60 protein-coding genes and 1 tRNA gene (2 of these 61 only partly in view) are annotated in these 55,136 nt (G+C 67.0%); 35 read left to right on the plus strand and 26 right to left on the minus strand.

The window, feature by feature from the left end; all coding sequences use genetic code 11:
* From lysW to thrC, 10 genes are all read left to right on the plus strand, one after another.
* On the plus strand, positions 1 to 79 hold the 3' portion of the coding sequence (gene lysW / locus VJ109_RS08060) for a lysine biosynthesis protein LysW (protein ID WP_276178637.1). The gene continues 86 nt to the left of window position 1, outside the view; 79 of the gene's 165 nt are visible here — the last part of the coding sequence; the start codon falls outside the window, past its left edge; the stop codon is at positions 77 to 79.
* 79 nt (positions 80 to 158) lie between these two features.
* Complete coding sequence (lysX, locus tag VJ109_RS08065) at positions 159 to 1,082, plus strand: lysine biosynthesis protein LysX (protein WP_324755863.1); 924 nt, start codon at positions 159 to 161, stop codon at positions 1,080 to 1,082.
* Complete coding sequence (gene argC, locus VJ109_RS08070) at positions 1,079 to 2,116, plus strand: N-acetyl-gamma-glutamyl-phosphate reductase (protein WP_324755865.1); 1,038 nt, start codon at positions 1,079 to 1,081, stop codon at positions 2,114 to 2,116. Before lysX ends, argC begins: the two co-directional genes overlap by 4 nt.
* An 18-nt stretch (positions 2,117 to 2,134) precedes the next feature.
* Complete coding sequence (locus VJ109_RS08075) at positions 2,135 to 2,980, plus strand: acetylglutamate/acetylaminoadipate kinase (protein WP_324755867.1); 846 nt, start codon at positions 2,135 to 2,137, stop codon at positions 2,978 to 2,980.
* Between the two features lie 58 nt (positions 2,981 to 3,038).
* Positions 3,039 to 4,166 carry an aspartate aminotransferase family protein gene (locus tag VJ109_RS08080; RefSeq protein WP_324755868.1) on the plus strand — a complete coding sequence of 376 codons (1,128 nt, stop codon included), beginning with the start codon at positions 3,039 to 3,041 and terminating at the stop codon, positions 4,164 to 4,166.
* Positions 4,163 to 5,218 carry a [LysW]-lysine hydrolase gene (locus tag VJ109_RS08085; protein ID WP_324755870.1) on the plus strand — a complete coding sequence of 352 codons (1,056 nt, stop codon included), beginning with the start codon at positions 4,163 to 4,165 and terminating at the stop codon, positions 5,216 to 5,218. Before VJ109_RS08080 ends, VJ109_RS08085 begins: the two co-directional genes overlap by 4 nt.
* Before the next feature lie 2 nt (positions 5,219 to 5,220).
* Positions 5,221 to 6,105 (plus strand): ornithine carbamoyltransferase, encoded by an 885-nt coding sequence (argF, locus tag VJ109_RS08090; RefSeq protein WP_324755872.1) that lies wholly within the window; start codon positions 5,221 to 5,223, stop codon positions 6,103 to 6,105.
* A gap of 671 nt (positions 6,106 to 6,776) precedes the next feature.
* Complete coding sequence (locus VJ109_RS08095; protein ID WP_324755873.1) at positions 6,777 to 7,013, plus strand: DUF8001 family protein; 237 nt, start codon at positions 6,777 to 6,779, stop codon at positions 7,011 to 7,013.
* A 69-nt stretch (positions 7,014 to 7,082) separates the two neighbouring features.
* On the plus strand, positions 7,083 to 7,469 hold the full coding sequence (locus VJ109_RS08100; protein ID WP_324755874.1) for a helix-turn-helix domain-containing protein: 387 nt from the start codon (positions 7,083 to 7,085) through the stop codon (positions 7,467 to 7,469).
* Positions 7,470 to 7,518: 49 nt separating this feature from the next.
* Complete coding sequence (gene thrC / locus VJ109_RS08105) at positions 7,519 to 8,901, plus strand: threonine synthase (RefSeq protein WP_324755875.1); 1,383 nt, start codon at positions 7,519 to 7,521, stop codon at positions 8,899 to 8,901.
* 92 nt (positions 8,902 to 8,993) lie between these two features.
* Here the strand turns inward: thrC and VJ109_RS08110 are convergent, their stop codons facing one another.
* Positions 8,994 to 9,392, minus strand: a complete 399-nt coding sequence (locus VJ109_RS08110; RefSeq protein WP_324755876.1) for a hypothetical protein — start codon at positions 9,390 to 9,392, stop codon at positions 8,994 to 8,996.
* Positions 9,393 to 9,524: 132 nt separating this feature from the next.
* Between VJ109_RS08110 and VJ109_RS08115 the strand changes: the two genes are divergently transcribed.
* Entirely contained in the window at positions 9,525 to 10,700 is a 1,176-nt protein-coding gene (locus VJ109_RS08115) for an aspartate kinase (RefSeq protein WP_324755877.1), read from the plus strand.
* 17 nt (positions 10,701 to 10,717) lie between these two features.
* Here VJ109_RS08115 and fer read toward each other — a convergent pair whose 3' ends face one another.
* Genes fer through VJ109_RS08130 form a run of 3 tightly spaced genes read right to left on the minus strand, consistent with a single transcriptional unit; the run spans position 10,718 to position 12,761 of the window.
* Complete coding sequence (fer, locus tag VJ109_RS08120) at positions 10,718 to 11,362, minus strand: ferredoxin Fer (protein WP_324755878.1); 645 nt, start codon at positions 11,360 to 11,362, stop codon at positions 10,718 to 10,720.
* Positions 11,363 to 11,413: 51 nt separating this feature from the next.
* Positions 11,414 to 12,100 (minus strand): metallophosphoesterase family protein, encoded by a 687-nt coding sequence (locus VJ109_RS08125; RefSeq protein ID WP_324755880.1) that lies wholly within the window; start codon positions 12,098 to 12,100, stop codon positions 11,414 to 11,416.
* Between the two features lie 52 nt (positions 12,101 to 12,152).
* Positions 12,153 to 12,761 (minus strand): IMP cyclohydrolase, encoded by a 609-nt coding sequence (locus tag VJ109_RS08130; RefSeq protein ID WP_324755882.1) that lies wholly within the window; start codon positions 12,759 to 12,761, stop codon positions 12,153 to 12,155.
* 146 nt (positions 12,762 to 12,907) lie between these two features.
* Between VJ109_RS08130 and VJ109_RS08135 the strand changes: the two genes are divergently transcribed.
* Positions 12,908 to 12,980, plus strand: a tRNA-Gln gene (locus VJ109_RS08135).
* A gap of 180 nt (positions 12,981 to 13,160) precedes the next feature.
* On the opposite strand, the gene VJ109_RS08140 is transcribed toward VJ109_RS08135, so the two are convergent.
* Together VJ109_RS08140 and VJ109_RS08145 are read right to left on the minus strand one after the other, a co-directional pair.
* Positions 13,161 to 14,081, minus strand: coding sequence for an LLM class oxidoreductase (locus tag VJ109_RS08140; RefSeq protein ID WP_324755883.1), 921 nt, complete (start codon positions 14,079 to 14,081; stop codon positions 13,161 to 13,163).
* A 50-nt stretch (positions 14,082 to 14,131) separates the two neighbouring features.
* A complete protein-coding gene (locus VJ109_RS08145) occupies positions 14,132 to 14,788 on the minus strand; it encodes a lactate utilization protein (protein ID WP_324755884.1) in 657 nt (218 codons plus the stop codon).
* A 133-nt stretch (positions 14,789 to 14,921) separates the two neighbouring features.
* On the opposite strand from VJ109_RS08145, the gene VJ109_RS08150 reads away from it, so the two are divergent.
* From VJ109_RS08150 to VJ109_RS08170, 5 genes are all read left to right on the plus strand, one after another.
* Complete coding sequence (locus VJ109_RS08150; RefSeq protein WP_324755885.1) at positions 14,922 to 15,707, plus strand: GTP cyclohydrolase IIa; 786 nt, start codon at positions 14,922 to 14,924, stop codon at positions 15,705 to 15,707.
* 103 nt (positions 15,708 to 15,810) lie between these two features.
* Positions 15,811 to 16,023 (plus strand): hypothetical protein, encoded by a 213-nt coding sequence (locus tag VJ109_RS08155; protein ID WP_324755886.1) that lies wholly within the window; start codon positions 15,811 to 15,813, stop codon positions 16,021 to 16,023.
* Between the two features lie 41 nt (positions 16,024 to 16,064).
* Positions 16,065 to 16,304: a ferredoxin gene (locus VJ109_RS08160; protein ID WP_324755887.1), complete on the plus strand. Its 240-nt coding sequence runs from the start codon at positions 16,065 to 16,067 to the stop codon at positions 16,302 to 16,304.
* 71 nt (positions 16,305 to 16,375) lie between these two features.
* Positions 16,376 to 17,848 (plus strand): MATE family efflux transporter, encoded by a 1,473-nt coding sequence (locus tag VJ109_RS08165; protein ID WP_324755888.1) that lies wholly within the window; start codon positions 16,376 to 16,378, stop codon positions 17,846 to 17,848.
* Between the two features lie 147 nt (positions 17,849 to 17,995).
* Positions 17,996 to 18,313 (plus strand): RPA12/RPB9/RPC11 RNA polymerase family protein, encoded by a 318-nt coding sequence (locus VJ109_RS08170; protein ID WP_324755889.1) that lies wholly within the window; start codon positions 17,996 to 17,998, stop codon positions 18,311 to 18,313.
* A gap of 116 nt (positions 18,314 to 18,429) precedes the next feature.
* On the opposite strand, the gene VJ109_RS08175 is transcribed toward VJ109_RS08170, so the two are convergent.
* On the minus strand, positions 18,430 to 18,768 hold the full coding sequence (locus VJ109_RS08175; protein ID WP_324755890.1) for a Rid family hydrolase: 339 nt from the start codon (positions 18,766 to 18,768) through the stop codon (positions 18,430 to 18,432).
* 106 nt (positions 18,769 to 18,874) lie between these two features.
* Here VJ109_RS08175 and VJ109_RS19530 point away from each other — a divergent pair, with 106 nt between their 5' ends.
* Together VJ109_RS19530 and VJ109_RS08180 are read left to right on the plus strand one after the other, a co-directional pair.
* The gene (locus VJ109_RS19530) at positions 18,875 to 18,970 is read left to right on the plus strand and encodes a hypothetical protein (RefSeq protein WP_434737248.1); all 96 of its coding nucleotides are present in this window, start codon (positions 18,875 to 18,877) and stop codon (positions 18,968 to 18,970) included.
* Positions 18,971 to 19,747, plus strand: a complete 777-nt coding sequence (locus VJ109_RS08180; RefSeq protein ID WP_324755891.1) for a DUF7089 family protein — start codon at positions 18,971 to 18,973, stop codon at positions 19,745 to 19,747.
* 21 nt (positions 19,748 to 19,768) lie between these two features.
* On the opposite strand, the gene VJ109_RS08185 is transcribed toward VJ109_RS08180, so the two are convergent.
* Together VJ109_RS08185 and prs are read right to left on the minus strand one after the other, a co-directional pair.
* Positions 19,769 to 20,896, minus strand: a complete 1,128-nt coding sequence (locus VJ109_RS08185; protein WP_324755892.1) for an ORC1-type DNA replication protein — start codon at positions 20,894 to 20,896, stop codon at positions 19,769 to 19,771.
* 86 nt (positions 20,897 to 20,982) lie between these two features.
* Entirely contained in the window at positions 20,983 to 21,837 is an 855-nt protein-coding gene (gene prs / locus VJ109_RS08190) for a ribose-phosphate diphosphokinase (protein ID WP_324755893.1), read from the minus strand.
* A 309-nt stretch (positions 21,838 to 22,146) separates the two neighbouring features.
* Between prs and VJ109_RS08195 the strand changes: the two genes are divergently transcribed.
* The 3 genes from VJ109_RS08195 to VJ109_RS08205 all read left to right on the plus strand — a co-directional run bounded on the left by VJ109_RS08195 (position 22,147) and on the right by VJ109_RS08205 (position 25,422).
* Positions 22,147 to 22,635 (plus strand): Lrp/AsnC family transcriptional regulator, encoded by a 489-nt coding sequence (locus VJ109_RS08195; protein WP_324755894.1) that lies wholly within the window; start codon positions 22,147 to 22,149, stop codon positions 22,633 to 22,635.
* Between the two features lie 94 nt (positions 22,636 to 22,729).
* A complete protein-coding gene (locus tag VJ109_RS08200) occupies positions 22,730 to 23,245 on the plus strand; it encodes a potassium transporter (RefSeq protein ID WP_324755895.1) in 516 nt (171 codons plus the stop codon).
* Entirely contained in the window at positions 23,242 to 25,422 is a 2,181-nt protein-coding gene (locus tag VJ109_RS08205) for a universal stress protein (protein ID WP_324755896.1), read from the plus strand. Before VJ109_RS08200 ends, VJ109_RS08205 begins: the two co-directional genes overlap by 4 nt.
* Before the next feature lie 88 nt (positions 25,423 to 25,510).
* On the opposite strand, the gene VJ109_RS08210 is transcribed toward VJ109_RS08205, so the two are convergent.
* Positions 25,511 to 26,311 (minus strand): HVO_0234 family beta-propeller protein, encoded by an 801-nt coding sequence (locus VJ109_RS08210; protein WP_324755898.1) that lies wholly within the window; start codon positions 26,309 to 26,311, stop codon positions 25,511 to 25,513.
* Position 26,312: 1 nt separating this feature from the next.
* Positions 26,313 to 27,650: a glutamate-1-semialdehyde 2,1-aminomutase gene (gene hemL, locus VJ109_RS08215; RefSeq protein ID WP_324755900.1), complete on the minus strand. Its 1,338-nt coding sequence runs from the start codon at positions 27,648 to 27,650 to the stop codon at positions 26,313 to 26,315.
* 256 nt (positions 27,651 to 27,906) lie between these two features.
* Between hemL and nasA (VJ109_RS08220) the strand changes: the two genes are divergently transcribed.
* Positions 27,907 to 29,967 carry an assimilatory nitrate reductase NasA gene (nasA, locus tag VJ109_RS08220; protein WP_324755901.1) on the plus strand — a complete coding sequence of 687 codons (2,061 nt, stop codon included), beginning with the start codon at positions 27,907 to 27,909 and terminating at the stop codon, positions 29,965 to 29,967.
* A gap of 311 nt (positions 29,968 to 30,278) precedes the next feature.
* Complete coding sequence (locus VJ109_RS08225) at positions 30,279 to 32,045, plus strand: nitrite/sulfite reductase (protein ID WP_324755903.1); 1,767 nt, start codon at positions 30,279 to 30,281, stop codon at positions 32,043 to 32,045.
* Positions 32,046 to 32,150: 105 nt separating this feature from the next.
* Here VJ109_RS08225 and nasA (VJ109_RS08230) read toward each other — a convergent pair whose 3' ends face one another.
* The gene (gene nasA / locus VJ109_RS08230; protein ID WP_324755904.1) at positions 32,151 to 34,253 is read right to left on the minus strand and encodes an assimilatory nitrate reductase NasA; all 2,103 of its coding nucleotides are present in this window, start codon (positions 34,251 to 34,253) and stop codon (positions 32,151 to 32,153) included.
* 545 nt (positions 34,254 to 34,798) lie between these two features.
* Here nasA (VJ109_RS08230) and VJ109_RS08235 point away from each other — a divergent pair.
* On the plus strand, positions 34,799 to 36,121 hold the full coding sequence (locus tag VJ109_RS08235; RefSeq protein WP_324755905.1) for an MFS transporter: 1,323 nt from the start codon (positions 34,799 to 34,801) through the stop codon (positions 36,119 to 36,121).
* Positions 36,121 to 36,705 (plus strand): molybdenum cofactor guanylyltransferase, encoded by a 585-nt coding sequence (gene mobA, locus VJ109_RS08240; protein ID WP_324755906.1) that lies wholly within the window; start codon positions 36,121 to 36,123, stop codon positions 36,703 to 36,705. The genes VJ109_RS08235 and mobA overlap by 1 nt, the downstream gene beginning before the upstream one ends.
* A gap of 3 nt (positions 36,706 to 36,708) precedes the next feature.
* Here the strand turns inward: mobA and VJ109_RS08245 are convergent, their stop codons facing one another.
* The 5 genes from VJ109_RS08245 to VJ109_RS08265 all read right to left on the minus strand — a co-directional run bounded on the left by VJ109_RS08245 (position 36,709) and on the right by VJ109_RS08265 (position 40,965).
* Entirely contained in the window at positions 36,709 to 37,350 is a 642-nt protein-coding gene (locus VJ109_RS08245) for a chemotaxis protein CheC (RefSeq protein WP_324755908.1), read from the minus strand.
* 41 nt (positions 37,351 to 37,391) lie between these two features.
* Positions 37,392 to 38,762 (minus strand): ABC transporter substrate-binding protein, encoded by a 1,371-nt coding sequence (locus VJ109_RS08250; RefSeq protein ID WP_324755910.1) that lies wholly within the window; start codon positions 38,760 to 38,762, stop codon positions 37,392 to 37,394.
* Between the two features lie 90 nt (positions 38,763 to 38,852).
* Entirely contained in the window at positions 38,853 to 39,311 is a 459-nt protein-coding gene (gene lrp, locus VJ109_RS08255; protein WP_324755911.1) for an HTH-type transcriptional regulator Lrp, read from the minus strand.
* Between the two features lie 9 nt (positions 39,312 to 39,320).
* Complete coding sequence (gene glnK1, locus VJ109_RS08260) at positions 39,321 to 39,683, minus strand: nitrogen regulatory protein GlnK1 (protein WP_324755913.1); 363 nt, start codon at positions 39,681 to 39,683, stop codon at positions 39,321 to 39,323.
* Positions 39,676 to 40,965: an ammonium transporter gene (locus VJ109_RS08265; protein WP_324755915.1), complete on the minus strand. Its 1,290-nt coding sequence runs from the start codon at positions 40,963 to 40,965 to the stop codon at positions 39,676 to 39,678. Before VJ109_RS08265 ends, glnK1 begins: the two co-directional genes overlap by 8 nt.
* A 448-nt stretch (positions 40,966 to 41,413) precedes the next feature.
* Here VJ109_RS08265 and VJ109_RS08270 point away from each other — a divergent pair, with 448 nt between their 5' ends.
* Positions 41,414 to 43,009, plus strand: a complete 1,596-nt coding sequence (locus VJ109_RS08270) for a methyl-accepting chemotaxis protein (RefSeq protein ID WP_324755917.1) — start codon at positions 41,414 to 41,416, stop codon at positions 43,007 to 43,009.
* Positions 43,009 to 44,355, plus strand: coding sequence for a PAS domain-containing sensor histidine kinase (locus tag VJ109_RS08275; protein ID WP_324755919.1), 1,347 nt, complete (start codon positions 43,009 to 43,011; stop codon positions 44,353 to 44,355). The genes VJ109_RS08270 and VJ109_RS08275 overlap by 1 nt, the downstream gene beginning before the upstream one ends.
* Positions 44,356 to 44,358: 3 nt before the next feature.
* Here VJ109_RS08275 and VJ109_RS08280 read toward each other — a convergent pair whose 3' ends face one another.
* The 5 genes from VJ109_RS08280 to hemB are packed head-to-tail and all read right to left on the minus strand — an operon-like array spanning position 44,359 to position 48,310.
* The gene (locus VJ109_RS08280; RefSeq protein ID WP_324755921.1) at positions 44,359 to 44,841 is read right to left on the minus strand and encodes a DUF7519 family protein; all 483 of its coding nucleotides are present in this window, start codon (positions 44,839 to 44,841) and stop codon (positions 44,359 to 44,361) included.
* Entirely contained in the window at positions 44,841 to 46,106 is a 1,266-nt protein-coding gene (locus tag VJ109_RS08285) for a DUF58 domain-containing protein (protein WP_324755922.1), read from the minus strand. The genes VJ109_RS08280 and VJ109_RS08285 overlap by 1 nt, the downstream gene beginning before the upstream one ends.
* Positions 46,103 to 46,639, minus strand: a complete 537-nt coding sequence (locus VJ109_RS08290) for a DUF7269 family protein (protein ID WP_324755924.1) — start codon at positions 46,637 to 46,639, stop codon at positions 46,103 to 46,105. Before VJ109_RS08290 ends, VJ109_RS08285 begins: the two co-directional genes overlap by 4 nt.
* Entirely contained in the window at positions 46,636 to 47,283 is a 648-nt protein-coding gene (locus VJ109_RS08295; protein ID WP_324755926.1) for a DUF4129 domain-containing protein, read from the minus strand. The genes VJ109_RS08290 and VJ109_RS08295 overlap by 4 nt, the downstream gene beginning before the upstream one ends.
* A gap of 46 nt (positions 47,284 to 47,329) precedes the next feature.
* The gene (hemB, locus tag VJ109_RS08300) at positions 47,330 to 48,310 is read right to left on the minus strand and encodes a porphobilinogen synthase (RefSeq protein ID WP_324755927.1); all 981 of its coding nucleotides are present in this window, start codon (positions 48,308 to 48,310) and stop codon (positions 47,330 to 47,332) included.
* 90 nt (positions 48,311 to 48,400) lie between these two features.
* Between hemB and VJ109_RS08305 the strand changes: the two genes are divergently transcribed.
* Genes VJ109_RS08305 through VJ109_RS08315 form a run of 3 tightly spaced genes read left to right on the plus strand, consistent with a single transcriptional unit; the run spans position 48,401 to position 49,792 of the window.
* Entirely contained in the window at positions 48,401 to 49,027 is a 627-nt protein-coding gene (locus VJ109_RS08305; protein WP_324755928.1) for a DedA family protein, read from the plus strand.
* Between the two features lie 46 nt (positions 49,028 to 49,073).
* Positions 49,074 to 49,364 carry an SDR family oxidoreductase gene (locus VJ109_RS08310; protein ID WP_324755929.1) on the plus strand — a complete coding sequence of 97 codons (291 nt, stop codon included), beginning with the start codon at positions 49,074 to 49,076 and terminating at the stop codon, positions 49,362 to 49,364.
* On the plus strand, positions 49,361 to 49,792 hold the full coding sequence (locus VJ109_RS08315; RefSeq protein ID WP_324755930.1) for a type II toxin-antitoxin system VapC family toxin: 432 nt from the start codon (positions 49,361 to 49,363) through the stop codon (positions 49,790 to 49,792). Before VJ109_RS08310 ends, VJ109_RS08315 begins: the two co-directional genes overlap by 4 nt.
* Here the strand turns inward: VJ109_RS08315 and VJ109_RS08320 are convergent.
* On the minus strand, positions 49,789 to 50,520 hold the full coding sequence (locus tag VJ109_RS08320) for a competence/damage-inducible protein A (protein ID WP_324755931.1): 732 nt from the start codon (positions 50,518 to 50,520) through the stop codon (positions 49,789 to 49,791). The two genes, VJ109_RS08315 and VJ109_RS08320, sit on opposite strands and share 4 nt — an antisense overlap.
* A gap of 92 nt (positions 50,521 to 50,612) precedes the next feature.
* On the opposite strand from VJ109_RS08320, the gene VJ109_RS08325 reads away from it, so the two are divergent.
* Positions 50,613 to 51,233, plus strand: a complete 621-nt coding sequence (locus tag VJ109_RS08325; protein ID WP_324755932.1) for a conditioned medium-induced protein 4 — start codon at positions 50,613 to 50,615, stop codon at positions 51,231 to 51,233.
* 33 nt (positions 51,234 to 51,266) lie between these two features.
* On the plus strand, positions 51,267 to 51,935 hold the full coding sequence (locus VJ109_RS08330; RefSeq protein ID WP_324755933.1) for a CRISPR-associated protein Cas4: 669 nt from the start codon (positions 51,267 to 51,269) through the stop codon (positions 51,933 to 51,935).
* Here the strand turns inward: VJ109_RS08330 and VJ109_RS08335 are convergent.
* The 3 genes from VJ109_RS08335 to VJ109_RS08345 are packed head-to-tail and all read right to left on the minus strand — an operon-like array spanning position 51,932 to position 53,308.
* Positions 51,932 to 52,510, minus strand: a complete 579-nt coding sequence (locus VJ109_RS08335; protein WP_324755934.1) for an L-threonylcarbamoyladenylate synthase — start codon at positions 52,508 to 52,510, stop codon at positions 51,932 to 51,934. The genes VJ109_RS08330 and VJ109_RS08335 overlap by 4 nt on opposite strands.
* 1 nt (position 52,511) lies before the next feature.
* The gene (locus VJ109_RS08340) at positions 52,512 to 53,024 is read right to left on the minus strand and encodes a redoxin domain-containing protein (RefSeq protein WP_324755935.1); all 513 of its coding nucleotides are present in this window, start codon (positions 53,022 to 53,024) and stop codon (positions 52,512 to 52,514) included.
* On the minus strand, positions 53,024 to 53,308 hold the full coding sequence (locus VJ109_RS08345) for a glutaredoxin family protein (protein ID WP_324755937.1): 285 nt from the start codon (positions 53,306 to 53,308) through the stop codon (positions 53,024 to 53,026). The genes VJ109_RS08340 and VJ109_RS08345 overlap by 1 nt, the downstream gene beginning before the upstream one ends.
* A 94-nt stretch (positions 53,309 to 53,402) precedes the next feature.
* Between VJ109_RS08345 and VJ109_RS08350 the strand changes: the two genes are divergently transcribed.
* Both VJ109_RS08350 and VJ109_RS08355 read left to right on the plus strand, forming a co-directional pair.
* On the plus strand, positions 53,403 to 54,782 hold the full coding sequence (locus VJ109_RS08350) for a hemolysin family protein (protein ID WP_324755938.1): 1,380 nt from the start codon (positions 53,403 to 53,405) through the stop codon (positions 54,780 to 54,782).
* Positions 54,783 to 54,859: 77 nt separating this feature from the next.
* Positions 54,860 to 55,136: the start of an SDR family oxidoreductase gene (locus VJ109_RS08355; protein WP_324755939.1), read on the plus strand. The gene runs 587 nt beyond the window's last position; 277 of the gene's 864 nt are visible here — the first part of the coding sequence; it begins with the start codon at positions 54,860 to 54,862; its stop codon lies beyond the right edge, outside the window.

Here is a 55,136-nt window from a genome sequence, read left to right on the forward strand (position 1 = left end):
TGCCGAGCTCGAAGTCATCGATACGGAGCCGGTCGAACTCGACAGCGCACCCGAACTCGAAGAGGACTGGGGCGAGTGATGACCGAGGCGGCGTGGCCCCTTGTCCCGTTCGCGACGCCGGCCGACGCCGCGAGCCGCGAACACACCGAGGACACACGATGAAGGTCGGACTCCTCTACTCGCGTATCCGCCGCGACGAGAAGCTCCTGTTGTCGGAACTGCGCGAGCGCGACCACGAAATCGAGAAGATCGATGTCCGCAAACAGCGGTTCAACATCTCCGAGGCCCCCGAAGCCTTCGCGGACCTGGATATCGTCGTCGACCGCTGTCTGGCGACCTCACGCAGCGTCTACGCGACGAAGTTCGTCGAGGCCTACGACGTCCCGGTCGTCAACGGCCCCGACGTTGCGGAGGTCTGTGCTGACAAAGTCAAGAACAGCCTGGCGCTCGTCGAAGCCGGCGTCCCGACGCCGAACACCGACGTGGCCTTCACCAAGGACGCCGCGCTGGAGTCCATCGAGGAGTTCGGCTATCCGTGCGTGCTCAAGCCCGTCGTGGGCTCGTGGGGCCGCCTGATGGCCAAGATTGACTCCCGGTCGGCCGCCGAGGCGATCCTCGAACACAAGGAGACGCTGGGCCACTACGAGCACAAGATCTTCTACGTCCAGGAGTTCGTCGACAAGCCAGGCCGTGACATCCGCGTGTTGGCCGTCGACGGTGAGCCGATCGCCGCGATGGTCCGCTCGTCGGACCATTGGCTCACCAACGCCGCCAAAGGCGCCGAGACCGACACCTTCGAACTGGACGACCGCGCGCTCGAACTCGTCGAGAAGGCCAGCGACGCCGTCGGCGGCGGACTGCTCGGGATCGACCTGATGGAGGTGGGGGTGTCGCAAAGCGACACCCAAGACGCGAGCGGCGACGAGCCGCGAGCGGCCGAACCCGACGATTACACCGTCCACGAGGTCAACCACACCGTCGAGTTCAAGGCGCTGAACGAGGTCAGCGACGTCGACGTGCCTTCGAAGGTCGTCGACTGGCTAGAAACCAAAGCCCAGCAGGGCTCGGAGGTGACCGCATGAGCTACACGGCGAGTGTCGTCGGTGGTTCGGGCTTCACCGGCGGGGAACTGCTCCGCCTGCTCGATGGCCATCCCGAGTTCGAACTGACACAGGCGACCAGTCGCTCCAAGGAGAACAAGACGATCGGTCACCAGCACCCGAACCTCCGGCACTCGGAGCTGCGCTTTTCCTCGCCGGAGGAGTTGGAGTCGGTCGACGTGCTGTTCGCGGCGACGCCCCACGGCGTCTCGATGGAACAGATCGACCGGTTCCAGGACGCGGCCGATACGGTCGTCGACCTTTCGGCGGACTTCCGGCTGGAGACGGAAGCGCAGTACGAGGAGTGGTACGACGGGCACACGCGCCCGGAACTGCTCGCCGAGAGCGAGTACGCGTTGCCGGAACTCAACCGCGAGAACCTCACCGGTGCGGACCTGATCGCGTCGGGCGGCTGTAACGCCACCGCGACGATCCTGGGCCTGCTCCCGCTGTTCGAGCACGGCGTGCTCTCGGGCGACGAGCAGATCGTCGTCGACGTGAAGGTCGGCTCCAGCGAGGGCGGCGCCGGCGGCGGCGAGGCGTCCTCACACCCCGAACGCAGCGGCGTCGTCCGCCCGTACGCGCCCACCGGGCACCGCCACGAGGCCGAGATCCAGCAGTTCCTCGGCGTCGACGTCTCCTTTACCGTCCACGCGGTGGAGATGACCCGTGGCGCGAGCGCGACCTGCCACGTCTTTCCAGAAGAGCGCGTCTCGAAGGGCGACCTCTGGGGGGCCTACCGCGGCAGCTACGAGGACGAACCGTTCGTCGAACTCGTCGCCGGCGGTGGCGGCGTCTACCGCTACCCCGAACCGAAGGCCGTCGCGGGCACCAACCGCGCGGAGGTCGGCTTCGAACTCGATCCCGGCAACAAGCGCCTGGTTGTGTTCTCGGCCATCGACAACATGATGAAGGGATCGGCCGGACAGGCCGTCCACGCCGCGAACGTCGCGCTCGGCATCGAGGAGACGGCGGGCCTGGAGTTCCAGGGACTCCACCCCGTCGGCGCACCGTAACACCTGGAGTGATTTTCCATGACTGTCGTTATCAAAGTCGGTGGCGCTCGCGCGGTCGACCCCGCTGGAGCGCTCGCCGATGTCGCAGCACTCGTTTCGGAGGGACAGCAGGTCGTCGTCGTCCACGGCGGCTCCACCAAGGTCGACGAGACGCTCGAACGACTCGGCATCGAGCCCGAGTACGTCGAGACGCCAAGCGGCGTCGTCGGCCGGTTCACCGACGAGGCCACGATGGAGGTCTTCGAGATGGCATTCGGTCACCTCAACACCCAACTGGTTGCCGGCCTCCAGAGCGAGGGCGTCGACGCCGTCGGGCTCACCGGCGTGGACGGGAAACTCCTCTATGGCCCCCGAAAATCGGCGGTCCGGGTCGTCGAGGACGGGACGAAGAAGATCAAGCGCGGCGACCACTCCGGGACCATCAAGCGGGTCAACGGCGACCTGCTGGAGTCGCTGCTCTCGGACGGCTACACGCCGGTGGCCGCGCCGCCGATGGCCGGCGATGATGACGGCGACGTAATCCCGGTCAACACCGACGCCGACCGCTCGGCGGCCGCCATCGCCGCCGAACTCGACGCGACGCTCGTCCTCCTCACGGACGTTGCGGGCGTCTACGAGGACCCCGACGACCCCGAGACGCTGATCGACTCCGTCGAGACCGGCGCGGAATGGGCGGCACTGGAGGACGCCGCCGAGGGGTTCATGGGCCGGAAAGTGATGGCCGCCGAGGAGGCCCTGGCGGGTGGCGCCCCCGAAGTCGTGGTCGCCGACGCCAACGCCGACGAACCGATCTCATCTGCCCTCGAAGGCAGTGGAACACATCTCCACGCGAGCGCACTTTCAGACACTGAGGAGCAACAATGACTTCCGAGACACGCACGACGGGTTTCGACAGCACGGCTCTCACCGGAGGTGAGACGCTGTGACCGGATTCGTCTTCAACGAGAAACCGATCCAGATCGAACGCGGTGACGGCGCCTACGTCTACGACGACGACGGCACGGAGTACCTCGATATGGGCGCCTCCTACGCCTGTGTCCCGCTGGGGCACGGCCACGAGGCGGTCCACGAGGCCGTCACCGAGCAGTTCGAGAAACTGACCTACGTCCAGGCCTCGTACCCGAACGCCCAGCGGACGGCGCTGTACGAACTGCTGGCCGATACCGCGCCCGATCCTATCGACAAAACCTGGCTCTGTAACTCCGGGACCGAGGCCAACGAAGCGGCGCTGAAGTTCGCTCGCTCGGCCACCGGCGACTCGAAGATCGTCGCCACGATGCAGGGATTTCACGGCCGCACGATGGGCTCGCTGGCGACGACCTGGAAGAACAAGTACAAGAAACCCTACGAGCCACTGATGGGCGACGTGGAGTTCGTCCCCTACGACGACGCCGAGGCGCTCGACGAGGCCGTCGACGAGGACACCGCGGCGTTCATCGTCGAACCGGTCCAGGGTGAGGGCGGGATCAATCCCGCCTCGACCGACTACCTCGACGCGGCCCGCGAGATCACTGCGGACGCGGGCGCGGCGCTGATCTTCGACGAGGTCCAGACCGGGATGGGTCGGACCGGCGCGCTGTGGAACTCCCAGCGGGCCGCCGTCACGCCCGACATGATCACCTCGGCGAAGGGCCTGGGCAACGGCTTCCCGATCGGTGCGACGCTCTGTCGGGAGTGGATCGCCGAGGACTACGGCTCCCACGCCTCGACGTTCTCGGGCGGCCCGGTCATCTCGGCGGCCGCCGGCGCGACCGTCTCGACGCTGATCGAGGACTCCGTGCCGGGCAACGCGGCGGCGATGGGCGAGTACCTCCAGACCGAATTGGAAGCCGCGATCGGCGACGAGGTCCGGGAGATCCGCGGCGAGGGCCTGATGATCGGCGTCGAAGTCGGCCGCGGGGCCAACAAGGCCCTGAAAGAACTGGCCCTGCACCACCAGGTGCTCGCGCTGCCGGCCGGCCGGACTGTCGTGCGCCTGCTCCCGCCCCTGACCATCGACGAGGACCACGCAGACGCGGTCGTCGAGGCGATGGCGGAGGTGATCGGATGAGCGAAGCGGCCACACGCGAGGTCGACACTGAGGCCCGCGAGTTGCTGGAAACCGTCGTCCGTACTCCGTCGGTCTCCCGGAACGAGTCCGAGGCCGCCCAGCGACTCGTCGAGTTCTTCGAGGCCCACGACCGCGAGGTCTGGATCGACGATGTCGGCAACGTCCGCGCGCCGGCCGACGACGGCGTCCTGCTCACCTCACACATCGACACGGTGCCCGGCGACATCCCGGTCCGCGTCGAGGAATCGAGCGAGGGCGACGTGCTCTGGGGCCGAGGGAGCGTCGACGCGAAGGGACCGCTCTGTGCGATGGCCGTCACGGCCGTCCGGACCGGGGCCTCCTTCGCCGGCGTCGTCATGGAGGAAGTCGACTCCACGGGCGGCCGGCATCTCGTCGAAGACCGCGACGCCGCGCCCGATGCCGTCGTCAACGGCGAACCCTCCGGCTGGGAGGGGATCACGCTGGGCTACCGCGGCCTGCTCGGCGGGACCTACGTCGCCACCAGCGAGTCCGGCCACTCCTCGCGCCCGGAGAACAACGCCATCCAGGACGCGATGGACTGGTGGTCGGCCGTCGAAGACGAGTTCGCCAAAGACGAGTGGCACCCGGTCTTCGAGCGGGTCACCTGCAAGCCTGTCGACTTCGACGGGGGGATCTCCGCGGACGGCCTCTCGGTCGAGGCGACCATGCAGGTCCAGTTGCGCGTCCCGCCCGAATACGCCACCGACGAGATCCGCGAGATCGCCGACGGCTACCTGGCGAACGGGACCGTCAACTGGGACGACTGGGTCGAACCGGTGATGGAGAGTCCCCGGACCAGCGTCGCCCGCGCGTTCCGGGCTGCGATCCGGGACCACGGGGGCGAACCCCACCTCCTGCGCAAGACCGGCACCAGCGACATGAACATCTACGCCCAGGCCTGGGACTGTCCGATGGTCACCTACGGACCAGGGGACTCGGACCTCGATCACGCGCCAAACGAACACCTCCACCTCACGGAGTACGACCGCTCGGTCGCCGTCCTCGAAGACGTGACCGAACGCTTGCTGTAACCATGCCCACGCACCTGCTCGACGTCGACGACCTGACGCCCGAGGAACTGACCGCGGTGCTCGACCGCGCCGCCGAGATCAAAGCCGACGGGGCCGACAGCCCCCTCGACCAGCAGACGCTGGGGATGATCTTCGAGAAACCGTCGACACGGACCCGCGTCTCCTTCGAGACCGGGATGACCCAACTGGGCGGCCACGCCGTCTTCCTCGGCCCGGACGACATCCACTTGGGCCACGGCGAACCGGTCAAGGACACCTCGCGGGCGCTCTCGCGCTACGTCGACGTCGTGATGGCCCGCGTCTTCGATCACGCGGACGTCGAGGAACTGGCCGCGTACGCCGACGTGCCGGTGATCAACGCGCTAACCGACGAGGCCCACCCCTGCCAGACGCTGGCGGACCTGCTGACGATCCGTGAGCAGTTCGGTGACTTCGACGTGTCGGTCGCCTGGGTCGGCGACGGTAACAACGTCTGCCAGTCGTTCGTCCTGGGCGCGGCCATGACCGGGATCGACCTCACCGTCGCCACCCCCGAAGGCTACGAGGTGGACGACGACGTGCTGGAGCGTGCCGCCGCCTTCGACGGCGCCCCCGAGACGACCCACGACCCGCAAGCGGCTGTCGCCGACGCCGACCTCGTCTACACCGATGTCTTCGTCAGCATGGGCCAGGAGGACCGCCGCGAGGCGAAACTCGCCGACTTCGAGGGGTTCCAGGTCACGACGGACCTGCTTGGCGACCGGCCGCTCATGCACTGTCTGCCCGCCCACCGCGGCGAGGAGGTCACCGACGAGGTCGTCGAGTCGGACAACGCAATCGTCTGGGATCAGGCGGAGAACCGGCTCCACGCTCAGAAGGGGCTGTTGGTGTGGTTGGCCGACCAGTAGCTGTCTTTTTCCCCAGGTTTTTGCGCCAGCGAGGGAGCGTGCTCCCTCGGGCCGTGCGAACGGCACTCTGTGCCGTGAGCAGAGAGTGGTGGTGAGCGAAGCGAACCACCCGACGCGGAAAAAGTGGCTGCCGGATCAGGCGGAGAACCGGCTCCACGCTCAGAAGGGGCTGTTGGTGTGGGTGGCCGACCAGTAGCTGTCTTTTTCCCCACGTTTTTGCGCCAGCGAGGGAGCGTGCTCCCTCGGGCCGTGCGAACGGCACTCTGTGCCGTGAGCAGAGAGCGGTGTCGTTCCACCCGAAACACTGCCCTTTTCGATACGTTCGTGAACTGTTGACAATCTATCTCGGTGTGGGGAGGCGACTCCCTCCACCTGAAACGCTACCCTTTCTCCTCGGGATGTGAACGTTCATCATCCGATATCTGGCCAGTGGAGCTCTGGAACGCCCGATCTCCAGCTGAAACGACACCCTTTTCGATACGTTCGTGAACTGTTGGCACAGCAACCGATCGGCAGCGGCGGTGAGCAACGGTCGCCCCAGATGTCGGTCTCTCCCGGTCGTGGCGTCCGGGGCCGTTTCCCGTCGCTGCGTGTGTCCGATACGCCTCTCCCCCTGGCTGTTTCTACCCCGGAGCCAACACTGATAGGGGGGACGGGCGAACGATCCGACGATGGACCCACTCGTGGTCGAGGCCGGCGAGTACACCGTCGAGGAACTCCTCGATACTCTCGAAGACGGGCGTCGCGTCGTCGTCCGGATGGAGTTTCTGGGTTCCGCGCACGAGGTGACGCTGCGATACGACGACGTCTGGTACTGTGACACGCCGACCCGGCTCCACAAACACGAGAGTCGGGCGGAGATGCGGACCTGTCTGGAGCGACAGGGCTACGCACAGCCGACCCGGTAACACTTCGTTCACCGGGTGACTTCCGGGTAACGACCTCGTTTATGCGTCTCGCGGTGGTACGGCCCACACGTGGCAGTCAATCCCTCCAGGAACCAGTTCCGCGAGTTGATGGTCGACGACGAACCGACCCTCGAAGAGGTGATGGCCTGTGTCTTCGAGGTCCAGGAACACGAGGTCCGGACCTATCGGGCGCTGCGTTCGGCTCCCGACAGTACCGTCGAGGAACTCGCTGCCGACCTCGACCGGGACCGGTCGAACGTCAACCGCTCCCTGTCGACGCTCCGGGAGAAAGGGCTCGCGAGCCGCGAACGACGACTGCTCGACAGCGGCGGCCACATCTATCAGTACACCGCGACACCGCTGCCCGAGGCACGCGAACTGATGCACGAGACCTTAGAGCAGTGGACGGCGGCCGTCCACGACCGGATCGACGAGTTCGAGGCTGGCGCGGAGTAATAGCGGTCAACCGTCCGACTTTTGCCTGCCGGGGTCCTGCGCTTGCACAATGGCCGATCTGCAACTCACCGACCACGTTCCCCGGGAAGCCGACGACGGCGTCTGGCTCGCGTGTATCGAGTGTGGCGAGTCGTTCGCTCCCTTCGACGACGTCCGCTACACCTGTGACGACTGTGACGGACTGTTAGAGGTCCGCTACGCTGATCTCCCGACCTGGGAGGACTTCGAAGACGAAGGGCGGGGCGTCTGGCGCTACCACGAGACGCTCCCCTTCGAGGAGGGCGTCTCGCTCCCCGAGGGTGACACGCCGCTCCACCGCGCACCCGGTATCGAGGACGAAGTCGGTGTCGAGAGCCTCCGCGTGAAACACGAGGGGATGAACCCGACCGGTTCGTTCAAGGACCGCGGGATGACTGTCGGTGTCCGTGTCGCACAGGCGGTCGGTGTCGATCGACTCGCGTGTGCCTCGACGGGCAACACCTCGGCGGCACTGGCCGCCTACGGCGCCCGCGGACGGATGGAGACGCTCGTGCTCCTGCCCGCCGGGAAGGTCGCCGCCGGGAAGATCGCCCAGGCCGCCCTGCACAACGCTCGTATCCTCGAAGTCGACGGCAACTTCGATCAGTGTCTGGACATCGTCCAGGACCTGGCCCAGCGCGGCGAAGCCTATCTCCTGAACTCGCTGAACCCCTTCCGCCTGGAAGGGCAGAAGACGATCGGCCTCGAAATCATGGAGGAACACTACGCGGACTACGGCGAGTACCCCGACCGGATCGTCCTCCCGGTGGGCAACGCCGGCAACACCGCGGCGCTGTACAAGTGCTTCCGCGAACTCGTCAAGGCCGGTGCCATCACCGAGGACCAGGTGCCCAAACTCACTGGGGTCCAAGCCGAAGGGGCGGCCCCGATGGTCGAGGCTATCGAGGAGGGTAACGACGAGACCCGCCGCTGGGAAGACGTCGAAACGATCGCGACGGCGATCCGGATCGGCAACCCGGTCAACGCACCGAAGGCGCTGCCCGGCATCCGTGAGACCGGCGGGACCGCTGTCGCAGTCAGCGACGAGGAGATCACCGACGCCCAGCGGTCGCTGGCGGGCGAGGGCGTCGGCGTCGAGCCCGCGTCGGCGGCCTCCGTCGCCGGCCTGCGGAAACTCCGCTCGGCGGGCGAGATCGACAGCGACGAGCGGGTCGTCTGTCTGACGACCGGCCACCTGCTCAAAGACCCCGACGCCGCCGCCAAGGCCGGCAGAAAGCCCGAACCGGTGCCCAACGACACCGACGCCATCTTAGAGCACATCGACGATCGGTCGTCGGTCGCCGAGACGGTCCGGCGACAGGCGTCGAAGGCCGCCGACTCGCCGCTGATCCCGCTGGTCGCCGGCGGCCTCGGCGCCGCGTACCTCTACCGGAAGCTCCGCTCGAAAAAGTAACGCTGGCAGAGCGGCCGACGGGGAGTCGGTCGTGGTCGGCGGGAACCCCTCTTTATCGTGGGCTGCTGGAAAACGCGAACAGCTCCCAGTCCCTACTGCTCGGCTCGGCCGGGTTCGAGCCGGTACCGTGTCGTGGGTTGGCCCTCGAACTGGGGTCCCGAACCGGTCTCGGCGAACCCGCTGGCCTCGACGGCCGTCTGGACTCCCGGCTCGTCGTCGGGGACGAGTAGTTCGACGGCCATGTGCTCGCGTTTGGCGAACTCGACTGGCTCGGCCAGCAGCCGCTCACAGACTGACTGCTCCCCGGCCAATTGCGTGACGTGGACGGTTCCCCGTTCGGCGTCGTAGCTGACGAACCCGACGATCTCCTCCCCCTCCTCGGCGACGCGGACCGTCCGATCGTGGACGAGGTTTCGCATCACGTCCGGCGGCCCCGTCGCGAGGTCCGCGAGGGCCTCGGCGTCGGCCTCGATGGCGTCACGTACCTCCATAGCCATGTGTGTGTTCCCCACGCAGATAAACCGTGTGTCGGGATCGCCCTGCTCACACAGATGAACACAGTTATCCCGGGTGACGGCTAAGCCGACGGCAATGATTCACGCACACGTAGCGCAGGTGGTCGTATGCGCGTAGTCGCCAAGTTCGGCGGGACGAGCCTCGGGAACGGGGACCGGATCAACCGTGCTGCGGACTCGATCGCTGCGGCGGTCCAGCAGGGCCACGAGGTCGCCGTCGTCGCGAGCGCGATGGGGAACACGACCGACGAACTGCTCGGCGGGATCGAGTACGAGGCCGCCGACGAGGACCGCGCCGAGATCGTCTCGATGGGCGAGCGGACCTCCGTCCGGATGCTCAAGGGCGCACTCGCGGCCCGCGGGATCGAGTCGGTCTTCCTCGAACCGGGCAGTGAGGACTGGCCGATCATCACCGACGAGTACGGCGAGGTCGATGTCGAGGAGACCCGCAAGCGCGCCCACGCGCTGGCCGGCCAGCTCAAAGACGTCGTCCCCGTGATGACGGGCTTTCTCGCGGAGGACCACCACGGCAACGTGACGACGCTCGGACGCGGTGGCTCGGACACCTCGGCGGTGATGATGGGCAACTACATGGACGCCGACGAGGTCGTCATCGTCACCGACGTCGAGGGCGTCATGACCGGCGACCCCCGCGTCGTTGAGGGTGCCCGCAACGTCGGCGAGATCAGCGTCGACGAACTCCGCTCGCTGTCGTTCCGGGGTGCGGAGGTCGTCGCGCCGTCGGCGCTTTCCTACAAGGACGCCGCCCTGGGGGTCCGTGTCGTCCACTACCAGCACGGCGATCTGCTGACCGGCGGCACCTCCATCGAGGGGGAGTTCCAGAACCTCATCGATCTCCAGGAGAACCCCGTGGCCTGTGTCACCGTCGCCGGGCGGGCCATCCGGAACAGCCCCGGTATCCTCGCCGAGCTTTCCGGTGCCATCGCCGAGGAGGACATCAACATCGAGGCCAACTCCTCGGGGATGGACTCGCTGACCTTCTACGTCGACGCCGACAACGCCGACGACGCCGAGGCGCTGCTGCACGACCGCGTCGTCGACGACGAGACGCTCTCGTCGGTCACCGTCGAGGACGGCATCGCAGTCATCCGCGTCACCGGTGGCGATCCGAGCCAGTCCGACCTGGCTCGCCGCGTCGTCGACCCGGTTTCGGAGGCCCACATCCATCTCTACGACGTCATCACGTCGGCCACGTCGGTCTCCGTGTTCGTCCCCTGGGAGGACCGCGAGCAGGCCCTGGAACTCATCCAGAACGTCTTCTGATCGCCGGCCGTCGCCCGCTAATCGGTCGAGGCCTGCTCGAACCGGCTGGCAGGCAAGAGCAAGTCGCTGACTTCCGGCATGTGTTTGACGTTGTAGACGATCTTGACGTCGGTCGTCGGCGCGGTGAGACAGGAGAGCCGAATGCCCCGATCGAGTAAGTCCGACGGCAGAATGTGGCTCTTCGGGGAGGGCATCTCCCCCTCGACGACCGCGACCGCACAGTTCGTACAGGCGCCGCCACGACAGGCAAAGGGCCAGGCGTAGTCACGCTCCTCGGCGGCCTCCAGCAGCGATTCGTTGCTGTCGGCGTCGAGTTCGAACTCCCCGTAGTCGGCCCGCGAGAGGGCCAACCGATCGGCCTTCTCGAAGAGGTCCTCGTCGTCGATCGACCAGCCGTGGTCCTCGATCACTTCGTAGTTGAGGTACTCGACGGTCGGGCCGGCTGGTTCGGGCGGTTCGGGTTCCGGCGTCGGGTCAGGCACGGGCTCGCCGGGTTCCCAGCCGTTCTGGATCCGCTCGTACGCCGTCTTGACTTCCTGGAACGCCTCGGCAGACCCGCCCTGGTCGGGGTGGACTTCCTTGACGCGCCGGCGGTAGGCGTCGACGATCGCTCGCTCGTCGGCGTCCTCGTCGAGACCCAGGACGTCGTATGGGGACTCCACGCTCCCACTAGCGACGAGAGACATATATTCGCTCCCATCGCCGCAGGATTCTCACCGACCCTGGGTCAGGCGGAAGCCGATCTCGCGGGGGAGACCGGCGTCGGAGACGGCGTGGATGACGGCGTCGGTGTCGTAGCCGACCCGGTGTTCGTCGACTGACAGCGTCTCCAGATCGAGGACGGCGTAGGCCGCCCGGTGGTCGCCGTCGCGTGGCTGGCCGACGCTGCCGGGGTTCATCACGACGCCGTCCTCGTAGCGTTCGTGGTACTGCCGATGGGTGTGTCCCATGACGAGGACGTCCTCCTCGCCCAGCAGGTCCGGGCCGAACTCGTCGGGATACGTGTAGTGGTCCGGATCGTCGGGATGGCCATGGACCAGTTTCACCCGGTCGTCACAGACGTGTACCTCGTCGGGCAGGGCCGAGAGCCAGTCGAGTTGGTCGTCGTCGAGCTGTTCGGTCGCGTGTTCGACCCCCGCTTTGGCCATCCCGTTGAACGCGAACGGTGTCGTCCCGGCGACCGCGCGGTCGTGGTTGCCCATCACTGTCGGTACTTCTTCGTCCGGATAGCCTACGTGCTCGCCGACCCCACGCATCGCGTCGACACAGTCGGCGTGCCAGGGGTTGTACCCCACCACGTCGCCGGCACAGACGAGCATATCGACCGCTGGCATGTCGGCTAACACCGCCCGGAGCGCCACCCGATTCCCGTGGATATCAGAGAGAACGCCGAGTTTCATCGTGTGCGCATTGTCACCGGGGGGACTTGAGTCTCGCCACTGATTCGTCGACCTACTCGCCGTTGTAGACTGCCACGTCGAACTCGCCGGCTTCGCCCGCGACACCGGCCGCACAGACTGCGTGCTCGAACTCGTGGTCGTACACTTCTCGGGCCGCACTCTCGGCGTCGGTCGCCGCCAACTCGAACGGCGTCGGGCTGTCCTCCTCGTAGGTAGCGACCAGGGTCGGCTCGGTCACTTCCTCGACGAGCAGGGCGTCCCGGCGGACGGTCCCGATGACCGCGCCCGGTCCATCGGCCGCCGTCGTCGGGTCCGCGGCGTCGACGCCGACGATGCCCGCGATTCGGGGCGTGTCGTAGTCGTCTTTCTCGAAGTCGAGCGCTAGCAGCGGCTCGGCCAGGGCGTCCCGGGCCGGATAGCCCAGTTCGAGTTTCTCGGCGATGGGGTCGACGTGGGAGCCGTTGCCGACGACCGCGCCCCGCTCGGTAACTCGCACCCCGTTGTAGGAGATGTAGGGGTTGTCCGTCTCCGGCGCGTCCGGGGTCGGTTCGACGGTGACGGTGCCGTCCCGCTCGACTGCCTGGCGGTTCGGGAACGACCGCGAGGAGACGCGGTAGGCGCCACACTCGGGGCCGACGACGACGAAGCGTCCGACGTACATACGCGAGGGTGGTGCGGGACCGGGCAAATCGGTGTCGATGTCCGCCTGTCGACGGAGACGCCTGCCAGCGGCGTGCTGACCTCTCACACAGCCGGTCGTATCGCGCAACGCTTACAAGGGACCACCCGGTACAGACGGATGCACGCAGTCCATTGGGGTAGTGGCCAATCCTGAAGCCTTCTGGGGGCTTCGACCCTGGTTCGAATCCAGGATGGACTATCCTTGCCGCGAACGAACACGTGAGCGGCAGCATCGTAATTCGTGGCTTCGAACCCTGGAAGTCGCAACCGCGAACGAACTGAGCGGTCCGTCTTCCTCCGGTTCGAATCCAGGATGGACTACTTTTGGGACGAACACACTCGTGAGTCACTCCCGTGCCGATCGACTCGAAAGCGACCGTCACACCCGCTCGATGACCTGTTCGGCGAACCGCGTCAGTTCCCGTTCGGGGTCGTCGCCGGGCGTCGAGACGAGCAGGTGGTCGACACCCAGCGCGTCGAGATCCCGGAGATACTGGACGAACCACTCGCTGCCGGCACGATACCCCTGGTGGACCGGTGTCGGGTCGGCCGTCGGATCGTCGGCGAGTGCCACCTGCATCGCCATCGTGTACGGTTTCTCGCCGGCGGCCCCGCGCCAGTCGGCCAGATACGACTCCAGGGTGTCCATCGGCAGGTGGTAGAACAGCCAGCCGTCGCCGTGCTCGCCGAGCCACTCGACGGACTGGCGGGCGTTGCCCGTCGGGAGCAGCGGGACGGTCCCGGCCGTCGGCTTCGGCACCACGTCAAGCTCCCCGTCGAGGTGGCCCCACGAGCCGGAGCGTTCCGGGTACTCCTCGCGCCAGCAGGCCCGCAGCGCGTTGACGGACTCGCGGAACAGTTCGCCTCGGTCGTCGTGGTCGACGCCGAAGGCGGGGAACTCCGGGTCACGGTCGCCGGTCGCGACGCCCATGACGAACCGGCCCTCCGAGAGCCGGTCCAGCGAGGCGGCCTGTTTGGCGACGTGAAGCGGATGCCGGAGCGGCAACACGACACTGGCCGTCCCGAGTGCGATGTCACTGCTGTGGGCGGCGGCGTGGCTCAGCCACGTCCACGGGTCGAACGTCTGGCCCGCGTCGCCAAAGCGGGGCCAGTACAGGGGAACGTCTCTGGCCCACAGGCCGGCGTAGCCCAGCGATTCGGCGTGTTCGATCAGTTCCGTCTCTCGCTCGACCGGGGGGCGTGACTCGGCGTCGCCGGTCAGGGGGAACCCCGTGCCCACGGTGAGTTCGTCCCCGCCGAACAGGCGACGGAAGCCCGCGTTCTCGTGCGAGTCGGTCACGAGTTCATTCGGGGGCTCAGCGGTTTGTGCGCTCCGGTCGGTGTCTGGGCTCAGTACCCCAGCGACTCGCGGACGAGTACGAGCGTCGTCCGGTCGTCCTCGGTCTCGTGGCGGTAGATCAGCTGTTTCGCGATGAGGCTGCCCTGGCCGTAGGCCTCCTGTGCGCGGGCGTCTTCCAGGGGATAGGCGACCGCTTCGAGGCGGTCGAGCGCGGCGTCGAGGTCGTCGACGATCTTGTTGGTGCCGGCGACGAGCAGGAGGTTCTCGGCCGCGAACGGGTACGCGCCGATCCGACTGCCGGAGGCGTCGGCGGCGACGAGTTCGCCGGTGGCGGCGATGGCGTTGACACTGCCGAGGAAGTAGTCGCTGGCCTGGGCCTCTCGGCGGGCACGCAGGCGCTCGGCGTCGTCGTCGATGCCGTACACCTCGGCGTGGCGGTTCTCCCAGTCGTGGTCGCCCTCCATGAGGTGGTCCATGAACCCGATTTCCTCCAGCGTCGTCGAGTGGCCGTCCATCACCGACGCGCCGGTCGGAATCCGCGACTGGAGTTCGGCGAGTGCTGCGTCGCTGTCCTCGACGACGACCACGTCGAACCCGCGGTCTTCGAGGTTTTCGACTGCCTCGTCCAGTTCGTCGTCTGTGGGATGGTCGTCAAGCGATTCGTCGTAGGAGACCTGCTCGGCGTAGCCGTCTTTGTTCTGAGACACGTCACTAGGCTGGGACCTGACGGTGAAAAGCCCTCGCGGACACCGCTGTCACCCGGTTACAGCCGTGTTACCGGGAGATATCCGAGACGATTCCCAACAGTCATGCCACTCTGGGTCGAACCTCGATCCGATTGTGACAGCGGATTCTGCGGTCCAGTTCTCGCTGGTCCAACTCGACGACTACGGCCCGTGGACGGTGACGCCGGAACCCCGGCGCGAGACGGCGCTCCAGGCGCTGCAATCGCGCCTGTACGCCGACCTCGCGGACTTCGTGGGTGACCGTGACGGCTACGTCTTCCCCGGGCGGTTCGACAACATGGTCGCGGCGACCAACGGGATCGATCCGGTGGCCCACCGCCGGTTCCAGGAACGGGTCCGGAACCACTACCCGGTCACCGCCAGCATCGGCGTCGGGACCGGCGAGACGCCGGCAGCCGCCCTGGGCGCGGCGAGCGAACAGCTCCAGGCGACCGGCAGCGCACAGGACGCCGACCGGCGGGAGCGACTGGCTGCGCCCCACGAGCGGGCAGCCGCTGGACCGCTCTCGGTGGCTCACTTCGATGTCGTCGACGCGACCGGGACCTACACCGACCGGGTCAACGCCGTCGACGCCGAACTGGTCGTCCGGCGGGCAACGGCGACGCTCGCGGAGTACATGCGCCGACACCACGACGCTGTGACGAGTTTCGTCGGCGGCGACAACGTCATCGCCATCTGTCCGGTCCTCCCCGATTCGGCCTACGACGAGGCCGTCGAACACGTCCGGGCGGCGACCGATGTCGACCTCCGGGTCGGGGTCGGGACAGCCCGCTCGCCCTTCGCCGCGGGACAGGCGGCCAAACACGCGCTGGAGACTGGCCGGGAGACGGGCGCGAGCGTCACGACACCTGACTCCGAACCCGTCAACGCCGACGACTGAGCCCGCCGGCGCCCCCAACGGATAGACCGAGGCTGCTACAGAGCGTGCAGCGGCCGAGACGAACGAGCCCCGTACTGTCGACACGGTGGGCGGCGATCTGGAGATGGACGTGTTCGCGGCCGGGGAACCCCGCGTGATCGAGGGCTACGCCGACCACGACGACGTGATGACGGGGGTGTTCATGCTCCCGCTCGACGAGCACGGGCTGCTCAGCGTCGCCTCCGTCGAACCGCGCACGTTCTCGGCCGCCGAGCGGGACCTGTTGGGTATCCTGGCCCGGTCGGTCGTCGCGGCGTTCGACAGAGTGTGGGCGTGACCGAGGGGAACGCCTTTGCCCGTCAACGGCCAACGCCAGGTATGCGCATCGAGTACGACCGGGACACCTGTATCGGGATGTTCCAGTGTGTCGCCGAGTGGGACGCCTTCGAACGTGACGAGGACGCGGGGAAGGCGGTACTGACCGACAGCGAGGAAGACTCCGACGATATCTTCGTCCGCGAGGTGCCCGACGACGCCGAACTGGACGCGAAGTTCGCCGCGCGTGCCTGCCCGGTCGACGCCATCGAGGTCTACGACGACGGCGAGCAGATCGTCTGAGCGTGGGCGCTCCCCTGAGACGGTCCGCCGGAGCGAAACCGACAGGGATGTCCCGTCCGCAGAGCCGGTAGATGGTCCGTGACATCCTCCGTCGGTTCGTCCGGGCGGTTCCCGCTCTCCTCGCTCGCACGGGTCTCGTCGACCGGGAGAAAGCCACCGAGGCGACCGATCTGGCCGCACCGGTGATGGTTACCGGCGGGTTACGCATCCTCCTTCGCCTGGCGGACTTCCTGATGGTCGGGATCGCACTGGGCGATGCGGCCATCGCGGGGCTGGAGTTGGGATTTCAGTACTACTTCGTCGGTTTCGGCCTCTCGCTCGCGGTCTCCTCGGGGACGATCAGCGTCGTCTCGCGGCTCCAGGGCGGTGACCAGCCCGGACGCGCGAACCTGGCGGTCAAACAGTCGCTGTGGCTGGCGCTGGCGATTTCGGCACCGTTGACCGTCGTCTCCTGGCTCTACCCCGAGTTCCTCGTCGGCGTCCTGATCGACGACGCCGAGACGGTCCGTTACGGGGCGACGTATCTCTCGATCGTGATGCTGTCGATGGCACCCCGCTTCTGGAGTATGGTCGCCGCCCGCGCGCTGGCCGGCAGTGCCGACACGAAGACGCCGATGTACGTCCGGCTGCTGACGCTGCCGACCAACGTCGCGCTCAACGCCGTCCTCATCTTCGGATTGGGACCGTTCCCGCGGCTCGACATCGCCGGTGCCGCCTGGGGGACTGCCGTCGCGAACACGCTCGCGGCGACGATCTTCATGGGGCTGCTCGTCTCGGGCCGGTATGCCGTCCGGCTCCCGCTTCGTGGCCCGCAGTTCGATGTCGGCCTGCTCGCCGAGATCGTCCGCGTCGCGCTGCCGCTTTCGGGAATGCGCCTGCTCCAGACGTTCGCGCGGTTCCCCTTCCTGTTCGTGTTGGGCGTGCTCTCGACGACGCTCGGGCTGCCGGTGGTCGCGGCCTACGCGATCGGCCGGCGGGTGATGCTGCTGGCGCTGATGCCCGCCTGGGGGTACGCGACGGCCGCCTCGACGCTGGTCGGCCAGCAGTTGGGTGCGGGCGACGAGGCCGCCGCGACCGCCTACGGCTGGCAGACGTTGCGGGTCGCCCTGGCGATCCAACTGGCCGTCGGCGCGGTACTCGTCGTCTTCGCTCGCCCCGTCGTCGGGCTGTTCGGGACCGCCCACCCGGAACTGGCCGCGCAGTTCGTCCGGGTGTTCGGGCTCGGCGTCGCGGGCTTCTCGGTCTCACGGACGATGCGGGGGAGCCTGCGGGGGGCGGGCGACACCCGCTGGCCGCTGTACGGGACGATCCTCGGCTCCTTCGGTTTCCGGATTCCCGTCGCCGTCCTGGCGTTGCCGACGACCTACGCGCTGACGGTCCCGCTGGTCGGGATCTCCGTCTCCCCCGGCCTGGGACTGGGGCTGCCGGCGATCTTCGTCGCGCTCGTCGGGGACTTCTACCTGAAGGCGGCGGTCAACACCGGCCGCTTCTGGACCGGGAAGTGGCGTGACGTGGCCCGAAAGGCGCGCGTCGCAGGGGACTGACTCCGACACCGGCGTCCACTTCCGTCCCAAGCGAGCCAGATATCCCGCAGCCAGTCGATAGGCGTCGGGCGAGAGCAACCGTCGTCCGAAGCACACGACGGATCGGAAGTTAACACATATATCCGAAACGGTGTATTCCTCCGGTATATGCGATTCTGTGACGAGTGCGGTTCGGTGATGCACACGGAGGGCGATACGTGGGTGTGTCGCTCCTGTGAGAACGAAGAGCCGCGGGACTCGCAAGCTGAAGCATCGATGACGACCCAGGACGGACAGCAGGACGACGGAGGCCCCGCCGTGGCCGACGCGACCCAGGACGCCACCGAGACGATGCAGGAGCCCTGCCCGGCCGAGGACTGCGACAGCGACCGGGCCTCCTACGAGATGATGCCGAAACCGGGCGGCTCCTACGAGGTTCGGCTGTTCACCTGCGTCGAGTGCGGCCACAAGTGGCGCGAGTCCTGACGGGTCGCGACTCTCACCGCTAGTACATATACCCATATCGGACGCGCAACTCCCGTACTGCACCGCTGGCCGTCCGACCGGAACCGACGACGCCGGTGTGAGACGACGGGGCCGTCTCAGACGACGGCCTCGATTTCAACCTCGACGACCGCGTCCTCGGCGGCCAGCCCGGACACTTCGACCATCGTCGCCGCCGGCCGCACGTCCGCGAACACCTCGCCGTGAGCCCGGCCGACGGCGTCCATATCCTCGATATCGGTGACGTACATGCGCGTCCGGACGACGTCGTCGACGCTCGCCCCCACCTCGTCTAGCGCGTCGGCGACGATATCGAGCGCGTGGCGGGTCTGGTCGTATGGGTCACCCGGCGCGACCACCGCTCCTTCGTCGTCGGTGGCGATCGTCCCGGCCACGCGGACGGTGTCGCCGGCACGGATCGCCCGCGAGTAGCCCACTGTCGATTCCCGGTCGAGACGCGGCGTCGCTCCATACCGGGAGCGGTGGCGGCGAACGGATAGTCGTTTCTCAAGGTTTAATGCCGGGCCTGCGATACGGTGACGTATGGGCACGGAAACGAAGGTCGTCCTGGGAACCATCGGTGCATCGACGCTACTGTCGCTGCTCATCATCGCCAACCTGATCCTGTTCTCGGCGTAGATGTTCTCCGAGCGCGAGCTATCCGGGGAGCTGTCGGCGCTCCGGGACCAGCGGGGACCGGACACGCTCGTCCTGGACTGTGCGGAGGACTTCGAGTCGCTTGACCCGGCGGTCGCCGAGCAACTCCTGCTCGTGACCGACGGGGTCGACCCGCTGTCGTTCCCGAGCGAGTGGCTTCCGCCTGACGCTCCCGAACTGCTCGCACGCTACGCCGGCGCGGAACTCACCGTCGGGATGCCCGGCGACGGCGGCGTCGCCTGGACCCGCCAGACCGACCCGCCCTGCGTGTTCGTCAAGCCGCGCCTGGCGGGGTCGCCCGACGACTTCGTCGACTTCCTGATCGCCGAGGCGCTCGTCGAGGTGAGTTTGGAGGAGCCCGAGCAGTTCCTCGGGTTCTTCGGCGAGCGCTACCCCGAGTTCGCCGAGGCCATCGGCGGGATGGGGCCGGTCGACACCTACCAACTGGCGGCAGCGCTGTACGACGCCTATCTCGGGTTACAGACCCGCGAGCTATTCGCCGGCTGGGCCGAGGAGTACCCGGCGCTTCACGCCGCCTGGGTCGACGCGGGCGAGCGGCTCGAACCCCGGCTGGCCGATCTCCCGACGGAGGTCGCCCGCGGGCAGACGGCCTTTCCCGCGGCGGCGGAACTGGCCTGCAACGCCGTCAAACACGGGCTGGACCTGCCGGCGCCGTTCGACGCGCTGGCGACGGAGGCATACCGGGACCACGGCGCCGACTACGCGATCCGGTGGGCGGAAAAAGTGCTCGGCGAGTGATACGGGGACGGCCGGGGCCGCTCAGAGCCGTTCGAGGACGGCGTCGGCCTCGTAGTTCAGCGTCAGGTCACGCGAGCGCCCGCGGCCGTCGACGTTCGTGTACTCGGCGTCGATCAGCCCGAGCTGGTCGAGCTTGTTGATGATCTCCGAGTACCGGGTGTAGCCCAGGCCGGTCTCCTCGTGGAACGTCTCGTAGACGTCGCCGGCGGTGCCGCTCGCGCCCCCGGCGATGACTTCGACGAGCGCGGCCTCCGAATCCGAGAGCCCCTGGAGCCGCCGCGAGAGGTGGACGTACTTCGACTTGTCGTAGGCGTCTTCGACGTCCTGGCGCTCGACGACCCGCGAGGCGCGCATCTCGGCGTTGAGGCCGGCCCGGCGCAACAGGTCGATGCCGACCCGGAGATCCCCGCCCTGTTCCTCGGTGAGTGCCGCGACCCGGTCCAGCACACCGGGACCGACGGCGTCCTCGTGGAAGCCGCGGTCGACCCGCTCGTCGAGGATGTCGACGATCTCGCTCTGTCCGTACTTGTTGAAGTACACCTCCTCGGGGCGAAACACCGACTGGACGCGGGTGTCCAGTTCGTCGATGACGTCTAAGTCCAGGTCCGAGGAGATGCAGGTGACGCCGATCCTGGCCCCGGAGTGGGCCTCGTGGGCGCGCAACAGCGAGTACAGCGTATCGCTGGCCTCGCTCTCGTAGAAGAGGTAGTTCACGTCGTCCAGCGCGACGACGAGCACCTGGTCCCGTTCGACGAGCCGGTCGGTGATCTGGGAGAACAGCTTCTTGAAGGAAATCCCCGACGAGGGTGGTTCGTACTCGAAGATCTCGGCGAACAGCCGGGAGAAGACGGCGTAGCGGGTCGAGTCGACCTGGCAGTTGACCCGCACCGCCTGGACGTCGGTCTGGGCAGTGAGTTCGTCGAAGAGGATCTGGACGGCGGTGGTCTTCCCGGTCCCGGGCGGGCCACGCGCGATGACGTTCAGCGGTCGGGAGCCACGCACCGCCGGGCGCAGCGCGTACTTCAGCGTCTCCATCTGGCTCTCGCGGTGTTTGAACGTCTCGGGGAGCCAGTCGATCTCGAAGACGTGCTCGTCGCGGAACACGGATTCGTCCCAGCCGAGCATCCCCTCGTCGGGGTCGTCGTCCATCACTTTCACCGAGCTTCCCGGACCACTTAACCATTTGCCACGCTCCCCCGGATCGTCGTGAGAGCGTCCCTACGGCGCGACCTCGACTACAGGTCCCGGGCGACCGCGGGCGCAGCGCTGACCTCGCTGACGGCCCGTTCGAGCGTGTCGGTGCCGTAGACGGCTTCGACGCCGGCCGCCGAGAGCTTCGTCAGGGCGTTACCCGCGAGCATCGGGTGGACACAGGTGACGAAGATTCGGCTGGCCGCCCGCTCGTCGAGGACGGCGACGGATTCGCTCATCGTTGACCCGGTGGCGATGATGTCGTCGACCAGCACCACGTCACGCCCCTCGACGGCGGCGTCGCTGGGCGTGATCGTCACGTCGCCGCTGTCGTAGTCCCGGTCCTTCTCGAAGTAGTCGGTCTCGCCGGTCCCGTAGGCGTCCCGGGCGGTCGCCGCCAACGCGATAGCGCCCTCGTCGGGGGAGAGAAAGAGCGGATCGGTCAGGCTTTCGGGAAGGGGGTCGGCCAGCACGCCGGCCGCGTCGACGGCGGTCGCCGGCACGTCGAAGAACTCACAGACGCTGGGTTCGTGGGGGTTGACCGTCAGGACACGGTCGGTGCCCGAGGAGACGGCTCGCGCCATCGCCCGCGAGGAGACCGGCTCGCCGGGCTTGAACGCCTCGTCCTGGCGGGCATACCCCATGTAGGGGAGGACCGTCACGACCTCGCTGGCGCCGGCTTCGCGGGCGGCGTCCTGCAACTGGAGCACCTGGACGTGGGCGTCGCTGTCGACGGTCGAGGCGACGACGACGGCCCGCTCGCCGGCGACGGTCTCGGGGACGCGGACGACGTGTTCCCCGTCGGCGAACTGTTCGTACTCGACACGCCCCAGTCGGTCGCCGGTGGCGTCGGCGAGCGCCGCCGCGAACGACTGTGTGGCTTCCCCCGGGATAATCATGTGCGAGGGGTGGCCGGCTGGGCTAAACCCTGTTTCGGTTCTCAGCAAGTGCGTGACCATTCACACGGGAGGTGTGGCACCGACATACTGCTGGACGACTCGGCCAGTCGGTGTGTGGTGAGCGGGGACGGCGGGCGACCGCCGGTTCCTGAGCGCGGGGCGGAGACCGAGCGCTCAGTCTTCGACATCCACGATTTTACCGGACGGGCTCTCACAGCGAAGAAAGCCAACCGGAAAACGATGGTCCGGACGACCCACAGCACCCGACTCCCTCGAATTTATGTACTGACACCTCGCTAGTGGGATGGCATGGCTGATTCGGAGTCCCCGATAGACGACTTAGACCGACAGATCATTCACGCCCTGCAAGGCGACGCGCGCCACACGTCCGCCAGCGAAATCGCCGAGTCGCTGGATGTTTCGGCCCGTACCGTTCGTAACCGTATCAACAATCTGGAGGAGGCTGGTATCATCCGCGGCTACAACGTGGACGTTGACTACGAGGCTGCGGGCTACCAGCTTCACACGCTCATCGTCTGTACAGCCCCGATACACGAGCGCGAGGAGATAGCCCAGCACGCGCTGGAGGTCGACGGCGTCGTGGCTATCCGGGAAGTGATGACTGGCGCTGAGAACGTCCATATCGAGGTCGTTGGCGTCGATAGCAACGATCTCAGCCGCATCGGGCGCGATCTCAACGATGTCGGTCTCACGGTCGTCGACGAGGATCTCATCCGCAACGAATACACACGACCGTTCCACCAGTTTAGCGCCGGAGCGGCTACTGACGACAATTGATAGTATAATTCCGACAATATACTATATACGGAATTATATTTCTGGATCGGAACTCTATACTAGATACTTATCCGGTTCCGGAACATAGTGGCGGGTGACAACCGAGCGATCCGGGCGGTACCTCGCCGGCCCGGCAGCGCTCTCACCCACAATGACAATTCGAACCCGCCTGGAAGATACGATCGTCCGCTCGTCCGTAGAGACGTCGCTGCTCGTCGTCAGCGATAGTCACATCGGATCGATGCTCGCTACCGAGATCGACGCCGTTCGGACTCATCTCGTCACCGACAGTTCCGCAGTCGCCGCACAGACGCCCGACAGCGTTCGAACGACAGTCGGTGACGTGACTGTGGCCGAGACGCTCGCTTCCGGTGCTGACGCTACCGCCGCCGTGGTTGCGCTCCAGCGCGACCGGCAGGCGCTACTAGTGGCCCAACTGCTTCGCACGAAGGTCGACACCGACACACTCGTCGTCCTGCTCAACGACCCCTCTCGGCGCGATCTTTTCGACGACATCGCAACCTTCGTCGTCTGCGTGTCGACGTGTCTCTCGGCGGAACTGCGTAACACCCTCGAACAGACGCTATCGGAACCACTCTCTCACTCATGACCAAAGACCTCGAACGGGATCTTGGACTCCCGTCTGTACTCGCCATCAGTATCGGCGCGATGATCGGCAGCGGCATCTTCATCCTCCCGGCGTTGGCGCTGGGTATCGCCGGCCCAGCCGTCATCGTCGCGTACGCGCTGGCCGGCCTGCTCGTCGTTCCCGCCGCCCTCTCGAAGTCGGAGATGGCGACCGCGATGCCCGAAGCGGGCGGGACCTATATCTTTATCGAGCGCGGGATGGGGCCGCTGCTTGGCACCGTCGCTGGCGTCGGGACGTGGTTCTCGCTGTCGTTCAAAGGCGCGCTCGCCCTGGTCGGTGGCGTCCCCTACCTCCTCTTGCTCTTCGATCTCCCCCTGAAACCGGTCGCGCTGGTGCTGGCTGCCGTGCTCATCCTCATCAACGTCGTCGGCGCCAAACAGACGGGCCGGCTCCAGGTCGGGATCGTCGTCGTGATGCTCGCGGCGCTGGGCTGGTTCGCCGCCGGTAGCGCTCCCAGCGTCCAGTCGGCTAACTACGCGAACTTCTTCGCCGACGGTATCGGTGGGCTGCTTGCGGCGACTGGCCTCGTGTTCGTCTCGTATGCCGGCGTCACCAAGGTCGCCAGCGTCGCCGAAGAGGTCGAGGAGCCGGGCAAGAACATCCCGCTCGGTATCCTGGGCTCACTCGCCTTTACGACGATACTGTATGTCGCTATCGTCGCGGTACTTGTCGGTGTGACCGATCCCGGGACCGTCGCTGGTTCGCTGACCCCAGTCGCCGTCGCCGCTGAGGCGACGATGGGGCAGGCCGGCGTCGTCGTCGTCATCCTCGCGGCCATTCTCGCGCTGATCTCGACGGCCAACGCGGGCATCCTTTCCTCGTCGCGGTACCCCTTCGCGATGAGCCGGGACAAGCTCGCCCCGCCGTCGCTCTCGAAAGTCAGCGAACGGTTCGGGACGCCGTTGAACTCCATCACGCTCACCGGCGCGGTGTTGCTCGCGCTCATCGCGTTCGTTCCCATTCTCGATATCGCGAAGCTCGCCAGCGCGTTCCAGATCATGGTGTTTGCCCTCATCAACGTCGCCGTCATCGCTTTCCGCGAGGGAAGCGTCGAGTACGAGCCGGAGTTCACCTCGCCGCTGTATCCGTGGATACAGGTGTTCGGCGCGGTGACCGGAGCCCTCCTGTTGACTCTGATGGGGTCGGTCGCCCTCCTCGGCGCCCTCGTCATCACTGTCGGCAGTATCGCTTGGTACTTCCTTTACGTCCGCTCGCGGGTCGACCGGGAGGGCGCGGCGACCGACGCCATCCGTCGACAGGTCGGTCGGGAGTCACTCACCGAGGTCGAATCCGCTATCGACGAGAACCACAACGAGGTGCTCGTCGCCCTGACGAAAAACGACGGCAGCGCGCGCGAACGGGCGCTCATCGAGCTGGCGGCTGACCTCGTTAGGGCCGACGACGGCCGTGTCGTTGCTGTCCGGTTTCAGGAGGTGCCCGACCAAGCCCCACTCACCGACGAAATGACGGCCCAGTCCTCGGCGGATATCTCCTTCGAGACCCGGACCGAGGCGCTGGCGGACGACCTCGGCGTCGACATCGAGGCCGACGAGATCGTCAGTCACGACACGAAACACGCGATCGTCAACTTCGCCGATGATCGCGGTGTCGACACGATCGTCACCGAACACGAACCGCTCCGGCTTCGGTCCCGACTCGTCGGGGACCCCATCGACTGGGTCGTCAGACACGCGCCCTGTGACGTGCTCCTCGTCGACAACCTCGGCTACGAGGAACCGAAACACGTCGTCCTCTCGGGCGAACGCGGGCCGTATCCCCCACTCGCCGTGAACGTCGCCGGGGGCATCGCGACGGCCAACGACGGTACGGTCTCGCTGTGGCACCCAGTCAACGAGGAGACGGCCGAGACACAGCGTGAGACCGTAGCCGAGTACCAGGCTGAGCTGTCGGAGATGCTCTCGATCCCGGTCCACTCGGAATCGCTCAGAACCGACGGTGGGCAACCCTCCCAGCCCGATCTACTAGTGCGACGCGGGATCGACGACAGCCTCCGGGGAGCGCTGTTCGACGCGCGGCCGACGTTCCCGAACCCCGGCTGTACGACCGTCACGATTTACCCACACGGCTCGCGTCAGCCGGGGTTCGTCCGGCGGTTGCTCGAACGGGTCACCTTCTGACCGGCGACGTTCCGACGCTCGGCCCGTCGCATCGGTCTGAACAGCAGCGAGTGTGAGGCTACGGGGCTCGTGTGTCACCGACAACAATTCACGCCACCGCGACGCCGACGACCTCGGGGACACCCAGCGAGCGCTGGCGCCACCCGCCCTGGCCGTCGGCGGTGGCTTCGTCGACGGTGTCGACGAGGAAGGTCCCGTCCTCGGTGATGGCGTAGGTGTCGTCGCCGTACGTGATATCGACGACCCGTTCCTCGACCGGGAGCGAGCAACGTTCCCACCGGCCCGCGACCAGTTCGGAGAGGCCGTCGTCGGCCGCTGCGTGGGTGTGCTCCCCGTCGCTTTCGACCGCCTGATGCCCGCCCGAGCGGCGTTCGTTCCATTCGTCTCCGTCGCGCCCGTAGAGGCCGTCGGCGGTCGCCGCGTAGCCGGGCGCCACGTCGGTGACATCTGCGAGGCCGAGTCGCTCCAGCGAGGGCAGGGCGTAGACGCCGTCTTCGGCCGCCAGCAAGCCGCCGTCGATGGCCCGCACCGCCCGGATCTCGCCGAGTCGCACCCAGTCGCCGTCGACGTATCGGGCGACTCGTCCGTCACCGGCCGCCAGCAGTCCGTCGGTGTCGTAGCCGACGGCGGTCGCCGGGCCGAACCCGGTCGGGGTGAACCCGTCGTCGGTCACCACGAGGACGGATTCGTCGGTCGCGACCGCGATCTCGCCGTCGCTGCCGGCCACGTCCCGGGCGCTGCAGCGCTTGGCGAGACTGAACCGGCCGATCTGACCGCCGGCGGTCTCGACCCGCGTGACGCCGAGGCCGGACGCCACGTAGGCGTGGGTCTCGGGCCGCTTTTCGCCGTACATCCGCTTCTCGGAGAGTGCGATATCGTCGTCGGACACGTCATATCGCCTCTTTGTACGCTTCGAGGGCATCGTCTATGTCTTCGTCTGTGTGCCCGTCACAGATGAACTGTGACTCGAACTGGTTCGCCGTGAGGAACACGCCTTGGTCTTTCATCGCCGGCCAGAACAGTCGCTCCCAGCGTTCGGTCTCGGCCTGCGTGATGTCGTGGCCGTTCTTCGGACAACTCTCGAACCGGGGACAGGACTCGCGCTGCTGACAGCCCGCGTCGCAGTGTCCGTCGAAGGTATCCGGCGCCTCTCGCGTGAACACGACCTTGAACATCGAGTCGGTCCCGACGACGGTGTACTCGGGAGCCTGGTCTTCGAGGATCTCCTGCAGGCCCGACCGCAGTCGCTCCCCCAGGCCGTTGACGTGGTCGTAGACGTCGTTCTCGGCGGCGTACCGCAGCGTCTCCAGGCCGGCGGCCATCGTCACTGGGTGGCCCGAGAAGGTGCCCGACTGGAACACGTCGCCGGCGGGGGTGAACTGCTCGATAATCTCGCTCTTGCCGCCGATGGCCCCGACCGGGAAGCCGCCGCCGACGATCTTCCCGAAGGTGGTGATGTCGGGGTCGATGCCGAACTTCCCTTGTGCGCACTGGAGGCCACCGACCCGGAAGCCGGTGATGACCTCGTCGAAGATCAGCAAGGAGCCGTGGTCGTCACACAGTTCCCGGAGCGTCTCGTGGTAGCCATCGACCGGGTGAACGATCCCGTAGTTGCCCAGGATCGGCTCGGTCAACACCGCCGCGATGTCCTCGCCGTGTTCCTCGAACACCTTTCGGGCGGCGTCGGGGTCGTTGAACGGGACCGTCAGCGTGTGCTCGGCGAAGCTCTCCGGGATGCCCGGGCTGGACGGGTGGGTGTGGTCGCCCTCGCCCTCGACCAGCGTCGACTCCTGGGCGCCGTGGTAGCCGCCCTGCATGACGACGATCTTGTCCCGGCCGGTGTAGCCCCGGGCCAGCCGGACCGCCGAGACGGTCGCCTCGGTCCCACTGTTGACGAACCGCACCATCTCGACGCTGGGGACGTGTCGCGTGACGAACTCCGCGAGTTCGACCTCGACCTCGGTGGGGGCGCCGTACATCGGCCCTTCGGCACTGTACTGCTGGACGGCCGCCTGAACTGACTCGGGCAGGTCGTGGCCCAACAGGAGCGGTCCGTAGCCCATCACGAAGTCGATGTACCGGTTCCCGTCGGTATCGACGACGTGGCCGCCGTCACCGCTCTCGATGAAAAAGGGGTACGGGCGGACCGCTCGCACGGAGGAGTTGACACCGCCCGGCATGACCGACAGCGCACGGTCGTACAACGCTCGCGACTGCTCGTGGTTCATACCCCCGCGTTCGACCGCTCGTCGAAAGAAGTTGTTGCTCGCGGCGGTGGACGAACGGTCAGCCGTCCCCGCTGGTGACCCTCTCGAACCCTCGGATGTACGAACGTTCGCATCGAACCCACAGTAACGAGGCTTCGTAAAGAGATACTGTTTTACACTGTCTTTTCGTGTATCTACACACCGAAATGCTATCGGGATATGTCATTATCGATCGCTTCGATGGGCTGTCGGGCGCCATGCCGGCGCGTGATCGGCCGTGAGCGACTGGGTCCCGACGACCTGTATGCGGTGTGCCGTCGGTTGTGGGCACATGCACCGCGGGGCCGATGTCGGCTACGGGATCGACGTGGCCCGCGGGGACGCGGCCCACCCGGTCAACCAGGGACTGGCCTGCGCTCGGGGGCTCCGCGAGAGCAAGGACCCCGACGGCGAGTGGCTCACCCGACCGATGGTCCGCAGCGACGGGCGACTCCGCCAGACGACCTGGGACGTGGCGATCGCTAGCGCTATCGAGGGACTGCGCGAGGCCCACGAGGCCGACCCCGACTCGGTGGCGGTGCTGGGCAGCGGGCAACAGACGAACGAGGCGGCCTACGCGCTGGGGAAACTGGCCCGTGGCGGGTTCGGCACCCGCCACTACGACGCCAACACGACGCTGTGTATGGCCAGTGCCGTCACCGCCTACTACCAGGCGTTCGGCAGCGACGCCCCGCCCTGTACCTACGGCGATATCGACGAGGCGGACCGACACGTCGTCTGGGGGGCGAACCCGGCGGTCGCCCATCCGGTCATGTTCCGCTGGATCCGCCAGGCGGCCGACGACGAGGGCGTCGAGATCGTCGTCGTCGATCCCGTCCGTTCGGAGACCGCCGAGAACGCGGAGCGCCACGTCGCACCCGACCCCGGGAAGGACCTCGCGCTGGCCCGGGCGATCCTGGCACGGATCGTCGAGACCGACCGCGTCGACACGGCGTTCGTCGAGGAGTACACCGACGGGTTCGCGGACCTCCTGGCGTCGCTCCCCTCGGCCGCCGAGGCGGCCGCCGACGCCGGCGTCGAGATGGACGCCGTCGATCTGCTGGCCGACGCGCTCGACCAGCAGGCGCTGGTCTACTGGGGGATGGGCGTCAACCAGCACGTCCAGGGTACCGAGACCGCCCGGGCGCTGATCGACCTGACGCTGGCGACCGGCAACCTCCGACCCGGCGGCGGTCCCTTCTCATTGACGGGGCAGGCCAACTCGATGGGGACCCGGATCTGCTCCTCGAAGGGGACCTGGCCCGGTCAGCGGCCCTTCGAGGACCCCGACCACCGCCGTACCGTCGCCGACGTGTGGGACGTGCCCGTCGACCGACTCCCGGACGACACCGGCCCGGGACCAGTCGGGATGCTGGAGGACGGTCCCGACGCGGTCTGGACGGTCGCGACCAACCCCGTCGCTGGGATGCCCGAGGCCGACACCGCCCGGCAAGCCCTGGAAGACGCCTTCGTCGTCGCCCAGGACGCCTTCCACACGGAGACGACCGCCGTCGCCGACGTGGTCCTGCCGGCTGCGACCTGGGGGGAGAGCGAGGGGACGACGACCAACATGGAGCGGACCATCTCCCGGGTCCGTCCCGCGATGGAGGTCCCGAGCGGCGTCCGGCCGGACATCGACATCATCGCCACGATCGGCAACCGGCTGTTCCCCGGCCTGTTCGGGTCGACGTCGCCCGATCCCGAGGCCGTCTTCGACGAGTTCACGGCACTCACCGAAGGAACGGTCGCCGACTGCTCGGGGATCACCTACGACCGCCTGGAGGCTGAACACGCCGTCCGCTGGCCCGCACCCGACGCCGACAGTTCCGGGTCGTACCGGTACTACGACGACGAGTCCTGGGCGTTCCCGACGGCCTCGGGCCGGGCACAGTTCTCGACCGGCCGCCAGGAACCGCTCCCCGAACCGGCCGGCGAGGAGTACCCGCTGACCCTGACCACGGCCCGGGAGGCCGACGGCTACAACACCGGCGTCCGCTCTCGCGACGGAGCGGCCGGCCCGCTCGTTGCCCGTATCCACCCCGACACTGTCGCGGCCCACAGCGAGCGCGTTGTCGACGACCACATCGAGATCGCCTCCCGCCGCGGGACCGTCACCGCCAGGATCGACGCCGACGAGGGCGTCCCGACCGGGATGATCTGGCTGCCGATCCACCATCCAGCGACCAACCGGTTGACCCTCTCCGATCGGGATCCACAGTCGAAGGAACCCCACTTCAAACAGTGTGCGGTCAAACTCGCTTCGCCCGAGGCGGACCTGCCGCCCGCGACCGCCGACTGACGCCCGTCCAGTTTTCGGTTCCGCCGCCACCGCACAGCGGTGCGTCTCCTGCGTCCATGCTCCGATAGACCGCGGTGGACGAACGTCCTCCAACCGACCGATTGTTGGACGAACCCAAATTCGGGGGTCGAACGCCCCCTTCGCTCACCACTGTATCGACCGATTGCTAGTTCGGGAAGTTTTTCGTGGGGGTATTTTAACGAATAGGCTTATCAGGTCGTGGAATGATTGGCTGATACGAGAAATACTTCACATGAACGCAGATACGAGGACGGAAACCAAACAAAACGAAGGTTCTGTATTTGGTCGCTATGGCGCATAAGAAAGAGGACATCAAAGGCGAGCTGTACGGCGACGAGGTCAGGGAGAAACTCGAAGAGTTCGCGGAGCGGGGCTGGGAGTCGATCCCCGAGGACGAGCGCGAGGAGTGGTTCTCCCGCTTCAAGTTTTGGGGCGTGTTCCACCACCGGGGCGGCCAGGAGTCGTATTTCATGATGCGACTGACCAACTGTGGCGGGATCCTCGAACCGAACCAGTTGCGAGCGATCGGCGAGGTCGCGCGCGAGTACGCACAGGGGCCGGCCGAGAACCCCGAGTTCGGCAACGGCTGGATCGACTTCACGACCCGCCAGTCGATCCAGCTTCACTGGCTCAAACTCGAAGACATCCCCGAGATCTGGGAGAAACTCGAAGCGGTCGGCGTCTCCTCGCGCTCCGCCGGCGGGGACACGATGCGGAACATCTCGGGCTGTCCGGTCGCAGGCAAGGGCGAGGAGTACGTCGATTCCCGACCGATCTTAGACGAGATTCAGGAGACGATCCGGGACGACAACGACCTGGCGAACATGCCCCGGAAGTTCAACATCTCGGTCTCCGGATGCAAGCAGGGCTGTGCCCAGGACGCGATCAACGACATCGGGCTGGAACCGGCTCACAAGTTCATCGATAGTGAAGAGACCGAGGGGTTCAACGTCCGTGTCGGCGGTGGCCTGGGTGGCCGCGAACCGCGCAACGCCCGCCCGCTCGATCTGTTCATCCGCCCCGAACACGCCGTCGAGACGGTCCGCGCGTTCGTCGAGTTCTACCACGAGGCGGGCAACCGCCAGAACCGCTCGAAGAACCGCGCTCGGTTCTTCGTCGACGAGCACGGGACCGACGCCATCCGCGAGGAACTGGACGAACGGCTGGAGTTCGAGTTCGAGACCGCCGGGACCGACTTCCGCGGGGAGTACACGTACAACGCGGGCAAACCCACCGAGTACGGCGCCCACGACCACGTCGGTGTCTACGACCAGAAAGACGACAAGAACTACGTCGGCCTCTCGGTGCCCGTCGGCCGCCTCTCGGCCGAGGACGCCATCGAACTCGCGGACCTCGCGGACGCGTACGGCTCCGGTGAAGTGCGGTTGACCCGCCGGCAGAACCCCCTCATCATGGACGTGCCCGACGGGAACCTGGCGAACCTGCTCAACGAGCCGCTGCTGGAGAAGTACTCGCCCGAGCCCAACCCGTTCGTCCAGGGTGCGATGGCCTGTACCGGGACGGAGTTCTGTTCGCTGGCACTCACCGAGACGAAAGCCCGGATGGCCCGCCTCCTCCGGTGGTTGGGCGACAACGTCGACGTCCCCGACGATATCGCCCGCATCAAGATGCACTTCTCGGGCTGTACGGCCGACTGCGGCCAGGCGATGACTGCCGACATCGGTCTCCAGGGGATGCGTGCCCGCAAGGACGGCCAGATGGTCGAGGCGGTGGATGTCGGCGTCGGCGGCGGTGTCGGCGAGGAACCGACGTTCATCGAGTGGGTCCGCCAGCGGGTCCCGGCCGACGAGCTGCCCGGGATGATCAAGAACATCGTCGAGGCCTACGCCGCGCTCCGCTCGGAGGGCCAGACCTTCCGCGAGTGGGTCGACGCCACCGGTCACGAGACCATCGTCGAACTGGCCGAACCCGAGGAGGTCGAGGGGTACACCGACCCCTGCTTGGCCGACGGGAAACAGTCGTGGTATCCCTTCGACGACGGCGAGAGCCCGGCACCGACCGACGCCAGCGGCCAACCGCTCTCGGCGGACGACTGACCATGCAGGAAGACCACGACTGTCGCCCGGGCTCGACGGACCCGCCGACGACGGAACAGGCGGCCGTCGCCTACGACGCTGCACCGGAGCTGCTGGAGTAACCGTCTATCGTCTGACGACGGTTCCCGTGTGGACGCCGCCGCGAGTGACCGGTGAGGACCTGTCCGGCGCCGCCAGACGGACCGCACACTGTTTGTAGTTGGGCTCGTTGGAGTCGGGATCGATCGCCGGGAGCGTCAGATCGTTGACCGACGGGTGGTGGAGATCCATCCAGATCGCTCCGGGCGGGATGCTGTCGTCCGGGACGAGCGTGACGGTGACTTTCGCCCGGCGGGACTCGACGACGGTCCGGCCCCGGTCCAGCAACTCGACGTACTGGCCCGCGGTCTCGGGATTGATGCGCGCGCTCGGCACGTCCTCGGCGGTTTCGCGGTTGCGAACGCCGGTGTTGTAGGCCCCGGCACGCCGGCCGGTCGTCAGCAACAGCGGGTACTCGGGATCGGTCGGTTCCGGGACGCCCTCGTAGGCTGTCGGCGTGGAGAAGCGGGCACGTCCGGTGTCGGTCGGGAAGGTCCAGTCCTCGCCGTCGACGTAGCGGTAGCCGCCTTCGCTGGTGGCGTCGGGCGCGGGCCAGCGGACCGCCAGCTCCTCCGTCAGGCGGTCGTAGGTGATCCCCGAACAGTCCGCGGGCGTTCCGGCGGTGAGGTCGCGGATCTCGTCGAAGACTGATTCGGGAGAAAGCGGTTGGTCGTCGAACAGTCCGGGTTCGATCCGGTTCCCGATCTCGGCGATGATGTCGAGGTCGTGTCTGACGGTGTCGATGACGTCGCTGACGGCGGTGACCCTGGAGACGCGCCGTTCCATGTTCATCACCGTTCCCTCGCTCTCCCCCCAGGTTGCCGCCGGCAGGACCACGTCGGCGTGTTCGACGGTCTCCGAGCGGAAGGCGTCCTGGACGACGAGGAACACGTCGTCGAGCGCGCGCTTGACGTTCGTCGCGTGGGGCATCCCCGCGGCCGGGTTCGTCGCGACCACCCAGCAGGCGTCGACGTGGCCGCGGTTGATCCTGTCGACGATACCGACCGGACCGGGACCCGGATCGGCGGGGAGCCGGTCGACGGGCACGCCCCACGCGTCGGCGATCAACGCCCGGTTGTCCGGGTCCTCGAAGGCTCGGTGGCCGGGCCAGGTCCCCTTCGAGGAACAGACTCGCGTCCCCATCGAGTTGGCCTGCCCCGTCAACGAGAACGGGCCGCTGCCCGGCCCCAGGTTTCCGGTCGCCAGACAGAGGTTGATGAGCATCCGTGCGGTGGCGGTGCCGTGGGTGCTCTGGTTGACGCCCATCCCCCAGTACAGCAGCGTTGGATCGGCGACGGTCTCGGCGAGATCGGCGACAGTCTCGGTGGTGACACCCGCGGTCTCCGCGGCGGTCGCTACGTCCGGCAGGTCGGCCACGAGCTGTTCGTACCCCTCGGTGTACTCCTCGACGAACTCGCGGTCGATCCCGCCGGTCTCGACCAACTGAGCGAGGACTGCGCGCGCGAGGACGAGATCAGTGCCGGGTTCGAGCGCCACGTGGTGGTCGGCGTCGGCGGCGGTCTCGCTGGCGACCGGATCGACGACGACTAGTCGTCCGTCCGTCTCGTTGGCGCTATCGAGAATCCACCGGTACAACACCGGATGGGCGACCGCCGGGTTCGCCCCCCAGACGAGGTGGGTGTCGGCAGCCGGGATATCGTCGTAGGTACAGGGTGGCGCGTCACTGGCGAAGGCGTCGTAGTAGGCGGTGACGGCACTGGCCATACACAGCGTCGTGTTTGCATCGAAGTGTCTGGTCCCGATTCCCCCCCGGGCCAGTTTCCCCAGCACGTAGGCCGCCTCGTTGGTCTGTTGCCCGCTGCCCAGCACCGCCACCGAGTCGCGCCCGTCGCCGATCGCCCGGAGGAACTCCGCGGCGACGGTGCCAAGCGCCGTATCCCAGGTCGTCGGCCGGAGGGTGTCCCCACGGCGGATCAGTGGCTCGGTTAACCACTCCCCGTCGGGGTTTTTCGTCTCCCGGATACCCCGCTCGCAGGCGAGGCCGTTGGCCGTGGGATGTCTGTGGTTGCCCTGGACCTCGTCGACACCGTATCCCTCGTCGACGCCACGCTGGAGCTGTCCACAGCCGACCGCACACCGCATACAGGTCGTCGGTTTCCACTGGGTCATCGTCGGGTCACCTCTGGATGCGAGTGGCTCGTCGACGCCGCTCGCGTGCGGGTGCTGAACCGCGTCCACGCCCGGTGTTCGACTGTGCGACACCGGCGAGGCGTGATATGATGTTTGGCCATTTCCACGGTTTATACTTAGGGTATCGTTATCTAAACTACCGGATAGGGCTTCTGCTTGGTGAAAATATCGCGATACAGGAAACAAACATACACAATTTTTGTCCTATCCCCCCGATGGATGCCTGCTCGTCGTCGAACAGCGGGGGGAACTCCCGATTGACGATTCCACAGATACCCCATCGACTATTTGACGTTGGGAAATCCGGCCGGCGAAACCCGCGCAGCGACACCCACATTTGCCGCTCGTCCGCCAACGCCGAGCTAATTACAGTTTTGTAAACAGATACCGTTATAGGATATTGCTTCATTGGGTAATACAGCTACAATGTGCTCGAACGTAGTGGAAAATTGGAATAAAGTTCGTGAAGTACAATCGAGAATCATCGTTCGTCCACGGCCGTCCATGCCCGCGGAGGTGGTAGCATGGGTCTGATCAAGATGACGAAGTACCGGACCCTGCTGCTGGCGACGATCGGGTTCAACTTCTCGTTCCTGATCTGGTTCTCGTTCGCGCCGTTTACGGGACCGATGGCCGAGGAGTTCGGCCTCTCGACTGCCGAGATCGGTATTCTCGCCAGTTCGGCGATCTGGATGGCACCGTTCGGCCGGATGCTGACCGGGTGGCTCTCCGATAAGTTCGGCGCGCCGGCCATCTTCGCCATCGTGTTAGCCTACGTCGGGCTGTTCTCGATGGCGAGTGCGTTCGTGCGGGACTACTCGCTGTTTTTCGTGACCCGGATCATCGTCGCGACGGCCGGGATCACGTTCGTCATCGGCATCCAGCACGTCGCCGAGTGGTTCGAGGAGGAGAACCTCGGGCTGGCAGAGGGTATCTACGCCGGCGTGGGCAACGCCGGTGCCGCAGGCGGCGCGCTCATTCTCCCGCGGGTGTTCGGCAGCGGGTGGAGCGGACCGCTGTTCTCGACGAACTGGCGGGCCGCCTTCTTCTACACTGGCATCGTCTCGATCGTCCTGGCGGTCGCGTACTACACGCTGGGTGAGGCCGCAAAGAGCGAGGAGAAGCGCCAGGCGACCAAGGACAACGCGAGCTTCACGGACTGGCTCCACACGGCCACGCGCTACGGGACGGTCGTCCTCGCGCTGGCGTACGTGATGACCTTCGGCCTCGAACTGTCGATGAACGGCTGGCTCGCGACCTACTACCGGGAGGCGTTCAACCAGGACAACCTCGTCATCGCGAGTACGTTCGCGGCGACGTTCTCCGTGGCTGCGGGCCTCCTGCGGCCAATCGGTGGCTACGTCAGCGACGTGCTCGCCCGCACGGAACGGAACATCCTCCCCTTCTTCACCGGCCGCTACCGCGAACAGTGGACGTTCGTCACGCTGTGTTTCGTCGTCCTGACCATGTTCGGGATGACGCTTGCGGGCCTTTCGGGGGTCCTGATGGGCGCCGTGGCCGTCGGCTTCCTCGTCGGCACTGCCTGTGCGTTCGCCGAAGGGTCGATCTTCGCGATGGTTCCCTCGATGTTCCCCAACAGCTCCGGGGCGGTCGCGGGCGTCGTCGGCGGTGTCGGCACCGTCGGCGGTATCGTCTACCCGCTGATCTACTCCGCGCCGTGGCTGGCGAACCTCCACCTGGGCTACTCCGTCGTCGCAGCCTCGATGATCCCCATCGTGTTGCTGTCGGCGTGGGTGTTCCGGCCCGAGGTCGCGAAGGTCGCCAACACTGCCGGCTTCATCGGGAGCGCGGGCGGAACGGACGCGGCCGTCTCCGGGGACGACTGATGCGGTCCGCGGTCGTCCTGGCCGGCGGTCACTCCACCCGCTTCGGCCAGCAGGACGAGGCGCTCGCCGAACTCGACGGCGATCCGTTGATCCGGCAGGTCGTCGACAACGTCTCGGAGGGAGTCGACGAGGTCGTCGTCAACTGCCGCGACGAGCAACGGGCCGCCATCGACGAGGCTGTGGGCGGCCACGACGTGCGCTACGCGATCGATCCGGTTCCCGACGGCGGCCCGGTCGCCGGCATCCGGACCGGCTGTCGGGTCGCCCGCGGCGCGTGGACGGTCGTCGCCGCCTGTGACACGCCGTTCGTCGAGCCCTCGCTCGTCGAAACCCTGTTCGAGCAGTGTCGCGGTGACGGAGCCGTCCCGCGGATCGCCGGGCGGTGCCGGCCGCTGATGGCCGTCTACGACACCGATGCGGCTATCGAGGCGTGTGAGACGACGCTCGGGACTGGCTCACGGGCCGCCACGGACTTCCTCGACCGGCTCTCGCCGGCCGTGGTTTCGGAGCCCGCCCCGCCGGAGACCGTCGCGGACATCGACACACGGGCGACCCTGCAGTCGCTGTGTTCGCGGTCGACCTGAGTCTCAAAGCACGTCGCCGGCGTCGGTGTCCTCGGCGACGTCCGTTTCGAGGTCGATGTTCTGGATGAGATCGACCAGCGCGGCCAGTTCCGGGAAGGTGTAGACGGTCATCCCGAGATCGCCGTCGTCGACGGTGATCCGGGAGTTGATGACGAAGACGAGTTCCGAGTCGGGCCACCCGCCCATCTCGTCGACGATGCCGTTTGCCGGCCCGTACACGAAGTTCGGCGTCCCCATGTCGATGGTCGTCCGGAGGACGTTCGCCCAGCCGTCGATGAAGCCCGAGGTCATGATATTGCCGATCTCCTGCATCGCCGATCGTTCCATCTCGCTGAATCCCTCTCCCTCGCTCGGGTCGCCCATCCCACCCATCATCGCGCCGGCCAGACGCTTGCTGTCTGCCGGTTCGAGCATGAACAACACGTAGCCGTGTGGGGCCTCCTCCAGCGTGACGTAGATCCCGACGCGACGGTCGGTCCCGATGTGTGTCTTGACGTCCTCGATGTCGAGGAAGTTGATCTGAGAGGTCCGGACTCCGGCGTCGAGCCCAGTCAGTTGCCCGAGGTGATCGGCGACGGTGCTCGATCCCTCCTTGGCCATCTGGTTGAACAGGTCGAGCTTTCTGACATCGACTTCCAGACTCATAGCTACGTATTTGGTCGATCGTGTATACGTCTTCCCCGCCGTCATTCCGTCTCTGTCGTCGGCTCGTACGGCCCCAGCTCCCGACAGTCGTCGGCCGGGTCCTCGTCACAGGCGTAGCCGACGTTCCGAGTAATCGTCACGGAGTCGTAGTAGCGACTCTCAGCCTGCTCGGCGGCCGGGAGCCCTTCGACGACCGGGACCGGACGGATCGCCTGGTGGTCACAGGCTCGCATCGTCTCCTGCCCGATCCCCATCGCGTACTGGTGGCCTTCGAGTTCCCTGATGACCGCGGGGGGTTCGAACGTGCCGGCGCGTTCGACCGCTGCCGCGTACTGGAGCGCCTGCCCGTAAGCGAGGTGGGCCTGATCGGACCCGAGCCGCCAGTTGGGCCGGTCCTCCGGCGATCCGAACTCCCGTTGGAACGAGTTACGGAACGTCTTCGACAGCGGCGTGTCGATGCTCGGGTCCCACGAGATCGTCCCGAGGACGCCCTCGATGGCCTCTCCAGCCAGCTCCGCGGTCGTCGGACTCAACAGCGGCGCGACGATCTCGATGTCGTCGAACACCTCGTTCGCCTGTCGGATCGCGTTCGCGCCGTCGATCCCACGGTAGGAGAGGGCCAACACGTCCGGGTTCGCGGCTTTCGCCTCTTCGAGCTGTGGGCCGTACTCCGAGGTCCCGACGGTCGTCTGGGTGTCCCCCTGGTAGTCCCAGTTGTTGTCGAGCATCGCCCGCCGCAGTTCGTTCGCCTGCGTGAAGCCGAAATCCGAGTTCGCGTGCAGCCCGTAGACGCTCGCACGCTCACCGAACCGGTCGAGCAACTCCGGCATGAGTGCTTGTGCCGCCATCTTCGGGTTGAACATCTCCTGGAACCCGTACCGTGAACAGTCGGCTCCGGTGACGTTTGTCCCCGGTGCGAACCCGATCATGTGGACGACGCCACGGGGGTGACAGAGATCGAAGAGCTTCACTGCGGTGTTGGCCGAGGACCCCCCGGCGATCATCACCGCGCCCTCCGAGCCGATGAGATCCCGGGCGACACTGACGGCGGTATCGGGCGAGGACTCCGTATTACCGGTTGCCATCTCGACGGTCCGCCCGAGCACGCCGTCCCCACTCAGGGCAGCGAATCTCTCGCTGTCGACCCAGCCGCCGCCCTCGTTGAGATGTTTGACCGCGAGTCTGAACCCCCGTTCCTGTCGTTCTCCGTCCGAGCCGAACGGTCCCGACAGGGCGACCGGAAAGCCGAACGTGACACTGTCTTCACCGACGGGCTGGTTGGCGTATCGGCTCGGTGTCGCCGTCGACCGGCTCTCACCGCCGCCACCCATGCAGCCGGCCCCGCCAACTGTTGCGGTCCCGGCCGCGACGGCCCGAAGGACCGCACGCCTCGATGATCGTCCACCATCCATTATGACCGATAATCCGGTTCGGATAATATAGTACTACACCTGTTGGTAATACTTTCCTGTGAACCGATACCGTACGAAAAAGACGGAGTGTTACTGGTCGTCCTCGTCAACCGGGAACTGTTCGTGCTCGCGGACCGCGTTCAGGACGATCGACGTCGAGACCGATCGGACGTGTTCGTCTGTCACGAGCCGTTTGATATAGGCGTTCATCTCGTCGGTGTCCTGGAACTTCCCGACCGCGACGATGTCGTGGCTGCCCGTGACCTCGTAGACGGCCAGCAGGTTGTGCTGATCGCGCATCGACTCGGTGACCTCGACGAGTCCGTCACCGTCGACTGAGAGCTGGAACACCGCCGTCACGTCGTAGCCGAGGGCACCGTAGTCGACGCGGGCCGTGTACTTCTCGATGACACCGTCCGACTCCAGTTCGTCCATCCGTCGTGAAACGGTCGTCGCCGCGACGCCGGTCTCGGTGGCGACATCGCGCGCGCTGGCTCTGCCGTCCTCCAACAGCGCGTTCACGACCGCCCTGTCGATCTCGTCGACCATCCCCGGCGCTTACACCGCGTCCGGCCCGCTTTCGCCTGTCCGGACCTGGTGGGCCTCCTCGACGGGCAGGACGAATACCTTCCCGTCGCCTTTCTCGCCAGTGTGGGCACCCTCCTTGATCGCCTCGACGACATCCTCGACCGGTGCATCGGCGACGACACACTCGATCTTGACCTTCTGGTGGAGGTCGACGACGTACTCCTCGCCGCGCCACTGGCCCTTCTTTGCGGGCTGTGAGCCCCGCCCCGAGACGTTGGTGACTGTCAGCGACGGCGCCCCGACCTCCGCGAGGGATTTCTTGACGTCACCGAGTTTGTCCGGTCGAACCATTGCGACGATCATCTTGATTTCGCGTTCGTCAGTTTCACTCATCGTTGGAACCTCCGTCGCTGCGGATTATTTCACTCACGTTACCACCGTCGGCGACGACACCGTCACTACCGAACTCGGGGTAGGTCTCGACGCCGTGTTCGCTGACGTCCAGCCCTTCCTGCTCGTGTTCGGGCGTGACGCGTGCCTGCCCCATCGCCTTGAGGGCGTACCAGACCACGCCGGTCGCGATGACCGTCCAGCCGCCGATGGCGACGACGCCGATGACCTGGGCCACGAAGGCGTTCAGGATCGAGTCGACCACGCCGGGTGCGGCGACGAACGGGTACAGCAACGTCCCCAGCACACCGGCGCTGCCGTGGACCGGGAAGACTGCACAGACGTCGTCGATCTTCAGCGTCTTCTCGACGAACTCGAAGACCAGCGGGAGCTGGATGCCCGCGAGGCCGCCGACGACGAACGCGCCCCACCACGCCGTGGTGTGGGGGATCGCCGTGATACCGACGAGGCCGGCCAGCAGGCCGTTTGCGACGTACAGCGTGTCGACTTTCCCGGTGCGCATCCAGGCGACGAGGCCCGAACCCATGGCACCACAGGCCATCGCGATGGTCGTCGTCATGGCGACGCGACCGAGCTGGTCACCGAGGAACCCGTCGCCGAGGATGGCGGAGGTCCCGACGTTGAACCCGTACCAGCCGAAGGCGAGGATCAGCGTCCCCAGGACCGCGAAGGTCAGGGAGTGACCGGGGATGACGTTCGACGAGCCGTCCTCGTTGTACCGACCCATGCGCGGGCCAAGGACGTAGGCCGCCGTGAGGCCGGCGATGCCGCCCATACCGTGGACGATCATGCCGCCCGCGAAGTCAGTGAAGCCGGCGCCACCGAAGCTGATGTAGGCGCCCGCCCACGTGATGCCGGTGACGACCGGGTAGATCACGGCCGCCAGCAGGAAGGTGTACGTGACGTACGCACGGAGTTTCGCGCGACCGGCCACCGCCCCGGAGACGATGGTCGCGGCGGTCATCGCGAAGACGGCGCCGTAGAGCCAGTCGATCCAGCCCGTCCCGCTGGTCATGAAGGCGGCCGAGAAGCCGCCGCCACCGACTAGCGAGGAGATCCCGGCACCGATGAGGAAGAACACTGTCACCCCGACCGACCAGGTCAGGAGGTTCTTCGTCAGCTGGTTCGCGACGTTCTTCGAGCGCACCTGCCCCGCTTCGAGCATCGCGAAGCCGGCGTGCATGAAGAAGATCAGGAACGATACCACGAGGATCCACGTGTAGTTGAGTGCGTCAGCCGTTACCTGGAGTGGTGCAAGTACCATATTTTGTGTTCACCTGTTTCAGTTTGGTTCGCAGTTTAGTTTGAACGTCCAACTCTATCGCCATCTGGCCCAACTTTATCCACTTCGTTCACGGAGAAGTCTCTTGTGAGTGGAATACATAAGGGTTTGGTTTATGAACGTGGATATCTGGGGGATACAGTAGACGATCGTCCGAATTGCAGAACAATATTATCGATATAAGGTTGTTCTCCGTCAAGAAATAACGCATTCGTCTGTGAGCATTCTGGACGAATGTCGACTGTCAAACCGTCCGGTCGGGCCGATACCACCCCGAATTGCTTGCGCGCGCGCCGCTGTGGCGGGTGTTGTCACCGACACCAAGGTTATGAGGACTCGTTCGAACAACTCTACTGTACCGACGGACCTATCGGACGATCGTTGCGGAACTACCTGAATACCTACCTATAATTCAACCCATTCTGTGACTATGACCGTAGATAACGAACCAGCAGTTCCGGAGGTGACGACCGAAGACCGGAGTATCGCGAACGCCCAGGGAGCACTCGACGTCGTCCAGGCGACATCGGCCACCGTCGACGAGGAGGTCGCCGCGATCGACGAGCGTGCCAGCGAACAGGCGGCCGACGCCGACTGGGTCGTCGACGAGGTGTCGAATCTCTCCGCGACGATCGAGGAGGTGGCCGCGACAGCTACCCAGGTTACTGATCGAAGCGAACAGGCCGCAGCCGAGGCAGCGGAGGGGCGGGAGGCCGCGGCCGAGGCTATCGAAACGATGGAGGAAGTCAGCCGCGTCAGCGGGACGGTCGCCAGCGAGGTCGACGACCTGCGGGACCGTATCGATCGGATCGCGGACGCACTCGCGGGGATCGATCGAATCGCCGACCAGACCAACATGCTGGCGCTGAACGCCTCGATCGAGGCCGCACGGACCGACGGCGATGCCGAGGGGTTCGCTGTCGTCGCCGACGAGATCAAACAGCTCGCCGAGGAATCCCAGCAACAGGCCGACGAGATCGACGAGGCGCTTGAAGCGGTTCGGTCGGCGACCGACGAGACGGTCGGGCAGCTAGAGGACGCCGTCACCCGGATCGACGCCGGCGCGACGCAAGTAACCGAGACGATGGACAGCCTCGATACGTTGGCCGAAACCGTCGAGGAGACGGCAGACGGCGTCGCATCGGTTTCGACGGCGACCGACGAACAGGCCGAAAGCAGCGAGGCAATCGCACAGCGGTGCGAGCAGTTGGCGACACACGCCCGTGCCATCGAGGCGGGGATCTCGACGATCACCGAGGCCCGATCCGAGCAGACCCGGATGCTCGGTGAAATCGACGATGTCCTCGCTGCAGCCGACGCCGATCGACGACGGGCGCTTGCCGACGCTCCGACGCTCTCGACGGGCGTTTCCGGGCTTGACGACCTCTGTGGCGGTGGCTTTCTCGTCGGTGGCCAGGCCGTCGTCCGTCACGATCCCGACACCGCCGTCAACGAGTTGATCGCACAGACCTGTGCGACTGCTGTCGCGGCGGGCCAGGCGGTGTCGCTGACCCCGCCACGCACGCTCGATCGCGAGACGCTCGCCAGCGCGTTCGCCGCGACCGACCGCTCGGTGTCGGACGCACTCGCCACAGACGACCTTTTCGTCCTCGATATGTTCGGGTCGTGGGACACCGAGTACAACGTGTTCGATCTAGATACCCGGTCGCTGGCTGACGCCAACGAGACTACCGCCACCAGGCGCGACGCACCGCTGTTGATCGTCGGGAACATCGAGGCCGAGGTCGCTGCCGTCGGCGAGCGGGCCGCCCGGGAGGCTCGCTACGAGAACGACGACGGGGTCTTCGACGCTCAGGATACAGTACTCAACATCGTCGCCGACACGGCTGTTCCGGAAGAATTGGGCGCTTTCTACGCCGGTGCGGCCGATCAAACGCTCGTGTTACGACACGATGGTGGACAGACGGCCGTCGAACTCCTCGCGTCACCGACGGGGACGACCGGTGTCCGGCGGCCGATAACCGAGCTATCGGAACCGCCGTTCCTTCGGGTCACGGCCCGCTGATGTTCGGCATCGACCGGGACGGACGGCTCTCGTTCGTCACCGAGGAGTTCGCGACACTGCTGTCGATGGCGCCCGATGCCCTCGAAGGAAGGCAACTCACCTCCCTGCTTCCGGCCGACAACGCCGAGACGGTCATGCGCGAACTCCGTGTCGTCCGAGAGACCGACGACCGACAGACCCGGCGGTGTCAAGTCGTGTTCGATCTCGGCGACCGGCAGGTCCCGGCGACGGTCGAGCTTACGGCCGCCGACGGCGCGGTCGTCTGCTCGGTCCACCGGTCGACGAGCGTCCACGACCGGTTCGACCGCCTGTTCGACCTCATCGAGGACCCGGCGGTCGCCTTCGAGATCGTCGAGGGGGAGCCTGTCGTCCACGCGGTCAACACGCCGTTTGCGGAGACGTTCGGGTACGATCCGGCCGATATCGTCGGCGAATCGCTCAACGAGTTCATCGTCCCCGAACAGAAAGACGAGGAGGCGATGGACTACGACCAGCGAACCGCCGACGGGAAGGCCAACCACGCTATCGTCGCCCGGAAGACCGTCGACGGGTGGCGCGAGTTCGACTACCACAGTGTCCCCTATCAGGCCGACGACGGTCGACAGTACGGCTTTGCCATCTACACCGACGTCACCGAGGACCGTCGTCGCCAGCAGCGCCTTCGGGTCCTCCACCGTGTGTTGCGACACAACCTCCGGAACGACCTCTCTGTAGTCATCGGCGCGGCACAACACCTCAACTCGGCCGCCACGGACTCGTACACGATCACGATGGCAGAGCGGATTCTGGACGCTGCGGGTCGTCTCGACGCGGTCAGCCAGCAGGCCAAGGAGGTCGAGTCGGCCCTGGAGAACACGACGGAACGGCCGATCGATCCGGGTTCGCTGGCCCGGAGTGTGGCACAGGACTACCCGGAAACGGTCACCGTCGACCCGTCGATACGGCCCCCGGCGGCGGTCCCGGGCGGACCGGGGCTGTACGACGCGCTCGACAACCTCGTCGAGAACGCCGTCGAACACACGCCCGAGGGAACCGCCGTCCGGCTGATCGTCGAGGAAGAGGGCGACGAGGTCCTCCTCAAAGTCACCGACGACGGACCGGGCATCCCCGCCATCGAACGCGCGGCGGTGTTCGACGGTGAGACGATCACGACCCTCCAGCACGGCAGCGGACTGGGGATCTGGCTCGCACGCTGGGTCGCCGAATCGGCCGGCGGCGATCTCAGCTACGACCGGACGGCGGGCTGGACGGTCGTCACGATCAGGCTGCCAGCCGTGGCCGCCGACAGTGCGGACATTCTCGATCTCGGTGCCGGTGGGTCCGAGTCCGAGACGCTGCCGGAGTAGCCATCACCGTCTGAGCGCTGCCGTCAGGGCCACACCTGCGAGAACGAGCGCGGCCAGGGCCAGCGGCGGCAATTCGAAGGAACTCGCCCGGAACAACACCGCAGCGACGATCGCGGCACCGGCCACGAGTGCCGTCGTCCCGGCGGTATGGCTCAACTCCAGGCGTCGACTCCGCGCTTCGCCCAGGTCGTCCCGGAGTTCGAGCGCGGAGTGGGCGAACGTCCAGGCCAGCACCGTCCCCACACCGGCGGCCAGTACCGTCGTCGTCGAGGCACCCTGGACGCCCGCGAGCAGGACTTCGGCGAACAGCGCCGCACCGGTCAGGTTCGCCAGCGACCCGCTGTCGGCGATCCAGCTCCCGGCGAGCACGACGAGCGCGACGACGCCGGCGCCCGTCGAAAGCGGGCCGATTCCCGCGGTAAACAGCGTCCCGACGGTCGCGATGCCCGCCGCCAGCACACACCACTGTCCCGTTTCGGACGCCATCACCGACCCCCTCCGGCCTGCCCGAGCAGTCCCTGCAGGGAGGTCCCTTGGTCCCAGTCGTACACCTCGACGCCGGCCGCCCGCAGTTCCCGGAGTCGGTCGCCCCGCTCTAGGTGGGCCAGCCGGTGGCCGGCGGTGTCCGTCGCCGTCGCGTCGGGGCTGACCACCGTCACCGGATGGCCTCTGGCGGCCAGCCGGCGAGCGACGGTGGCACTCTCGTCGTCACACAGCGGGCTCAGGAAGATGACGTTCGCGGCTTCCGGGAGCTGTGCGAACAGCCGGTCGACGTCGGGAGACTCGGTCACCGGCGTCGCGGTGAACGCGCGGTCCTCCCGGATTCGGTCCCGGGCCTGCCGGCGGTGGGCCTCGCTCTGTCCCGGGGGGAGCCAACTCTCCTGGGGGGAGAGTGCGGCTAGCCCGACCGCGTGACCGTCCTCGGGAAGTCCCTCGACGAGCGCGAGCGCGGCCGTCGTCGACCGCTCGACGGCTGTCTGGGCCGTTTCGCCCGGCGCGACGGCGGCGGCCTGCCGTGTATCGACGAGGACGATCACCGTCGCCGCCTGTTCGCGCTGGAACTCGACGGTCGTCAGCTCGCCGGTGCGGGCGTAGCGGTTCCAGTCCACCCGCGAGAGCGGATCGTTCGGCCGGCGCTCCCGGACGGCGTAGAACGACTGGCCCGAGCCGCCGTCGTCGACCGGGACCTGTCCGGGCCGGCGGTACACCGCCGGGATCAGCGGCAACATCGCCTTCCCGCTGGGGCGCTTCCAGGTGACCGAATCCGGGCTGACCGCGATCCGGTCGTGGCGTGCGACCACGCCGACCACGTCCCGGACGACGACCGTCGCCGGGTCGAACACACAGCGGTCGTTCCCGCCGGTCATCTCGTAGGTCACGGTCTCGGTCGCGCCCGGCCGGAGACTGGTCCCGACCGACGCGGTGCCGTCGACGACCCGGACCGTCTCGGGGACGCCGTCGGCCACACGGACGTCCGGGAGAGTCCGGTCGCCCTCGTTGCGCACTGTCAGCCGGACGGTGACCGACTCGCCGACACCGGGGTCCGTCGGCTCGATGGACCGCTCGATGGCGACGCTGGCTGCCGGCGGGACCGCGACCCGGTCATAGGCACCCAGTGCGGCCCCGACACCGCCCAGCAGGACGAGCGAGGGCGTCTGTGCGACCAGTCCGACCGCCGCGGCCAGCAACGCGGCCCCGGTCAGCCCGAGCCAGCGCCCGGTCTGGTGGACGCTTCCGCCGTCGGCGCTCATCGCTCCTCCTCGCGGGCGAGCAGTTCCGTGGTCGCCGCGCCGATCCACCGGTGGAACGGCCGGACGCCGGAGAGCCATCCCTCGATGCGGGCACGCAGCGACGGCCGGATCTCGTCCCGGGACAGCACTGCCGCCGCCTGCGGATCGTCGGTCCAGGTACCCTCGGCGAGTTGCTGTTCGGCCGCCGAGCGGGTCAGCCCGCGCCGTTCCAGCACCGACAGCGCGACCGACTGGAGCCGGTCCCGGATGGCCTTGCCGTCCCGGCCGGCCGACAGCGCCGCGTCGACTTGGTCGCCGGGGACCGTGGCGGTTCGGCTGTCGGTGTCGGGCAGGCCCGGGCGCTCGTCACCCTCAAGCGAGTGGACGAGCAGGGCGAGCAGGGCGAAACTGCCGGCGACGACAGCGACGGCGATCAACAGCAGGTTCCGCGCGTCGTCGGGGACGACGGCGACGCCGACCGCTCCGAGACCGACGGCGATCACCGTCGCGCCGAGCCCGATGGCAAGGGGCACCGGGCGCAGTCCGCTCGTCATCCCTCGTCCTCCGGTCCGACGGTCGCTTGCTCCAGTGCGTCCCGAGCAGTCCGTTCGAGTTCGGCCGTCGGCTGTTCACCGCCGTATCTGACCCGTTCGAACGTCTCCCGGAGCCGTTCGAGCGCGGCGGGGTCCTCGCTGGCGCCGGCCAACCGCCGTGCGTACTCCCTGGGCGTCGTCGCGCCGTCGGCCGGCCCCAGCCGTTCGGTCAGGTCGGCCCAGGCTCGGTAGACGTCGTTCGAGAGCGGCACGTCGATGCTGTCGGTCGAGTACGTCGGCGCGTCCGTCGACTCGCCGGGCGTCACGAACGCTTTTTCCGTGCCGTCGTCGGGGTTCTCCCCGCCGCCGGCGAAGCGCCAGACGGCGACGACCACGACGGCGAACGCGGCCACGAGCGCGCCGAGCGCCGGCGAGGAGAGGGTCGGGATCAGCGAGCGGGCACCGCCGTCCTCGGCGGGGGGCGAGGCGTCGCTGGGGTCGTCCGGCCCATCGTAGTCCGCGCCGGGGTTGTCGATCTCTCTGTCGTCCATCTGTGGATCGACTCGATCCTCGCCGGTGCTCGCGTCGAGGCTGGCGGCACCGACGCTGAACGACAGCAGGGCGACCGCGGCCACGACGGCCACGAGGAGGGTCTGTCGTCGCATATGCCTGTGTGTGTTTCTGGCAGGTGAATAGGTTGCGGGGTCTGTCTCAGAGGCGGTCGGCGACGTCCTCGGCGAAGTACGTGAGGATCAGGTCCGCGCCGGCGCGTTTTATCGACAGTAGCGACTCGTAGGCGACCGATTCGAGGTCGAGCCACCCCTTCTCGGCAGCCGCGTGTAACATGGCGTACTCGCCGGAGACGTTGTACGCGGCGACGGGGTGGTCGTGGTGGTCCCGGACCTGGGCGACGATGTCGAGATACGGCAGCGCGGGCTTGACCATCAGCACGTCCGCGCCCTGCTGGACGTCCAGGTCGACCTCCCGGCGGGCTTCGCGGGCGTTCGCGGGGTCCATCTGGTAGTGCCGGCGGTCGCCGAACGCGGGTGCGCCGTCGGCGGCGTCCCGAAACGGGCCGTAGAACGCCGACTCGAACTTCGCGGCGTAGCTCATGATCGGCACCTCCGTGTGGCCGTCCTCGTCGAGCGCTCCGCGGATGGCCCCGACCATGCCGTCGATCATCCCCGAGGGTGCGACCATGTCGGCCCCGGCCCGGGCGTGGCTGACGGCGATATCCGCCAGTAGCTCCAGCGTCTCGTCGTTCCGGACCGTCAGCGTCGGGTCCTCTGCGGCGTCGTCCTCCAGGACGCCACAGTGGCCGTGATCGGTGTACTCACAGAGACAGATGTCGGTGATGACGTAGGCGTCGGTCTCGGCGGTGATGCGACGGGTCGCTTCCTGCACGACGCCGTCCTCGGCCCAGGCCCGGGAGCCCCGGTCGTCTTTGGACTCGGGGACGCCAAAGAGCATGACGGCCTCGACGCCGGTCTCGCGGATCTCCTCGACGCGGGCGACGGCCTCGGAGACGGGGACCCGCTCGTGGCCCGGCATCGTCTCGATGGGGACCCGCTCGTCGGTCGTCGCGTCGACGAACACCGGGGCGATCAGGTCCGACGCGGCCAGGTCGGTCTCGCGGACGAGCGGCCGGACCCCGTCGGTCCGGAGCCGTCGCGGGCGACGTGTCATGTCCATACCTCCGGGTCGGGCGCTCGGAGCCATGAACCCACCGCTTGGGACACAGGACAGAAACGATTTACCGGCAGCCCCACCAGACAGCGGTAGATGGCGACCGATACGAGCCGTGGCCCGGTCCGCACCTTCGCGGAGGACTACGGCCTGCTCGTGGTCGCTGCCGGTTTCGCCCTGCTGGGCGTGGCCGGGATCGCCCTCTACGTCTTCGGCGATACGGCGTACGCCGAGCGGTTGCTCGAACGGTACGGGCTGGCCGCGCTCTTTCTCGTCTTCGTCCTGGAGGGCGCGATGTTGCTGTATTTCGCGCCCAGCGAGGCGCTGGTCCCGGCGGCGGTGGCGATCCTCGCACGGACCGGCGGGGGGTACGACTTCCCGAGCGTCGCCGCGATCCTGGCCGTCGCGGTCGCGGGCGCGACCGTCGGCCAGACCGCGCTCTTCCTGCTGGCAAAACGGGGCGGCCGCGAGTGGCTGCTCGACCGGCCGTGGTTTCGCGTCAGTGAGGACCGACTGGACCGATTCGGTCACATGTTCGACCGCTTCGGCATCCTCGCTGTTCCGCTGAGCAACATGCTGTTGCTCACCCGCGGGATGTTGACGGTGCCGGCCGGCGTCGCGGGGATGGAGACCCGCCGGTTCGTCGCGCTCTCAGCATTGGGGACGCTGTCGTTCGAGGTGCTGCTTGCCGCGACGGCGATGGGCGTGCTGGAACTGGTCTGAGCTGGCCGTGGTAGGGTTTACACGGGAGAAGAGACTACGGTATCGTATGGCAACCTCGGTGGAGGTCGACGAGGAGACGAAAGACCGCCTCGAACGGCTCCAAGCGGAGATACGGCTCGAAACGGGGACAACCGTCACCCAACCGGAGCTGCTGGACCGAATCGTGGCACGGGAGTTCGCCTCGAGGGACGCGCTCGTCGACTCGTTCCGGGACGACTGGGAGGGGTTGTCCGACGCCGAGACCGAACAGTGGCTCGCAGGGACAGCGGAGTCGGGCGATCCAGCCGCCGAGGAAGACATCGACAGGGCACTGTCCGACGAGGCGGTCGAGGAGTGACCGTCTTCGTCGACACTGGTGTGTTCTACGCACAGCAGGACGAAGATACAGAGCGCCACGACGCCGCAACGCGAGCGATGCGGGCCATCGCTGGCGGCCGGTTCGGGCGCCCTGTCACGAGTGACTACGTCTACGACGAGACCGTCACGCTCACGCTGTCCCGTTCGAACGATCCGGAGCAGGCCGCAGCGGTGGGAGATCGCATCCGTGGTCACGGCAGGTTCCCCGAAGTCGTGCGGCTGCTGTTCGTCGGTGGTGAGCGGTTCCACGATGCCGTCGATATCAGACGGACGTACGACGACCAGGCGCTGTCGTTCACCGACGCGACGACCGTCGCGCTAGTCCAGGACCGCGATATCGACCACGTGCTCTCGTTCGACGACGACTTCGACGGGATCGTCGATCGGCTCGACCCGACGGCCCTCTAGTCGACCGTCTCGATACGCTCGCGCAGCCAGTCGGTCGCCGCTTGAACCGCCTCGGGATCGTCGCCGGTGACGGTCACCCGTCCCGGCGTGTCCGCTTTCCGGGGATAGCTCCCGACGGCGACGCCGAAGCGCTCGCGGGCCTCGGTGACCTGGGTGACGACGGCGCCCTCGGGGGCCGGCGTGTGGATCGTCTCGATCGTCCGGTCGCCCCCGAAGTCGTCGGCGACCGTCGCGAACATCGCCCGGAGTTCCTCGGGGATTCCCGGCAGGACGTACACCCCGTCGACGACACAGCCGGCGGCGAAGCTCTCGTCGGTCAGCAACGGCTCGCCCTCCTCCGGGATGGCGGCCCACGCGTCCAAGTCCAGCTCCATCTCGTAGCGGTCGACCAGCTCGGGGTTGTCGGTGGCGAACCGCTCGGCCTTCGCTTCGAGATGGGCTCGTACGTCGTCGGGGACGACGAGGTCGCGGTCGAACGCCCGCGCGACGGCGGCCTTGGTCACGTCGTCGGGGGTCCCGCCGATACCGCCGGTCACGACGACGGCGTCAAACGCCGTGTGGTACCGCTGGACAGCATCGGCGATGACGCTCTCGTCGTCCGGGACCGTGAGAATCCGGGTGACCCGTGCCCCTGCACCGGAGAGTCGCTTTGCGAGCCACGTCGCGTTCGTGTTCTCGGTCTCGCCGGCGAGCAACTCGTCGCCGACGGTCACCAGTGCCACGTCCATACCTACGTCTCGGGGTCGGCGGCGGTAAGGATGGCGACGACTGGTTGCTTCCCCGACAGATACTTACCGCTCGGACCGCAGGTTCCACGCCAATGGACGAGAAGACCGAGGACCTCCGCGAGCTCTTCATCGACGTCTCCGGCGAGGAGCGCGTCACGGAGTCCCAGGAAGACACCCGGGGATCACTGGCAGACGCGGACGGAACGTCGGTGTCGGAGCGACTCAGCGCTGTCGTCTCCCGGATGCGCGAGCGCTACGAGTTCCGGACCGACCTGGACGACGAGCAACTGGTGGCGGTGGTCCGCGGGTTCTACGAGGGGGAGAGCGACGCGGCGCTTGCCGATCGGCTCGACGCCGACGAGGACACGGTCGTCCGCGCCCGGCTCGACCTCCACCTGCTACGGGAGGCCGACGACGACGTGCCCTTCGACGTGTCCGCGTTCCGCAAGCGGGTCGTCAACGACGACGCGACCGACGCCGACCTGGCCGCCGAGTTCGGGGTCGAGGAGTCGGCTGCGACCCACTACCGTACGGTCGTCGAGGCCCAGGCCGCCGCCCGGCGGGTGAGCCATCGCTTCCAGAGCGAGTTCGAGGACGTGCTGACGGAGGCGGGACTCTCGACACAGCACACCGCCGCGATCCGGGAGAGCGGGCTGGAGGAGGCCACCGAGGACATCGACTCGCTGGACTCCGACGCCGACGTCTCGATGTGAACCCTTTTCTCGGAAGCCGGGACCAGACCCGCCGTGTCACCCACCGACACCCACACGTTCCGTGAGTTGGAGACCGCAGCCTACTGCCCGCGAAAGCTCTACTACCGCCGGCGCGACGGGCCGCCCGACATTCCCGACGAGGTGGGCCGAGTCCGCGACCTCGCTTTCGACTACGAGCGACTGCTGGCCGACGACGCCGCGTTGCTTGCCGCACCGATCGAGGTCGATCCCGCGACGGTCCGAGAGCGCCTCCGGCGAGCACGCGACCGGCTGGACGCCTGGGACGAACTGGTCGACCCACTCGGCCGGGATGTCCGCCTCGACGGCAAAGACGCCCGTGGCGTCGCACACAAACTGGTCGACGGTTCCGAGGGTCCGGCTCCCTCGTTCGTCTTCGCCGGCTCGCCGCCCGACCGGGGGGTCTGGGAGCCCCAGACCGTCAGGCTCGTCGCGGCGGCGAAGGCGCTCGCTTGGGAGCGTGAACGTCCGGTCGAACACGCCTACGCCGAGTACCCGGCCCACGGCGTCGTCCGTCGGGTCGAGGTGACGGCGCGACGCGCCGGCGTCTACCGGGCGGCGCTACGGACCGCCGAATCGATCGACGGCCCGCCGGCCAGAGCCGACAGCGACGCGAAATGTTCGCCCTGTGAGTACCGGGAGCAGTGCGGTGTCAGGACCCGCTCGCTGCGGTCGCTGCTCTAGCGGTCGGCGAGCCAGGCCTCGACGGCGTCGGCCCGAGCGCCCCGCCGGTGGATCGTCCCCGTCTCCACGTCGACGACTGTCGAGCCGGTGCCGCCGGTTTCACCGCCGTCGAGCACCGTGGCGGCCCGCTCACGGATGGCATCCAGCTCCTTGGCAGACGTGGCGCTGGGGTTGCCCGAGACGTTGGCGCTCGTCGCCGTCAGCGGCGCGACCGCGTCCAGCAGGTTCAGTGCCACCGGATGGTCCGGTATCCGGATCCCGACCCGCTCGCCGCCGTCGACGAGCACGTCCGGGACGACTTCGCGGCGCTCGACGACCACCGTGACCGGCCCCGGCAGGAACTCGCGTATGAATGCCAGCTCCCGGTCCGTGAGCCGAGCGTACTCCCGGGCGGCCTCGACATCGGGGACCGCCAGAGAGACGGGTTTGTCCCTGGCCCGACCTTTCGCCTCGAAGACCCGCTCGACGGCGTCGGGATCGAGCGCGTCGGCGGCCAGGCCGTACACCGTCTCCGTCGGATAGACGACCAACTCTCCGTCCCGAATGGCCGCGGCGGCGGTCTCGATCTCGCTCATCTCACAACTGTGCTTCGACGACATCGTAGTCGGGGAAGGAGGGCCACTCCTCGCCGACCCAGGCGTACTCGATCGTCCGGTCGTCGCCGAGGACGAACACGGCCGGCCGGGGTTCCGTGATACCAGCCATCCCGTCGGTGTCCATCGCGATACCGTACTGCTCGGCGACGCCGTTTCCGGGGTCCGAGTACAAGCGGTAGTCGTCCGCGATCGCCCGCTCGTTGAGCAGGTCCTTGTGGGCGTACGGCGTCGAGATCGAGAGGCCGACGACCGTCGCGGACTCGTGCCACGCCCGGTCCCGGATCTCGTTCCAGACGTAGGTCGCCGGGAAGGCGCCGTCCATCGGATGGAAGACGAGAACCACGGGGTCGTCGCTCGCTTCGCATACGTCCGAGAGCGCTACGTCCTCCCAGTACTCGTCGTTCACGAGCGGTCGGGTGAAATCGGGTGCCTGCTCGCCCTCGGCCGGCGCGTCGGCGGGACCGAGATCGACCACGTCGAACTCCAACTCCATCAGGCCTCACCTCCCTGCTCGGCTGCCGCCGCCTCGTTTCCATAGGTTCGCTCGATGTATTCGACGATGTTGGCCGACTCGCTCATGGTGATACCGGTGGTCTCGTCGACGATAGCCGGGACGGTCCGCTTGCCGGTCAGGCGCTTGACGACGTCCCGCTCGGAGTGCATCGGTTCGACGAACCGCGAACGGTAGTCCAGGCCGTACTCGTCGAGTGTCCGGACGACACGCTCACAGAAGGGACAGGCCTGCAGTCGGTACAGGGTGATCGCTGGCTCGCTCATACGGGGGGACGTAGGACCGAGCCGAGGGTAAGGGCTTCGCCACTGTCCGACCATGACAAGTCTTAATCCCCGTCCATTACAACTCGAACCGTTGATGGCCCTGGACCCACCTGCGTCGTTCGCGCTGTTGCTCCAGTCTGTTCCGGTATTCGGCGTGGAGATCCCACAGAGCGTCATCGTCTGGACTGGTATCGTCACGATCGTCGTGCTCATCGGGCTCTCGGCGTTTTTCTCCTCCTCGGAGATCGCGATGTTCTCCCTGCCGGCCCACCGCACCGAGGCACTCGTCGAGGACGGGGTCAAGGGCGCCAAGACGCTCCGGCAACTCAAGTCCGACCCCCACCGACTGCTCGTGACGATCCTGGTCGGCAACAACCTCGTCAACATCGCGATGTCCTCGATCGCGACGGGGCTGCTGGGCTTCTATCTCTCCCGTGGCGAGGCGGTGCTGGCCGCGACCTTCGGCATCACCGCAATCGTCCTGCTGTTCGGCGAGAGCGCCCCCAAGAGCTACGCCGTCGAGAACACCGAATCCTGGGCACTGCGTATCTCCAAACCGCTGAAGTTCGCCGAGAAGGTCCTCATCCCGCTCATCCTGCTGTTCGACTATCTCACCCGGATCGTCAACAAGATCACGGGCGGTCGGTCGGCGATCGAGACCTCCTACGTCACCCGCGAGGAGATCCAGGACATCATCGAGACGGGCGAACGCGAGGGCGTCTTGGACGAGGAGGAACGCGAGATGCTCCAGCGGACGCTGCGGTTCAACAACACCATCGCCAAGGAGGTCATGACCCCGCGACTCGATATGACCGCTGTCGATAAGGAAAACTCCGTCCAGGAGGCCCTCGAAACGTGTATCCAGAGCGGCCACGCGCGGGTCCCGGTCTACGAGGGGAGCCTGGACAACGTCATCGGCATCGCCCACATTCGCGATCTCGTCCGGGATCTGAACTACGGCGAGGCCATCGCGAAAGACATCCAACTCGAAGACATCATCGAACCCACGCTGCACGTCCCCGAGTCGAAGAACGTCGACGACCTCCTGACGGAGATGCGGAAAGAGCGCATGCACATGGTCATCGTGATCGACGAGTTCGGGACCACCGAGGGACTGGTGACGATGGAGGACCTCACCGAGGAGATCGTCGGCGAGATCCTCGAAGGCGAGGAGGAAGAACCGATCGAGTATCTCGACGACGACACCGTCGTCGTCAAAGGCGAGGTCAACATCGAGCAGGTCAACGAAGCACTCGAACTGGAACTCCCCGAGGGCGAGGAGTTTGAGACCATCGCCGGCTTCATCTTCAACCGCGCGGGTCGGCTCGTCGAGGAGGGTGAGACGATCACCTACGAGGGCGTCGAGATCCGGGTCGAACAGGTCGAGAACACCCGGATCATGAAGGCCCGCGTCGCCCGCCTCGATCAGGGCGAGGACGAACCCGTCGAAACCGAGGAAGCCTCGACCGAGTAAACTCCTCACGGTCGCTCTCTGCGTTTCTCTCCGGTTCGAGAGCCAGTACTATGTGGCTCTGTCCCGACTGGGACGGCATGACACTGGAGGCGCCCGATCTCTCGGGCAGTACCGCGTTCATCACCGGGACGACCCGCGGTATCGGGAAGCGGATCGCGCTCGCGCTGGCCGATCAGGGCTGTAACGTCGTCTCGACGGGCAAGACCAGCGAGGAGGGCGACTACGGCGAGGACCGCGACCTGGAGGGATCGATCGAACAGACCGCCCGCGAGGTTCGTGAGCGGGGGGCCGAATCGCTGCCGATCCAACTGGACGTGCGTGACCCCGAGGCCGTCCAGGCGGCCGCAGACCAGG

It is taken from the genome of Haloarcula montana (assembly GCF_035666295.1).
GTDB lineage: Archaea > Halobacteriota > Halobacteria > Halobacteriales > Haloarculaceae > Haloarcula > Haloarcula montana.

Excerpts from the sequence above, each read along its gene's own strand:
- prs (WP_324755893.1), bottom strand. The coding sequence starts at position 21,837 with ATGATTATCCCGGGGGAAGCCACACAGTCGTTCGCGGCGGCGCTCGCC.
- VJ109_RS08325 (WP_324755932.1), top strand. The coding sequence starts at position 50,613 with ATGGACGAGAAGACCGAGGACCTCCGCGAGCTCTTCATCGACGTCTCC.
- VJ109_RS08285 (WP_324755922.1), bottom strand. The coding sequence starts at position 46,106 with ATGAGCGCCGACGGCGGAAGCGTCCACCAGACCGGGCGCTGGCTCGGG.
- VJ109_RS08130 (WP_324755882.1), bottom strand. The coding sequence starts at position 12,761 with ATGTACGTCGGACGCTTCGTCGTCGTCGGCCCCGAGTGTGGCGCCTAC.
- VJ109_RS08170 (WP_324755889.1), top strand. The coding sequence starts at position 17,996 with ATGCGATTCTGTGACGAGTGCGGTTCGGTGATGCACACGGAGGGCGAT.
- hemB (WP_324755927.1), bottom strand. The coding sequence starts at position 48,310 with ATGGACATGACACGTCGCCCGCGACGGCTCCGGACCGACGGGGTCCGG.
- hemL (WP_324755900.1), bottom strand. The coding sequence starts at position 27,650 with ATGAACCACGAGCAGTCGCGAGCGTTGTACGACCGTGCGCTGTCGGTC.
- VJ109_RS08335 (WP_324755934.1), bottom strand. The coding sequence starts at position 52,510 with ATGAGCGAGATCGAGACCGCCGCCGCGGCCATTCGGGACGGAGAGTTG.
- VJ109_RS08245 (WP_324755908.1), bottom strand. The coding sequence starts at position 37,350 with ATGAGTCTGGAAGTCGATGTCAGAAAGCTCGACCTGTTCAACCAGATG.
- VJ109_RS08305 (WP_324755928.1), top strand. The coding sequence starts at position 48,401 with ATGGCGACCGATACGAGCCGTGGCCCGGTCCGCACCTTCGCGGAGGAC.
- VJ109_RS08290 (WP_324755924.1), bottom strand. The coding sequence starts at position 46,639 with ATGACGAGCGGACTGCGCCCGGTGCCCCTTGCCATCGGGCTCGGCGCG.
- VJ109_RS19530 (WP_434737248.1), top strand. The coding sequence starts at position 18,875 with ATGGGCACGGAAACGAAGGTCGTCCTGGGAACCATCGGTGCATCGACG.
- VJ109_RS08125 (WP_324755880.1), bottom strand. The coding sequence starts at position 12,100 with ATGAAACTCGGCGTTCTCTCTGATATCCACGGGAATCGGGTGGCGCTC.
- argF (WP_324755872.1), top strand. The coding sequence starts at position 5,221 with ATGCCCACGCACCTGCTCGACGTCGACGACCTGACGCCCGAGGAACTG.
- VJ109_RS08350 (WP_324755938.1), top strand. The coding sequence starts at position 53,403 with ATGGCCCTGGACCCACCTGCGTCGTTCGCGCTGTTGCTCCAGTCTGTT.
- VJ109_RS08075 (WP_324755867.1), top strand. The coding sequence starts at position 2,135 with ATGACTGTCGTTATCAAAGTCGGTGGCGCTCGCGCGGTCGACCCCGCT.
- mobA (WP_324755906.1), top strand. The coding sequence starts at position 36,121 with ATGCGGTCCGCGGTCGTCCTGGCCGGCGGTCACTCCACCCGCTTCGGC.
- VJ109_RS08180 (WP_324755891.1), top strand. The coding sequence starts at position 18,971 with ATGTTCTCCGAGCGCGAGCTATCCGGGGAGCTGTCGGCGCTCCGGGAC.
- VJ109_RS08185 (WP_324755892.1), bottom strand. The coding sequence starts at position 20,896 with ATGGACGACGACCCCGACGAGGGGATGCTCGGCTGGGACGAATCCGTG.
- VJ109_RS08275 (WP_324755919.1), top strand. The coding sequence starts at position 43,009 with ATGTTCGGCATCGACCGGGACGGACGGCTCTCGTTCGTCACCGAGGAG.
- VJ109_RS08250 (WP_324755910.1), bottom strand. The coding sequence starts at position 38,762 with ATGGATGGTGGACGATCATCGAGGCGTGCGGTCCTTCGGGCCGTCGCG.
- VJ109_RS08160 (WP_324755887.1), top strand. The coding sequence starts at position 16,065 with ATGCGCATCGAGTACGACCGGGACACCTGTATCGGGATGTTCCAGTGT.
- VJ109_RS08155 (WP_324755886.1), top strand. The coding sequence starts at position 15,811 with ATGGACGTGTTCGCGGCCGGGGAACCCCGCGTGATCGAGGGCTACGCC.
- VJ109_RS08110 (WP_324755876.1), bottom strand. The coding sequence starts at position 9,392 with ATGGAGGTACGTGACGCCATCGAGGCCGACGCCGAGGCCCTCGCGGAC.
- VJ109_RS08205 (WP_324755896.1), top strand. The coding sequence starts at position 23,242 with ATGACCAAAGACCTCGAACGGGATCTTGGACTCCCGTCTGTACTCGCC.
- VJ109_RS08280 (WP_324755921.1), bottom strand. The coding sequence starts at position 44,841 with ATGGCGTCCGAAACGGGACAGTGGTGTGTGCTGGCGGCGGGCATCGCG.
- VJ109_RS08320 (WP_324755931.1), bottom strand. The coding sequence starts at position 50,520 with ATGGACGTGGCACTGGTGACCGTCGGCGACGAGTTGCTCGCCGGCGAG.
- VJ109_RS08345 (WP_324755937.1), bottom strand. The coding sequence starts at position 53,308 with ATGAGCGAGCCAGCGATCACCCTGTACCGACTGCAGGCCTGTCCCTTC.
- VJ109_RS08295 (WP_324755926.1), bottom strand. The coding sequence starts at position 47,283 with ATGCGACGACAGACCCTCCTCGTGGCCGTCGTGGCCGCGGTCGCCCTG.
- VJ109_RS08195 (WP_324755894.1), top strand. The coding sequence starts at position 22,147 with ATGGCTGATTCGGAGTCCCCGATAGACGACTTAGACCGACAGATCATT.
- lrp (WP_324755911.1), bottom strand. The coding sequence starts at position 39,311 with ATGGTCGACGAGATCGACAGGGCGGTCGTGAACGCGCTGTTGGAGGAC.
- VJ109_RS08095 (WP_324755873.1), top strand. The coding sequence starts at position 6,777 with ATGGACCCACTCGTGGTCGAGGCCGGCGAGTACACCGTCGAGGAACTC.
- VJ109_RS08085 (WP_324755870.1), top strand. The coding sequence starts at position 4,163 with ATGAGCGAAGCGGCCACACGCGAGGTCGACACTGAGGCCCGCGAGTTG.
- VJ109_RS08310 (WP_324755929.1), top strand. The coding sequence starts at position 49,074 with ATGGCAACCTCGGTGGAGGTCGACGAGGAGACGAAAGACCGCCTCGAA.
- nasA (WP_324755904.1), bottom strand. The coding sequence starts at position 34,253 with ATGACCCAGTGGAAACCGACGACCTGTATGCGGTGTGCGGTCGGCTGT.
- lysX (WP_324755863.1), top strand. The coding sequence starts at position 159 with ATGAAGGTCGGACTCCTCTACTCGCGTATCCGCCGCGACGAGAAGCTC.
- VJ109_RS08115 (WP_324755877.1), top strand. The coding sequence starts at position 9,525 with ATGCGCGTAGTCGCCAAGTTCGGCGGGACGAGCCTCGGGAACGGGGAC.
- VJ109_RS08265 (WP_324755915.1), bottom strand. The coding sequence starts at position 40,965 with ATGGTACTTGCACCACTCCAGGTAACGGCTGACGCACTCAACTACACG.
- VJ109_RS08225 (WP_324755903.1), top strand. The coding sequence starts at position 30,279 with ATGGCGCATAAGAAAGAGGACATCAAAGGCGAGCTGTACGGCGACGAG.
- VJ109_RS08165 (WP_324755888.1), top strand. The coding sequence starts at position 16,376 with ATGGTCCGTGACATCCTCCGTCGGTTCGTCCGGGCGGTTCCCGCTCTC.
- thrC (WP_324755875.1), top strand. The coding sequence starts at position 7,519 with ATGGCCGATCTGCAACTCACCGACCACGTTCCCCGGGAAGCCGACGAC.
- argC (WP_324755865.1), top strand. The coding sequence starts at position 1,079 with ATGAGCTACACGGCGAGTGTCGTCGGTGGTTCGGGCTTCACCGGCGGG.
- VJ109_RS08270 (WP_324755917.1), top strand. The coding sequence starts at position 41,414 with ATGACCGTAGATAACGAACCAGCAGTTCCGGAGGTGACGACCGAAGAC.
- glnK1 (WP_324755913.1), bottom strand. The coding sequence starts at position 39,683 with ATGAGTGAAACTGACGAACGCGAAATCAAGATGATCGTCGCAATGGTT.
- VJ109_RS08235 (WP_324755905.1), top strand. The coding sequence starts at position 34,799 with ATGGGTCTGATCAAGATGACGAAGTACCGGACCCTGCTGCTGGCGACG.
- VJ109_RS08340 (WP_324755935.1), bottom strand. The coding sequence starts at position 53,024 with ATGGAGTTGGAGTTCGACGTGGTCGATCTCGGTCCCGCCGACGCGCCG.